This window comes from Collimonas sp. OK607, assembly GCF_900111995.1.
Lineage (GTDB): Bacteria > Pseudomonadota > Gammaproteobacteria > Burkholderiales > Burkholderiaceae_D > Collimonas.
In genome coordinates, this window is sequence record NZ_FOKF01000006.1 from 1 (window position 1) to 57,671 (window position 57,671).

At 56.5% G+C, this 57,671-nt stretch carries 55 protein-coding genes and 1 riboswitch (1 of these 56 running past the window's edge); of the genes, 23 read left to right on the forward strand and 32 right to left on the reverse strand.

Annotation, left to right across the window (positions count from 1 at the left end):
• On the forward strand, positions 1–313 hold a 313-nt coding region (locus BM029_RS26060; RefSeq protein ID WP_211482449.1), incomplete at its 5' end, for a hypothetical protein.
• 46 nt (positions 314–359) lie between these two features.
• On the opposite strand, the gene BM029_RS06030 is transcribed toward BM029_RS26060, so the two are convergent.
• A complete protein-coding gene (locus BM029_RS06030) occupies positions 360–1,304 on the reverse strand; it encodes a methyltransferase domain-containing protein (RefSeq protein WP_092433593.1) in 945 nt (314 codons plus the stop codon).
• A gap of 18 nt (positions 1,305–1,322) precedes the next feature.
• Here BM029_RS06030 and BM029_RS06035 point away from each other — a divergent pair, with 18 nt between their 5' ends.
• The 3 genes from BM029_RS06035 to BM029_RS06045 all read left to right on the forward strand — a co-directional run bounded on the left by BM029_RS06035 (position 1,323) and on the right by BM029_RS06045 (position 3,302).
• Entirely contained in the window at positions 1,323–2,204 is an 882-nt protein-coding gene (locus tag BM029_RS06035; protein ID WP_244544932.1) for a ComF family protein, read from the forward strand.
• A 47-nt stretch (positions 2,205–2,251) separates the two neighbouring features.
• On the forward strand, positions 2,252–2,734 hold the full coding sequence (gene trmL, locus BM029_RS06040; RefSeq protein WP_092433595.1) for a tRNA (uridine(34)/cytosine(34)/5-carboxymethylaminomethyluridine(34)-2'-O)-methyltransferase TrmL: 483 nt from the start codon (positions 2,252–2,254) through the stop codon (positions 2,732–2,734).
• A gap of 115 nt (positions 2,735–2,849) precedes the next feature.
• Positions 2,850–3,302 carry a copper chaperone PCu(A)C gene (locus BM029_RS06045; RefSeq protein ID WP_092433597.1) on the forward strand — a complete coding sequence of 151 codons (453 nt, stop codon included), beginning with the start codon at positions 2,850–2,852 and terminating at the stop codon, positions 3,300–3,302.
• 94 nt (positions 3,303–3,396) lie between these two features.
• Here BM029_RS06045 and rfaE2 read toward each other — a convergent pair whose 3' ends face one another.
• From rfaE2 to BM029_RS06065, 4 genes are all read right to left on the reverse strand, one after another.
• Entirely contained in the window at positions 3,397–3,885 is a 489-nt protein-coding gene (gene rfaE2, locus BM029_RS06050) for a D-glycero-beta-D-manno-heptose 1-phosphate adenylyltransferase (protein WP_092433599.1), read from the reverse strand.
• 113 nt (positions 3,886–3,998) lie between these two features.
• Positions 3,999–4,859 (reverse strand): ferritin family protein, encoded by an 861-nt coding sequence (locus BM029_RS06055; RefSeq protein ID WP_092433601.1) that lies wholly within the window; start codon positions 4,857–4,859, stop codon positions 3,999–4,001.
• Positions 4,860–5,123: 264 nt separating this feature from the next.
• Entirely contained in the window at positions 5,124–5,828 is a 705-nt protein-coding gene (locus BM029_RS06060) for a PhaM family polyhydroxyalkanoate granule multifunctional regulatory protein (RefSeq protein WP_092433603.1), read from the reverse strand.
• A gap of 49 nt (positions 5,829–5,877) precedes the next feature.
• Entirely contained in the window at positions 5,878–7,128 is a 1,251-nt protein-coding gene (locus tag BM029_RS06065) for a branched-chain amino acid ABC transporter substrate-binding protein (protein WP_371329087.1), read from the reverse strand.
• A gap of 157 nt (positions 7,129–7,285) precedes the next feature.
• Between BM029_RS06065 and BM029_RS06070 the strand changes: the two genes are divergently transcribed.
• The 3 genes from BM029_RS06070 to queC all read left to right on the forward strand — a co-directional run bounded on the left by BM029_RS06070 (position 7,286) and on the right by queC (position 10,010).
• A complete protein-coding gene (locus tag BM029_RS06070; RefSeq protein ID WP_092433608.1) occupies positions 7,286–8,428 on the forward strand; it encodes a DUF3108 domain-containing protein in 1,143 nt (380 codons plus the stop codon).
• Between the two features lie 69 nt (positions 8,429–8,497).
• Complete coding sequence (locus tag BM029_RS06075; protein WP_092433612.1) at positions 8,498–9,259, forward strand: DUF3108 domain-containing protein; 762 nt, start codon at positions 8,498–8,500, stop codon at positions 9,257–9,259.
• 40 nt (positions 9,260–9,299) lie between these two features.
• Positions 9,300–10,010, forward strand: a complete 711-nt coding sequence (gene queC, locus BM029_RS06080) for a 7-cyano-7-deazaguanine synthase QueC (RefSeq protein ID WP_092433616.1) — start codon at positions 9,300–9,302, stop codon at positions 10,008–10,010.
• 96 nt (positions 10,011–10,106) lie between these two features.
• On the opposite strand, the gene BM029_RS06085 is transcribed toward queC, so the two are convergent.
• Together BM029_RS06085 and phhA are read right to left on the reverse strand one after the other, a co-directional pair.
• Entirely contained in the window at positions 10,107–13,748 is a 3,642-nt protein-coding gene (locus BM029_RS06085; RefSeq protein WP_092433618.1) for an indolepyruvate ferredoxin oxidoreductase family protein, read from the reverse strand.
• A gap of 385 nt (positions 13,749–14,133) precedes the next feature.
• A complete protein-coding gene (gene phhA, locus BM029_RS06090) occupies positions 14,134–15,027 on the reverse strand; it encodes a phenylalanine 4-monooxygenase (protein WP_244544944.1) in 894 nt (297 codons plus the stop codon).
• 158 nt (positions 15,028–15,185) lie between these two features.
• On the opposite strand from phhA, the gene BM029_RS06095 reads away from it, so the two are divergent.
• The gene (locus BM029_RS06095) at positions 15,186–15,704 is read left to right on the forward strand and encodes an Lrp/AsnC family transcriptional regulator (protein ID WP_092433620.1); all 519 of its coding nucleotides are present in this window, start codon (positions 15,186–15,188) and stop codon (positions 15,702–15,704) included.
• A gap of 25 nt (positions 15,705–15,729) precedes the next feature.
• Here the strand turns inward: BM029_RS06095 and BM029_RS06100 are convergent, their stop codons facing one another.
• The 4 genes from BM029_RS06100 to BM029_RS06115 are packed head-to-tail and all read right to left on the reverse strand — an operon-like array spanning position 15,730 to position 20,471.
• Entirely contained in the window at positions 15,730–16,440 is a 711-nt protein-coding gene (locus BM029_RS06100; protein ID WP_092433622.1) for a GNAT family N-acetyltransferase, read from the reverse strand.
• Positions 16,441–16,476: 36 nt separating this feature from the next.
• Complete coding sequence (locus tag BM029_RS06105; RefSeq protein WP_092433623.1) at positions 16,477–17,703, reverse strand: multifunctional CCA addition/repair protein; 1,227 nt, start codon at positions 17,701–17,703, stop codon at positions 16,477–16,479.
• Positions 17,704–17,746: 43 nt separating this feature from the next.
• Positions 17,747–18,442, reverse strand: coding sequence for a glutathione S-transferase family protein (locus BM029_RS06110; protein WP_092433625.1), 696 nt, complete (start codon positions 18,440–18,442; stop codon positions 17,747–17,749).
• Between the two features lie 43 nt (positions 18,443–18,485).
• Positions 18,486–20,471, reverse strand: coding sequence for a lytic transglycosylase domain-containing protein (locus BM029_RS06115; RefSeq protein ID WP_092433626.1), 1,986 nt, complete (start codon positions 20,469–20,471; stop codon positions 18,486–18,488).
• Positions 20,472–20,502: 31 nt separating this feature from the next.
• Between BM029_RS06115 and BM029_RS06120 the strand changes: the two genes are divergently transcribed.
• Positions 20,503–21,108 (forward strand): 5-formyltetrahydrofolate cyclo-ligase, encoded by a 606-nt coding sequence (locus tag BM029_RS06120; protein ID WP_371329084.1) that lies wholly within the window; start codon positions 20,503–20,505, stop codon positions 21,106–21,108.
• Here BM029_RS06120 and metF read toward each other — a convergent pair.
• From metF to metK, 5 genes are all read right to left on the reverse strand, one after another.
• The gene (gene metF, locus BM029_RS06125; protein ID WP_092433627.1) at positions 21,103–21,945 is read right to left on the reverse strand and encodes a methylenetetrahydrofolate reductase [NAD(P)H]; all 843 of its coding nucleotides are present in this window, start codon (positions 21,943–21,945) and stop codon (positions 21,103–21,105) included. The genes BM029_RS06120 and metF overlap by 6 nt on opposite strands.
• A 28-nt stretch (positions 21,946–21,973) precedes the next feature.
• On the reverse strand, positions 21,974–22,318 hold the full coding sequence (locus BM029_RS06130) for a phage holin family protein (protein ID WP_041742591.1): 345 nt from the start codon (positions 22,316–22,318) through the stop codon (positions 21,974–21,976).
• 69 nt (positions 22,319–22,387) lie between these two features.
• Positions 22,388–23,818, reverse strand: coding sequence for an adenosylhomocysteinase (ahcY, locus tag BM029_RS06135; RefSeq protein WP_092433629.1), 1,431 nt, complete (start codon positions 23,816–23,818; stop codon positions 22,388–22,390).
• Positions 23,819–23,844: 26 nt separating this feature from the next.
• A riboswitch (S-adenosyl-L-homocysteine riboswitch) is annotated at positions 23,845–23,919 on the reverse strand.
• An 88-nt stretch (positions 23,920–24,007) separates the two neighbouring features.
• Positions 24,008–25,099: an AI-2E family transporter gene (locus tag BM029_RS06140; protein WP_244544933.1), complete on the reverse strand. Its 1,092-nt coding sequence runs from the start codon at positions 25,097–25,099 to the stop codon at positions 24,008–24,010.
• A 207-nt stretch (positions 25,100–25,306) separates the two neighbouring features.
• Positions 25,307–26,467: a methionine adenosyltransferase gene (gene metK, locus BM029_RS06145; RefSeq protein WP_092357785.1), complete on the reverse strand. Its 1,161-nt coding sequence runs from the start codon at positions 26,465–26,467 to the stop codon at positions 25,307–25,309.
• Positions 26,468–26,771: 304 nt separating this feature from the next.
• On the opposite strand from metK, the gene BM029_RS06150 reads away from it, so the two are divergent.
• The 3 genes from BM029_RS06150 to dapF are packed head-to-tail and all read left to right on the forward strand — an operon-like array spanning position 26,772 to position 29,425.
• Complete coding sequence (locus BM029_RS06150) at positions 26,772–27,641, forward strand: lysophospholipid acyltransferase family protein (RefSeq protein ID WP_092433631.1); 870 nt, start codon at positions 26,772–26,774, stop codon at positions 27,639–27,641.
• Positions 27,638–28,546 carry an LpxL/LpxP family acyltransferase gene (locus BM029_RS06155; RefSeq protein WP_092433632.1) on the forward strand — a complete coding sequence of 303 codons (909 nt, stop codon included), beginning with the start codon at positions 27,638–27,640 and terminating at the stop codon, positions 28,544–28,546. Before BM029_RS06150 ends, BM029_RS06155 begins: the two co-directional genes overlap by 4 nt.
• A 24-nt stretch (positions 28,547–28,570) precedes the next feature.
• Positions 28,571–29,425, forward strand: a complete 855-nt coding sequence (gene dapF / locus BM029_RS06160; RefSeq protein ID WP_092433634.1) for a diaminopimelate epimerase — start codon at positions 28,571–28,573, stop codon at positions 29,423–29,425.
• A gap of 45 nt (positions 29,426–29,470) precedes the next feature.
• Here the strand turns inward: dapF and BM029_RS06165 are convergent, their stop codons facing one another.
• The gene (locus tag BM029_RS06165; protein ID WP_092433636.1) at positions 29,471–31,075 is read right to left on the reverse strand and encodes a tetratricopeptide repeat protein; all 1,605 of its coding nucleotides are present in this window, start codon (positions 31,073–31,075) and stop codon (positions 29,471–29,473) included.
• A 643-nt stretch (positions 31,076–31,718) separates the two neighbouring features.
• On the opposite strand from BM029_RS06165, the gene BM029_RS06170 reads away from it, so the two are divergent.
• From BM029_RS06170 to BM029_RS06190, 5 genes are all read left to right on the forward strand, one after another.
• Positions 31,719–32,900: a porin gene (locus BM029_RS06170; protein ID WP_092433637.1), complete on the forward strand. Its 1,182-nt coding sequence runs from the start codon at positions 31,719–31,721 to the stop codon at positions 32,898–32,900.
• Positions 32,901–33,084: 184 nt separating this feature from the next.
• Entirely contained in the window at positions 33,085–33,753 is a 669-nt protein-coding gene (locus BM029_RS06175; protein WP_092433639.1) for a DUF484 family protein, read from the forward strand.
• Positions 33,754–33,780: 27 nt separating this feature from the next.
• Positions 33,781–34,782, forward strand: coding sequence for a tyrosine recombinase XerC (gene xerC, locus BM029_RS06180; RefSeq protein WP_092433641.1), 1,002 nt, complete (start codon positions 33,781–33,783; stop codon positions 34,780–34,782).
• 152 nt (positions 34,783–34,934) lie between these two features.
• On the forward strand, positions 34,935–35,531 hold the full coding sequence (locus tag BM029_RS06185) for a Fur family transcriptional regulator (protein WP_092433643.1): 597 nt from the start codon (positions 34,935–34,937) through the stop codon (positions 35,529–35,531).
• Positions 35,532–35,618: 87 nt separating this feature from the next.
• Entirely contained in the window at positions 35,619–36,671 is a 1,053-nt protein-coding gene (locus tag BM029_RS06190; protein WP_092433645.1) for a CobW family GTP-binding protein, read from the forward strand.
• A gap of 25 nt (positions 36,672–36,696) precedes the next feature.
• On the opposite strand, the gene BM029_RS06195 is transcribed toward BM029_RS06190, so the two are convergent.
• Complete coding sequence (locus BM029_RS06195; protein WP_092433647.1) at positions 36,697–37,296, reverse strand: hypothetical protein; 600 nt, start codon at positions 37,294–37,296, stop codon at positions 36,697–36,699.
• A gap of 19 nt (positions 37,297–37,315) precedes the next feature.
• Between BM029_RS06195 and dksA the strand changes: the two genes are divergently transcribed.
• From dksA to hslU, 6 genes are all read left to right on the forward strand, one after another.
• On the forward strand, positions 37,316–37,720 hold the full coding sequence (dksA, locus tag BM029_RS06200) for an RNA polymerase-binding protein DksA (protein ID WP_038497220.1): 405 nt from the start codon (positions 37,316–37,318) through the stop codon (positions 37,718–37,720).
• Between the two features lie 144 nt (positions 37,721–37,864).
• Positions 37,865–38,236 carry a hypothetical protein gene (locus tag BM029_RS06205; protein ID WP_092433649.1) on the forward strand — a complete coding sequence of 124 codons (372 nt, stop codon included), beginning with the start codon at positions 37,865–37,867 and terminating at the stop codon, positions 38,234–38,236.
• Between the two features lie 162 nt (positions 38,237–38,398).
• Positions 38,399–40,447: a TonB-dependent receptor gene (locus tag BM029_RS06210; protein WP_092433651.1), complete on the forward strand. Its 2,049-nt coding sequence runs from the start codon at positions 38,399–38,401 to the stop codon at positions 40,445–40,447.
• A gap of 524 nt (positions 40,448–40,971) precedes the next feature.
• Entirely contained in the window at positions 40,972–42,309 is a 1,338-nt protein-coding gene (locus BM029_RS06215; RefSeq protein WP_139217203.1) for an STAS domain-containing protein, read from the forward strand.
• 239 nt (positions 42,310–42,548) lie between these two features.
• The gene (gene hslV, locus BM029_RS06220; protein ID WP_092433656.1) at positions 42,549–43,085 is read left to right on the forward strand and encodes an ATP-dependent protease subunit HslV; all 537 of its coding nucleotides are present in this window, start codon (positions 42,549–42,551) and stop codon (positions 43,083–43,085) included.
• Positions 43,086–43,194: 109 nt separating this feature from the next.
• Positions 43,195–44,547, forward strand: coding sequence for an ATP-dependent protease ATPase subunit HslU (gene hslU, locus BM029_RS06225; protein ID WP_092433659.1), 1,353 nt, complete (start codon positions 43,195–43,197; stop codon positions 44,545–44,547).
• 46 nt (positions 44,548–44,593) lie between these two features.
• On the opposite strand, the gene BM029_RS06230 is transcribed toward hslU, so the two are convergent.
• From BM029_RS06230 to BM029_RS06295, 14 genes are all read right to left on the reverse strand, one after another.
• Positions 44,594–45,133 carry a type II secretion system protein N gene (locus tag BM029_RS06230; protein ID WP_092433661.1) on the reverse strand — a complete coding sequence of 180 codons (540 nt, stop codon included), beginning with the start codon at positions 45,131–45,133 and terminating at the stop codon, positions 44,594–44,596.
• 19 nt (positions 45,134–45,152) lie between these two features.
• Positions 45,153–46,373: a type II secretion system inner membrane protein GspF gene (gene gspF / locus BM029_RS06235; protein WP_092433663.1), complete on the reverse strand. Its 1,221-nt coding sequence runs from the start codon at positions 46,371–46,373 to the stop codon at positions 45,153–45,155.
• Positions 46,374–46,419: 46 nt separating this feature from the next.
• Positions 46,420–47,871 carry a type II secretion system ATPase GspE gene (gspE, locus tag BM029_RS06240; protein ID WP_170851002.1) on the reverse strand — a complete coding sequence of 484 codons (1,452 nt, stop codon included), beginning with the start codon at positions 47,869–47,871 and terminating at the stop codon, positions 46,420–46,422.
• Positions 47,868–50,180: a type II secretion system secretin GspD gene (gspD, locus tag BM029_RS06245; protein WP_092433669.1), complete on the reverse strand. Its 2,313-nt coding sequence runs from the start codon at positions 50,178–50,180 to the stop codon at positions 47,868–47,870. The genes gspE and gspD overlap by 4 nt, the downstream gene beginning before the upstream one ends.
• Positions 50,177–50,956, reverse strand: a complete 780-nt coding sequence (locus tag BM029_RS06250) for a type II secretion system protein N (RefSeq protein ID WP_371329088.1) — start codon at positions 50,954–50,956, stop codon at positions 50,177–50,179. The genes gspD and BM029_RS06250 overlap by 4 nt, the downstream gene beginning before the upstream one ends.
• 60 nt (positions 50,957–51,016) lie before the next feature.
• Positions 51,017–51,565 carry a type II secretion system protein GspM gene (gene gspM, locus BM029_RS06255; RefSeq protein ID WP_092433675.1) on the reverse strand — a complete coding sequence of 183 codons (549 nt, stop codon included), beginning with the start codon at positions 51,563–51,565 and terminating at the stop codon, positions 51,017–51,019.
• Positions 51,565–52,851: a type II secretion system protein GspL gene (gspL, locus tag BM029_RS06260; RefSeq protein ID WP_244544935.1), complete on the reverse strand. Its 1,287-nt coding sequence runs from the start codon at positions 52,849–52,851 to the stop codon at positions 51,565–51,567. The genes gspM and gspL overlap by 1 nt, the downstream gene beginning before the upstream one ends.
• Before the next feature lie 14 nt (positions 52,852–52,865).
• A complete protein-coding gene (gene gspK / locus BM029_RS06265) occupies positions 52,866–53,843 on the reverse strand; it encodes a type II secretion system minor pseudopilin GspK (protein WP_092433679.1) in 978 nt (325 codons plus the stop codon).
• On the reverse strand, positions 53,840–54,505 hold the full coding sequence (locus BM029_RS06270) for a PulJ/GspJ family protein (protein WP_092433681.1): 666 nt from the start codon (positions 54,503–54,505) through the stop codon (positions 53,840–53,842). Before BM029_RS06270 ends, gspK begins: the two co-directional genes overlap by 4 nt.
• Positions 54,495–54,893 carry a type II secretion system minor pseudopilin GspI gene (gene gspI, locus BM029_RS06275; protein WP_092433683.1) on the reverse strand — a complete coding sequence of 133 codons (399 nt, stop codon included), beginning with the start codon at positions 54,891–54,893 and terminating at the stop codon, positions 54,495–54,497. The genes BM029_RS06270 and gspI overlap by 11 nt, the downstream gene beginning before the upstream one ends.
• Entirely contained in the window at positions 54,894–55,406 is a 513-nt protein-coding gene (locus tag BM029_RS06280) for a GspH/FimT family pseudopilin (protein ID WP_092433856.1), read from the reverse strand. It abuts the gene before it with no gap.
• An 8-nt stretch (positions 55,407–55,414) separates the two neighbouring features.
• A complete protein-coding gene (gspG, locus tag BM029_RS06285) occupies positions 55,415–55,879 on the reverse strand; it encodes a type II secretion system major pseudopilin GspG (RefSeq protein ID WP_170851004.1) in 465 nt (154 codons plus the stop codon).
• Between the two features lie 273 nt (positions 55,880–56,152).
• Entirely contained in the window at positions 56,153–57,169 is a 1,017-nt protein-coding gene (locus BM029_RS06290) for an NAD(P)H-dependent glycerol-3-phosphate dehydrogenase (RefSeq protein WP_092433686.1), read from the reverse strand.
• 107 nt (positions 57,170–57,276) lie between these two features.
• Positions 57,277–57,671 carry the 3' portion of an SH3 domain-containing protein gene (locus tag BM029_RS06295; protein WP_092433687.1) on the reverse strand. The gene runs 64 nt beyond the window's last position, so 395 of the gene's 459 nt are visible here — the last part of the coding sequence; its start codon lies off the right edge, out of view — the gene reads right to left on this strand; its stop codon occupies positions 57,277–57,279.

Genomic DNA, 57,671 nt, shown 5'->3' on the forward strand with positions numbered 1-57,671 from the left:
CAGCGCTGCACTTCCATCAAACGCCCACACTTATCGACTGTTAATTGTTAAAGAACCTTCTACTTCGCGTCACCAGAACCCCGGTTCGCGTCGCTGTCAAATCGTTTTGTTTGTCAGCAGCAGAGAGATGAGATTATGTGGCGTTTCGCGTTTTTCGTCAACTACTTTTTTACTACTCACCGAAAAACTTTTTACCGCCCACACCAACTTCAACCCGCTTTATTTCCCTCAAACTTCGCTCCCCAAAACAGCCTTTTTACCTCTCAGCTGCTTCGTTTATTTCGCGTCGTTCTCAACGGGAGGCGAACTATAGCAACCCTCTCCGCTCCCCGCAAGTACTTTGTTAAAGATATTTCGATTTATCTCTTTTTACCTAAATCCCACTGCACGATAGACTCGCCGCTGCTAGTGGATTTGGGTACCGGCCGGAACGCATGGCCGTAGATAATTTCAAAGGTAAGCGGTAACTTACCGTCGGGACGGCGTGTAGCTTCCAGCGCTGTCTTGATACGAGTCCCGGCGGCGCGCCCTAATAAGCCACGGCCGCGTGTCGCCAACGGGTTACCCCCCCAGGCGCGAACATCGGCCAGCAATTTCTCCACCGTGTCATAAGTCACTGTAATGGTTTCCATATCCATGACCGGTGTCGAGAAGCCGGCATTGACCAGCATGTCGCCAAAATCATGCATATCGACGAACGGCAATACATGCGCGCCATCATCAATGGCACCAAACGCATTGCGCAGTTCTTTAAAGGTGTCCGGGCCGAAGCAAGAGAACATCAGCAAGCCGTCCACTCTTAATATACGGCGCCATTCGGCGAACACGCGATCCGGCTGCGGATGCCAGTGCAGCGCCAGGTTGGACCAGACCAGATCCACCGCGCCTGGCGCAAATGGCAACTGAGCGAAATCGCCGCACACCAGGGCCGATGCCAGTTCGTCGCTTTTGCCGGTGAATGGCAACCACTTCTTCAACAGGCGGTTGACCGATAGCTGTGCGGTATGACGTTGTTCTTTTGCCATCGAAAGCATGGCGGCAGATGCATCCAGGCCAATAATGGCGGCTTCGCTGAAGCGCTGCTGCAATGTATATATGTCCGGGCCGGCACCGCAGCCGGCATCCAGTACCCGTTGCGGCGCTAGTTTCACCAAGGCAAGACGCTCGTGCATGCGGCTTGAAATTTCGCGGCGCATGAACTCGGATTCGCGCACCAGAGCGGGCTGTGCAAACAGTTGGCGTACCAGACGCAAGTCGATCGGCGCACTTTGGCTGCTATCAATAGGAGGGTGTGAGGTAGGCATCAGGATCCGGCAAGTAAGATGAAATGCGATAATCGCCAGCAGTTTACACGCTTGAATGCCTGTAGGCTGGGAGTGCTGCCATCCTTCTCCACTACCTCTGACAATAACGAGACTCACCCTTTGCGATTTCCCCAGCTACGCCATTGGCCGCAACTGCAACTTGCCCGTATCCTGGCGAGCATGCCGTCGTGCTGCGCGTTGTGCAATAAAAGCGGCAAGCATATTATTTGCGGCGGCTGCAAGCAGCATTATTTTTCCGATTGCCCGCCACGCTGCAGGCAATGTGCGAATCCGCTCCCTCGACTCAACGGTCCCGGTAACGGCCCCGGTCCGGCACTCTGCGGCAACTGCCTGAAACAACCCCGTGCCTTCGATACCACCATCGTTGCATGCAATTATGCTGCGCCAACTGACCAGTTGATTCTCGCGCTAAAATTCGGTGGACGGCTGGCGTTGGCGCCGATGTTTGCACAAATGTTATGCGATGTGACGCAGCGCCAGGGAAGCAGCGCTCAGCCGATGCTATCAACAGACTTGCCTGATATCCTGACCGCGGTGCCGCTCAGCGCACAACGGTTGCGACAGCGCGGTTTCAATCAGGCTTTGGAGATAGCCAAACCCCTGGCACGTATGCTTGGGCTTAATTTGCAACACGGACTGCTGCTGCGGCAACGCGACACCCTGCCCCAGTCCCAGGTGCCGGAGCTGGAGCAACGCCGTCGCAACCTGCGCCAGGCGTTTGCCGTGCCGCCGGCAGCCGTGCAGCATATACACGGCCGCCACGTAGGCGTGGTCGACGATGTCATGACTAGCGGCGAGACGTTGCACGCACTGGCAAAGACGCTACGCCGGCATGGCGCACGGCGCATCACCAATTTCGTGTTCGCGAGGACGCCATAGCCGGCCTCGCGATCCGTGATCTATACATATATATAAGGAGAATCAAGTTGTTCCACGTCGTACTGGTTGAACCGGAAATCCCGCCGAATACCGGCAACATCATTCGCCTGTGCGCCAATACCGGCGCGCAATTGCATTTGATCGAACCGCTCGGCTTTCCGCTGGATGACAGCAAAATGCGCAGGGCAGGCCTGGATTACCATGACTACGCCACCATGCTGGTGCATGCCAACTGGGACGCCTTCGTCGCCAGCATGCGCGCTGCCGGCAACTACGACCCCAGCCGCATGTTTGCCATGACCACCCACGGCTCGACGCCGTTTGCCAATCTCCAGTTCCAGGCAGGCGACGTATTTGTGTTTGGCTCGGAAACCCGCGGCCTCGATCCGGCGCTGCGCGAATCATTCACAACTTCGCAACGGATCCGCTTGCCGATGCGGCCGGATAATCGCAGCTTGAATCTATCCAATACGGTGGCAGTCGTGGTGTATGAGGCGTGGCGCCAAAATGGTTATAGCGGCGGAGCCTGATTGCTATAATTCATCGTCTTGCAAATAGGCATGATGTATTTCCTGAGTCGCCTGTAAAAAAACTAGCCCCCACTATCTGTCGTTGGTATTTACCCAATTTAATCGAAGGATCATCATGTCCGTGCGTTCCGTGTCCCTGTTTCTCTGCGCTCTCGCCATCAGCGTTTCTGCTTATGCCCAGGAGTATGACCTTGGCAGCCTGCACATCAGCCGTCCCTATGCGCGCGCCACAGTTCCGGGCCAGCCTGGCGGCGGTGCGTTTCTGAGTATCGAGAACAAGGGCAAGGAAGCCGACAAACTGATCGGCGTCAGTTCATCGGTCGCCAAGAGCTCTGAGATCCACACCATGTCCATGGACGGCAATGTCATGAAAATGCGTGAAGTCGGCGAGATCGATCTGCCGCCGGCGAGCACTGTCGACATGAAGCCGGGCCACGGTTACCACATCATGTTGATGGGCCTGAGCCAGCCATTGAAGGCCGGCGATAAATTCCCGCTGACACTGACTTTCCGGAAAGCTGGCAAGATCGAAGTGTCTGTAGCCGTCACCGATCTGAGCGGCAAATAAGCCGACGCGGCGCATCAACACTAAATACAAACGGTTTCTGCAATAAAAAAGCGCGGAATCCGCGCTTTTTTTATTGCTCAGTTGATCGTGAGGATCAAGAGCCTTCTCGCACATTGCGCACCTTGTTCAACAATTTGCTGGTCGAGCGATCATGGGCAAACGGAATCGCGACCACCTGGCCGCCATACGCCAACACTGCCTGACCTTCCGGAATCGCATCCATCTGGTAATCGCCACCTTTGACGTACACCCCCGGCTGCGCCTCTTGCACCACTTCCAGCGCCGTATCTTCATCAAACTCAACCACCAGGCTGACCGCTTCCAGCGCCGCCAGTACGGCCATGCGGTCGGCACAGATATTGATTGGCCGGTCGTCACCCTTGCCCAGGCGCTTGACCGAGGCGTCGGTATTCACAGCCACCACCAGCGACGCACCTTGTTCACGCGCCTGCGCCAGATAGGTAACGTGGCCGCGATGCAGTATATCGAATACGCCATTGGTCAACACCACCGGCTGCGGCAAAGCAGCAACGCGGGTTTTCAATTCAGCACGGGTACAAAGCTTGGTTTCGAATTTAGGCATGGGGAATATAAAAGGGTCGCAAATAAAAAAGCCGCAATACTTGCGCTTGCGGCTTTGGATTCAATCAATTTGTAGCAGTTACGAGTGACGCTAAAAGCTTAGCGTCGCTCACATCAGACAGCTGGAGCTGGGGTCGATGCCGGCGCCAGGCGCGCGACCACTTCCTTGCGATAGCGGTTCAGTTCTTGCACCGTATCAAAGGTACGCTCAAACAACAGCGACATATTGTGCAGGATACGATCGACCACCTTCTTTTCCCAGACGCCGTCGAATTTGATTTGCTCGTCCAGCCAGCGTTCCAGCCACTCCGGATCCGGCAGGCGGCTCTGCACCGTGTCGTTCGGGAACAACGACTGATTCACGTGCAGATTGGTCGGATGCAACGGCTTCTCGGTACGGCGGGCCGATGCCATCAAAACGCCGATCTTGGCGAATGCGGCAGAAGCGCCATCACCCACTTCATTTAAAGCCTTCTTCATGTAGCGCAGGTAAGCGCCGCCGTGACGTGCTTCATCCTGGCTGATGATCTTGTAGATTTGCTTGATCACAGGCTCAGTATGCCAATCGGAGGCGCAACGGTACCAGTGATTGAGGCGAATCTCGCCGCAGAAATGCATCATCAGGGTTTCCAGCGGCGGGGCCGGGTCGAATTCGAAACGAACGTTGTCCAGCTCGGCTTCGGTAGGGACCAGTTCAGGCCGGAAACGGCGCAGATATTCCATCAATACCAGGGAATGCTTCTGTTCTTCAAAAAACCATACCGACATGAAAGCGCAAAAATCGCTGTCACCGTGGTTATCTCGCAGGAACATCTCGGTTGCAGGCAGCGCCGACCATTCCGTAATCGCATTCATACGAATAGTTTGAGCTTGTTCGTCGGACAGCTGGGTGGCATCAAACTTGTCCCATGGAATATCGGTCTCCATGTTCCAGCGGACTTGTTCAAGCGATTTAAACAGTTCTGGATACAGCATACATACCTTAAGCAAGTGAGTTAACTATTCGATTTTACCAAGAAATTGTTACAAGCCCGTTTTTAAACCGGCAGGCCGTCGAGTTTTCGTTAAAAATAATATTCAAACAACAACAATGTCAAATTATTACTTTGCGTTTTTTGCCCAAACAGCGAGCCTCATCAATCTTCAATCATTGCACTTATCCGGCGCTAGTCAAGTTGACGAGGCAACCAGGGCTTGACTAGTTGACATTTCCGGCTGCGCATCAAGGCAATGCTTTGATTATTTTGAAACAACCCTGGCTTTGCTTGCGCGCGCTGCTGTCTTGCCACCGGCGACAGTGCTCTTCTTCCCGGCAGGCTTTGACGTTGTGCCGCTGATTGCTTTGCTACGCGGCTTGACTGCGCGCTTGACCTGCGCTGCAGCTTTGGTCGGCGTGCCGCTTTTTTCAGCCGCAACCACGCTATTGACTGCTTGCTTGAACTGATTCTGCAGTAAATCCCACCATGCACTGGAATTCCCCAGCGAGGATTCAGCGGCGTCACTTGCGGCCGGCGGAGCTTCAGCTTCAGCTTTAGTTTCTGCGGCGGCCGCCGGCTGCGCAGCTTGAGTTGTGGAGACGGGAGCATCTTGCACCGGGTTCATAAATGAAAACGGGAACCCTGACGGCATCGCCCACGCGCTTGCCGAAGACTCGGTACTGCCGCCTTGATGCTCACTGCTGGTTTGACTGACGGCTCCCATTGCCTGCAATGCAGAAATAGTCGCACTTTGTACTTCCAGCGCCTGTATGGTGGTACGCAACATGCTCAGGTTAAGATTCAGCCAGGATTCAACTGCTTTCAGGTCTGTGATTTTCTTGTTGATTTCTTCCACCGACAGTGTCGGGACAACCATGCCGGGCACACCCAGACCGCCCCACATCTTCTTGATAAATTCGAGACTATCCTGCATTGCATCGGCTCCTGGAATATTTGAACTGCTCATCGCGCATCTCCTTCAAGGTAATCCACATGACAGAATGAAATCGTCAACGTCATGGGCGCTGCATCTTGCACGTACCGGGTAAGGCAGTCGCCGCCGGCGCCAGATAGCGCTCGGTCTTGAAGCCGTAACCGCTGCCTTCATTATCAAATCGGATACCGCCGTCGGCAAGCTTTTGCATCACGGCGACGTACAGGGGTTGTATCAACTGGTGATCGCTGGCACGCATGCTGGCTTCATGAAACTTGCTCCTGTACTGCGCTCCTTCCAGCGCGCGTGCAACGGCTACCGCGTCTGTAGTTTGCGCCTTTTCGATAGCCGTCACCAACATGTCAATCATGACATCCATACGCAGAAACAGATAGTCATCTTTCGGCTGCGGGTAACGTTGACGGAAACTCTTGTAAAACGCATCGCTGGCGGCGTTGCCGTCGATGGCATTCGGATGCCACTCGGCGACGGCGCGTACTGTGCCTACGCCTGCGTCGCCGATGGCCGCCGGCGCGCCCAGGCTATTCGCATAAAAAGTATAAAACTTGAGATGCAAGCCAGCGTCCTTGGCTGCTTTCACCAGCAAGGTCAGATCGTTGCCCCAGTTGCCAGTGATTACCGTATCGGCGCCGCTGGCACGAATTTTAGCGATGTAGGGAGCAAAATCCTTGACCTTCCCGATCGGGTGCAATTCGTCGCCGACAATCCTGATATCCGGCCGTGCCGCCTGCAGCTGCTGGCGCGCGGCCTTGGCAACCTGCTGGCCGAAGCTGTAGTCCTGGCCGATCAGGTAAACGCTTTTCGCCTTGTTGTCATTTTTTATGACATCTACCAGCGCATGCATGCGCATGTCAGCATTGGCGTCAAAACGAAAATGCCAGAAACTGCACTTTTCGTTGGTCAATGCCGGATCGACTGCCGAATAGTTCAGGAACAAGACGCGATTGTCCGGGGTCCTGGCATTGTGCTTGTTGATGGCTTCGACCAGCGCCCCGGCAACTGCGGAGCTATTGCCCTCCAGCACGAACGGGATTTTCTGGTCGGTCAATTGCTTGAGCTGCAATAACGCGTCCTCTACCCCTTGTTTGTTATCGAACACGCTCAGGCTCAGGAGATGCTTGCCGTCCGGTAAACGCACACCGCCGCGCGCATTGACTTGCTCCACCGCAAACCTGATATTTCGTTCCACGGCTTCACCCGCGTTGGCGAAGGGACCCGACATACCCTCGATCATGCCAAGCCGGATCGGCGCCAAATTGGCCGTTGCGGCCACGGCTGGCGCCGCAAATGCGGTCGGCGCCAGGACGCTCATGGCCAGTGTGCATGCCAGCGCGGTGCTGACGACGTGATGGTATCGATGCTGCATCGGCGACTATTCTTGTTTGATGTAAATGCAATATTTTACGTGGTTTATCGCCGCCGCCACTCTTGCCAAGCTTAATCCCGGCAGATACGTTTACACTATACGGATGTTGTCTTCCTCCGTACCGCCTTCAATTTCGCGCTATACCTTCTCCAGCCGCCGTCGGTGGCTGTGGGTGCTGTTGCTTACAGCGTTGCTGCATTTGCTCCTGTTCGTCTGGGGTAACCACCAATTCAAGGTCGCGGCGCCGGTCAACCGGCCGGAACGTCTGGTCATGGCCCAGATCATGCCGCTGCCGCCAGTTGAAAAGCCCGTACTGCTACCGCAAGCCCCCAAACCGAAACCTGATGCTCAGGCACGCCCCAAGGCAACGCAAAAACCGCGAGCGGCGCCGACGCCAGCTGTGGAAGTCCCGGACACGCCGATCAGGGAGACTGTTACACCGCTGGACGACAACGGGCCCGCCGGCCCTGCCGCAACCGGTCCGGCAACCGATACAGCTGAAACCGGCGCTGCCACGACTCCGACAACTACGCCGGCGGCGCAGGCGAACGCAACGCCTCCCGCCGGCAAACACTACCAGACCAATCCGCCGCCGTCTGCGGAGCTGAAGTACGACGTGGAAGCCTTGCAAAAAGGCCAGAATTATCATGGCAGCGGCAAAATCACCTGGCAAACCGATGGCGGCAACTACACCATCAACGGCGAGGCCGGCGCTTTGTTCATTACCGTTCTCGATTTCAAGAGCGAAGGTGAAATCAACGACTTTGGCGTGGCGCCGGTCACTTATACGCAAAAACGTTTCCGCAAACCCGCCACCCAGACCATTTTTCATCGCGAGCGCAATGCCATTGTCTTTTCATCGTCGACGAATAGCTACCCGCGCAGCGGCGGCGAACAAGACCGCGCCAGCGTAGTCTGGCAACTGGCCAGCATCGGCCGCGGCGACAGTACACAATTTTCTCCGGGCGCGGTAATCGACCTGTTTGTGGCAGGCCCGCTGGATGCCGAAACCTGGCGCATGCAAGTAATCGGGCAGGAAAAAATCACTGTTGGCGGTGACGATCTCGATACCTGGCATGTAATTCGCGTGCCGCAGGCAGGTTCTCACGAGCAGCGGCTGGATATCTGGCTGGCGCCGCAGCAGCAATGGTATCCCGTCAAACTACGGTTTACCGAAACCGACGGCGACTATCTGGATATGTCGCTGTCCAAGATGAAACGATTGACTACGGCAGCAGCAAATTGATCTTCCCGCCGGTACTCCTGTATTACTGAATCAAGCTTTTTGAAAACGGCATCATTTATTTGGAAAATCATGAAATCACCTTTACTCCGCCTATCCATGGCCGCGGCACTTTGCTGCAGCATGCTGACAGCCTCTGCAGCCACTACCGACCATCCCGCGACCAAATACAAGATAGATCTGCCGCCATCGGCCGACCTGAGCTATACGATCCAGGCCAAACAAAGCGGCATCACACTCGGTGGTGAAGGCAGCGTCAAATGGCTGGTGGAGGACAAGCACTACAGCGTCAAGTCGGAAACCCGCGCCATGCTGTTTGGAAAAATCCTTGAATCTACGAGCGAAGGCGCCATCGACAGCTTTGGCCTGGCGCCTACCCAATTCATCAACAAGCGCTTCCGCAAGGAAGCCACCACCACCACTTTCCATCGCGATAGCGGCACCATCGGCTTTACCGAATCCAGCAACAGTTATCCCTTGAAGGGCGGCGAGCAGGATCGCACCAGCATCATCTGGCAGCTGATTTCGGTGGCGAGGGCAGCGCCGCAACAGTTCAAGCCGGGCTCGGACTGGACCTTCTTTGTAGCCGGCATGCACGATGCGGAGCCGTGGACGTTCAAAGTCATCAAGAATGAAAAAATCAAGACGCCGATGGGCGATCTGGACGTTATCCATATTTTCAAGGCGCCGCCGCCGGACGCCAAGGATCAGCAGCTCGATATCTGGCTGGCGCCTTCCCTCGAATGGTATCCGGTGCGCTTGCGGTTTACCGATCCGAACAAGGATTTTGTCGAGCAAACCCTGCAGCAGGTAAACAACAAGGCCAGCAACTAAGGCATACAATCTCTTCTTGAATCTTTGAACAGTAAATCATATGACTACACCAAACGGCGCCATCGTCCTGTTTAGCGGCGGCCAGGACTCCACCACCTGCCTGGCATGGGCTCTGTCGCGTTATGAACGGGTTGAGACGATCGGCTTTGATTACGGCCAGCGGCACGCGGTAGAACTGACGGTGCGGCCGGTCTTGCTACAGAAGATCCGTGCCCAGTTTCCGCAATGGGCCGGCAAACTGGGTGAAGACCATATGATCGACCTGTCGCTGATTTCGAAAATATCGTCGACCGCAATGACGGAAGACGTTGAAATCGTGATGCAGGAAAACGGCTTGCCGAACACGTTTGTGCCTGGCCGCAACCTGCTGTTCATGACGGTAGCAGCGACGGTCGCCTATCGACGCGGCTTGAATGTGCTGGTGGGCGGCATGTGCGAAACCGATTTTTCCGGCTATCCCGATTGCCGCGATGACACCATGAAAGCCTTGCAGGTGGCGCTGAACCTGGGGATGGCGACCCAGCTCAAACTTGAAACGCCTTTGATGTGGATAGACAAGTCAGAAACCTGGAAACTGGCGCAGGACCTGGGCGGCGATGCTCTGGTCGACCTGATCCGGGCCGATACCCACACCTGCTACCTGGGTGAGCGCGGCGCGCTGCACGACTGGGGTTACGGCTGCGGCACTTGCCCGGCCTGTGCATTGCGTGCACGGGGATACCAGCAATTCAGGCAAACGGCCGGCGTTTGATCGAGGCTTAATCGACACATAAGCGCCACATAAGCGACGCATAAACAAAAACGGCCGGTAGACATTCATCTACCGGCCGTTTTTTATCGTGATCAATTAAGCTGCGATCGATCCCGGCAACTCCGACTTCCGTTCAGGCGTGGGATGCTTGAACTGATCGAGCAGTTGCGTTTCCTTGACGCGGGCTGCAGCCAGATGCCGTTCCTTGATATGGCCATAGCCGCGAATTTCCTCAGGCAGGCTGGCGATTGCCACTGCAGCGGCCAGATTGTCGGCAGTCAATTGCGATAACAAAGAAGCGATGGTTTCCTTGTAATGCACAATCAGCCCGCGTTCCTCCTTGCGCTCGGCGGTATAACCGAAAATATCCAGGGCGCTACCGCGCAGGAATTTCAGTTTCGCCAGCAGACCAAAAGCACGCATCATCCAAGGACCGAATTCCTGCTTGATCAGATGGCCATGCGCGTCGTGCTTGGCAAGCAGCGGCGGCGCCAGGTGGAATTTGAGCTTGTAGTCACCTTCAAACATACCCGCAATCTTAGCCTTGAAAGCACCGTCGGTATATAAGCGTGCGACTTCGTACTCATCCTTGTAAGCCATCAGTTTGAACAGATAGGTAGCAACCGCCATGCTCAGCCGTTGCGCCGTGCGTCCGCTTTCCGCATGCGGCAATTGCGCTTCGGCTGCCTGTACCTGCTCGACAAAGATGCGATATTGCTCCGCATACGCGGCATCCTGATAAGCAGTCAGGACAGCGACGCGGCGCTTGATCAATGCATCCAGATCAGGTGTCCGTTTGAACTCGATCACCTGTGCCGGCGTATCGCTGAGGTGGGTACGTTTTTCCAGTCCAGCCAAATCGCAGGCAGCAGTACGGCCCCAGACAAAAGCCTGTTTATTGAAGGCGACCTGCAAGGCATTCAATTCGATTGCCCGCATCAGCGATGCTTCTTGCAATGGCACCCAGCCTTTTTGCCAGGCGTAACCGAGCATGAACATATTGGTTGCGATAGCGTCGCCCATCAAAGCAGTGGCGATACGGCCGGCATCAATGAATTCCACGCGATCGCTGCCGCAGGCTGCGCGTATATCCTGCTCAGCCGATGCATCCGGGAACTGCCAATCCGGATTCTTGACGAAAGCGGCAGTTGGCGTGCGGGTTGAATTGATCGCTGCGTAAGTACGCCCTTCACCCATGCGCGACAAGGCGTCGCGGTTGGCGCTCACTATGGAGTCGCAACCGATCACCAGATCCGCATCGCCGGTGCCGACACGGGTCGAATAGATATCGTCGGGATGATCGGCCAGCCGCACATGCGACATCACCGGGCCACCCTTTTGCGCCAGGCCGCTCATGTCCAGCACCGAGCAACCTTTACCTTCGACGTGCGCCGCCATCGCCAGAATCTGGCCGATAGTCACCACGCCGGTGCCGCCGATACCCGTGACCAGGATACCAAACGGTTTGATCGTATTTGGCAAAACAGGCGACGGCAAGCTGGCAACCGGTGCCGCGGCAGTAGCTGGCGTCGCGGCCACTTTCGCCGGCTTCTTCAAACTGCCGCCTTCGACCGTGACGAAACTCGGGCAAAAGCCGGTCACGCAAGAAAAGTCCTTGTTGCATGAAGATTGATTGATCTGCCGTTTGCGGCCGAATTCGGTTTCCAGCGGTTCCACCGACAGGCAATTCGATTGCACGCTGCAATCGCCGCAACCTTCACACACCGCTTCGTTAATCACGGCGCGTTTGGCCGGGTCCGGATATTCATTACGTTTCCGGCGGCGACGTTTTTCCGAGGCGCAGGTCTGGTCGTAAATCATGGCCGATGTGCCTTCGATCTCACGCAGTTCACGCTGCACGGCATCCAGTTCGCTGCGATGGCGGATCGTTACGCCAGGAGCCCAGCTGGTGTCGGCGGCGTATTTGTCGGGTTCGTCAGTCACCACAATAATCGGCGTCACGCCTTCGGCTGCAATCTGGCGTGAAATCATGGCGGGATCGAGCGGGCCGTCGAAGGCCTGGCCGCCAGTCATTGCTACCGCATCGTTAAACAGGATCTTGTAAGTGATGTTCACCTTGGCCGCGACCGAGGCACGAATCGCCAACAGGCCGGAATGGAAATAAGTACCGTCGCCGAGGTTGGCAAACACGTGCTTTTCCGAAGTGAACGGCGCCTGGCCGACCCAGGTCACGCCTTCGCCGCCCATGTGGGTAAACGTCGACGATTCCCGATCCATCCACAACACCATGTAATGGCAGCCGATACCGGCCAGGCCACGGCTTCCGTCCGGCAGCTTGGTCGAGGTATTGTGCGGACAGCCGGAGCAGAAATGCGGAACGCGATCTTTGTTTGGATCGGGCTTGCTGCCGATATTCAGCAGTGCTTCCTTGGCTTCCAGATAGGCCACGCGCTGCTGCACCCGCTGCGCCACCGGATGGCCGGCAAAGTATTTCGAAATGCGGGTCGCAATCGCCCGGGCGATCTGCGCCGGATTCAATTCATAGGTGGCCGGCAGCAGCCAGTCGCCATGGCCTGCGCCACTGCGGTTGCTCCACTCGCCGGTATCGTCGAACTTGCCGACTACGCGTGGGCGCACATCGTCGTGCCAGTTATACAGCTCTTCCTTGACCTGATACTCCAGGATCTGGCGCTTCTCTTCGACCACCAGGATTTCTTCCAGGCCTTTGGCAAACTCACGCACGCCTTCGGCTTCCAGCGGCCAGGTCATGCCGATCTTGTACAGGCGAATGCCGATGTCGCGCGCAACGGTTTCATCGATACCCAGATCGGCCAGGGCCTGACGGGTATCCAGATACGATTTTCCGGCGGTGATAATGCCGATCTTGGCGCGTGGGCTATCCCAGATGATCTGGTTCAGCTTGTTCACGCGCGCATAGGCCAGCGCCGCGTACCATTTGTAATTGTTCATCCGCGCTTCCTGACCCAGCACGGTGTCGGGCAAGCGGATGTTCAGGCCATCCGGCGGCAGTTCAAGATCGGCGGCGGTCGGCAAGACGATCTTGACGCGGTCCGGATCGAGATCGACCGAGGCGCCGGACTCAACCAGGTCGGTGACGCATTTCATCGACACCCACAGGCCGGTATAGCGGCTCATGGCCCAGCCATGCATGCCGTAATCGAGATATTCCTGCACCGAGGATGGATACAGCACCGGGATGCCGCAAGCTTTCAGGATATGTTCGCTTTGATGGGCGGCAGTCGACGATTTAGCCGCGTGATCGTCGCCGGCCAGCACCAGTACGCCGCCATTCTTCGAAGTGCCTGCCATGTTGGCGTGCTTGAAGACATCGCCGCAACGGTCGACGCCGGGGCCTTTGCCGTACCACATGCCGAATACGCCGTCGTATTGGGCGCCCGGGAACAGGTTGACCTGCTGCGTACCCCATACACTGGTAGCGGCCAGGTCTTCGTTCATGCCGGGGTGAAACTTGACGTGATGTGCGTCCAGATATTTTTTTGCCTTGGCGGCAGTCATATCGACGCTACCAAGCGGTGAGCCGCGATAACCGGTAACGAAACCGGCAGTATTCAAACCCGCCAGGACATCACGTTGCCGTTGCAACATCGGCAAACGAATCATGGCCTGTGTGCCCGTCATGAAAGCACGGCCACGCTCCAGTGTAAATTTGTCATCAAGGGAAATGCCATCAGCTTCAGACGCTTGCGCCGTTTCTGTGGGCAGCAAGGCTTGCGCCGATTTGAGTGGTGCGTTCATTCAGTCTCCGTGCCAAAAATTATGTTTTTGCTTGCACTGCGTGGAGGTTATCCGACGCGGTAAAACGTCTTTGCCTTGTGGGCAAATCGTTCTGTGTTTTACTGCCATTTTTACTACTATTCGTCGCAACGATAGCAGCGCCACATTATCACATGCGGGTAGCTGACTCAATGCACGCCGCAGCAATTAGCCGCGGCATTGCGGACGTAACAACTGTAACAACTGGTAACTCGAATAGGAATGGGAATCAACTAGGCGTGTAATGGCACCTTGTCTGATGTGGCTGAATACCTCCCCTGGACCAGCCATGTCGGGCATTCCTCCCTCTAGTGTTCCCATTATCACTAGTTTGCGGATTCTGCTCTCCCCGGCAGAATCCGCTTTTTTATTTCAGCGGCAAGTTTGTTTCGCCTGGCAACAGGGTATTTGCCGCTAACGGTTCAAGCGCCTTCAGTCGTTCATACATCGGCGTGAAATCCGGGGCGGTGTCATTAAACAACTGCTCGAAATCGTTAATCACGAAATAAGTTTCCTGGTAAGAATCGATTTTGTACAAAGTGCGCATCACGCGCTCGACATCGAACGGCAGCCGCAGCGACGCCGGACTGGTCAGGCAATGTTCGATTTCACCACCGGAAGACAAGATCCCGGCGCCATATACACGCAAGCCTTCCGGACTCTGGATCAGGCCGAATTCAACGGTGTACCAATACAAGCGGGCCAGCATGCTCAGGCCGTCCAGTTTCATCGCCTTCAAGGCGCCTTTACCGTAGTCTTGCAAATGGTCGGCAAATATCGGGTTGAACAAGAGCGGAACATGGCCAAAAAAGTCATGGAACACGTCGGGTTCGACGATGTAGTCGAACTCTTCCGGATCGCGCAGCCAGACGGTGACCGGGAAGCGGCGGTTTGCCAGATGTTCAAAGAAAATATGATCCGGCACCAGGCCCGGCACCGCCACCAGCGTCCAGCCGGTCGCCTTGGACAGCAAAGCCGAGCTTTCCTCGAAGCGAGGAATGCCATCACCGATATTCAGCGCTTCCAGGCTTTCAATGAACACGTCGCAAGCGCGCCCCGGGATCAGCTTGGCTTGCCTTTGATACAGGCGCCGCCACAAGGCGTGCTGTTCCGGCGTATAAGCATCCCAGTCTTGCTTGACCACGTATCGGGCGTCAATCTTGCTGTAGTCGCCACGCAATACGGTACCGTCCGACTTCTCGGCGACGGCGGCAAAAAAATCGTCGGTGTTCGAATCGGTTGTGGTCAAGCTTGCTTCCATTACTTTTGCATTCATTTTCTCGGTCCCGGACTAAACGCGTTTGCTTCTCTGATAGCTACAGTATAAGGCTGAGTTAGCGGCAGTAAATTCCAAAATCCGCCCCATAAATAAAAATCTGCGCAATAATATAATAAAAATTATTCTATTTAAGGTGATTTATGCCAACGATTGCAATGGATGCAACAGATCGTAAAATTCTGGCGATCTTGCAGGAGGATGGCCGCCTCAGCAACCAGGAAGTGGCAGAAAGAGTCAACCTGTCGCCGTCGCCCTGCCTGCGCCGTATCAAACACCTGGAACAGGCGGGCGTGATCCGGCAATACGTGGCACTGCTGGAGCCGGACAAAATCGGACTGGGTCTGCTGGCTTACATCAATGTGCGCCTGGAAAAACATAGCGATCCGCAGTACCTGAGCGGCACCAAGGCAGCAGCGCAGCATCAGGCCATGTCGCCGCGCGCTTCATTTTCGGCAGCGGTAGAACAATGGCAAGAGGTCGTTGCCTGTTATGCGATGACGGGGGAGATGGATTTTCTGCTGCGGGTGCATGTGGAAGACATGACGCATTTTTCGCGCTTCATGATGGAGACCCTGCTGCGCCATCCGGCGGTGCTGGACGTTAAGTCAAGTTTTGCCTTGCTACGGGTTAAAGATACGACGGCGCTGCCTTTGCTCTAGGGCCTGCTTGATTGGTCGCGCTTGATTAATCACGCTTGATGCCAGGCAAATTGCCCAGCCATTTCAGCGCAGCCCGCAGATTCGCCTTGATGGTGTAATCAAGCGTAGCCACCTGCTCCTGGACTGCTTCCTGCAGCACGCTGGCCGGATTAGCCGGCGGTAATTTCAGATAAGCATCCGCTTCGCCGTAATCGCGATGGATCGCCATGCCGGCTTTCTTGGCGATGTGCATCATCACCTTGTTTGACGACAGGCAGTGCATGTACAAGGTGTCAATATCGACGTTACGGCAGCGTATCGCGGCGCGTTCAAACAAATGCGTGCCGACTCCCAGGCCACGCGCCGAAGCAGCGACCGAGACGCCGAATTCGGCCACCCGCTCCTTGGTGGTGGAAGCACTCACCGATGGCAACGCCTCACGCGGCGCAAATGCCAGATGACCAACACCGAGCAAGCGCAATTTACGATCGTAGACACCAAACACCGTATCGCGCGTGAAATCGATATTTTCGACATAGCGACTGACCAGATCATCCGACAACACCGAGCCGAAGCGCAGCAGGCGATCGCCGCTGCTTAACGCCAGGAAGTGCCGCAGCAAGCGTTTGCGGGCACGGCGGGACAATTCCTTGACGAAAATCGTGGGTCGCGACGCTTTGGCTTTGTCCACACCGGTACCGCCGACTTTTCCCGGTACATTACTTGCGGAACCAACTTTGGCATCTGTAGCTGTCATCTTGCTAGCTCTCCTGTCGGATAAGCTTACCTCGGATCATGGTCGTTGCGCTTGCATCATCTGCTCAACCATTTCGACCCGCGCCGCATGGATGGCTTCGGGTATCCGTTCCGGCTGCTGCTGGAACATGCCGGCGATCACGCCGGCGTTGACCGATTGCGCCGCCTGTAACGCCGCATGCAGATAAGCAAATTGCGGAAAGGCACGCCCCGCGTATCCGGTCCTGCCACGATAATCACACTCGGTGGCACGCAGCATATCGATAAATCGCTGTGGTTTGCGAAAGGCATCGCAGCGTCCCAGCAAATTCACTATCGTATTCGCGCGCAACTCGAATGCGCGGCCGACATTGCCGTGTTCACGCGCGGTCATGAGCGCCAGGTCGCGCGCCTCACCCGGCACTTTCAGGCGCTGGCAAACCCGCTCCACCAGTTCCACGCCATACCCCTCGTGACCGTGATGGCTAGGCCAGTCGGCGGCCGGCGTCACGCCCTTGCCCAGATCGTGCATCAGTGCCGCGAAACGCACCGGCAACGCATAATTTTCACGTGCCGCGGTATCCACCACCATCATCACGTGCACGCCGGTATCGATTTCCGGATGATATTTTTCCGGTTGCGGTATGCCCCACAAGACATCCAGTTCAGGCAGGATGCGCGCCAGCGCACCGCAGGCGCGCAAGACGTCGAACATGCGCGACGGCTGCGCTTCCATCAGGCCGCGCGCCAATTCCTGCCATACCCGTTCCGGCACCAGCGCATCGACTTCACCGGCGGCGACCATGCGCTGCATCAGGACATTGGTCTGCGGCGCTACCGTAAAATCTGTAAAGCGCGCGGCAAATCGGGCGACGCGCAAGATACGAACCGGGTCTTCGGAGAAAGCGTCGGAGACATGGCGAAATATGCGCTCCTGCAGATCCTGCCTGCCGTTAAACGGATCCGCCACAGTACCGTCGTCAGCACGCGCGATAGCATTGATGGTTAAATCGCGGCGTACCAGATCTTGCTCCAGCGTGACTTCGGGATCTGTATGAAACACAAAGCCCTTGTAGCCCGGCGCGGTTTTGCGTTCAGTGCGTGCCAGCGCATATTCTTCGTGCGTGTCAGGATGCAGGAATACTGGGAAGTCCTTGCCGACCGGCCGGAAACCCTTGGCCACCATGTCTTCCGGCGTAGCGCCGACCACCACGTAATCGCGGTCTTTTACGGGTAGCCCAAGCAACTCGTCGCGTACCGCGCCGCCGACTTCAAAAACTTTCATGGCTTGATTGAACCTGGTTAATCTTGCAACATTAACTGACAATTTAATCTGGCAACACTTCGGTTTCCGCCAACGCCTCGCGTATCCAGCGTGCCACGGCGGGATGCGCCTGGACCCGCTCGGCATAGGCTTGCAAGGCAGGCGCCAGCGATACGCCGTAACTGTGGAAACGCATCACCACAGGCGCAAAATAAGCATCGGCAATCGAAAAGGCGCCAAACAAGAATTGATGATGGCCGAATTCGGATAAGCAGCTTTCCCAGATTTCGATGACCCTGGCAATGTCGGCCTGGGCACCGGCAGTACGGCCGTGCCCCGGCTTGTTTGCGCGGATATCCATCGGCATCGCCGAGCGCAGGGAGGCAAAGCCGGAATGCATTTCAGCGCATATCGAACGGGCAGTGGCGCGCGCCATGGAATCTTGCGGCCACATGCTCAAATCGGGGAACTGCTCTGCCAGATATTCGCAAATGGCCAAGGAATCCGAGATCGGCCGGTCGCCGACCAACAGAATCGGTACCCGGCCGCTGGCGGAATAGCGTCCTATCTGGTTTGCGGTATCCGCTTGCCGCAGCAGGATCTTGTGCTCCTTGAACGGAATCCCGAATGCCGTCATCGCCACCCACGGCCGCATCGACCAGGAAGAATAATTTTTGTTGCCGATCACCAGTACCAAGCCATCTGCCCCGGCTTTTTGCAAAGCGGCGGACAAGCTGGGATCAAGTTCTGTAGTTTGCATGGGTGCGCCTATTCGGTTCCGGATGACGACATTCTATGCAATATCAAGGCAACGCCGATTCGACGAAACCCTTGGGAGCGACTGTGCCCAGCCGTGCTTTCAAGGACTGCGGCTTGCCTTCGAACAGAGCTGCGTAATAAGTCGCGTTGGAGAGTACATTTTTTACATAGCCACGGGTTTCGCTAAACGGAATCGACTCCGCAAAAACCGCTCCTTCAACTGTGCCAGGCAAAGTTGAACGCCAGGCACGCGGCCGGCCAGGTCCGGCATTGTAAGCAGCCGAGGCCAGCGCTTGCGAGCCATCCAGATCCGACAGCACCATGCTCATATAATTGGTGCCCAGCAGGATATTGGTATTCACATCGGATATCTGGTCGTTGGTAAAATCGTTCAAGCCGATTTTCTTTGCGACCCAGCGTGCTGTCGCCGGCATCACCTGCATCAAGCCGCTGGCGCCAACGTGCGAGCGTGCACTTCTGACAAAACGCGACTCTTGCCGGATCACGCCATAGACCCAAGCCATGTCGAGTCCCAGGCTTTGTGTATTGGTGGTCATGACATCGCGGTGGGGCGACGGAAAACGCTGGTTGAAATCGACTTCGACCTTGGTACGGTCCGAAGTATTCACCATGCGGTCGAGGACGTTGTTTTGGCGCGCGAATTCGGCCGCCGTCAGCAATTGGCGATCCGTCATCGTACGCAACTCCCAGTTCCATTCGCGCACGCCTTCAAAACGCAAATTCATATCAAAAAACCGCAACGCACGACGGAAACCCTGGTTATTTGCCATCGGGGCCATTTCGGCCGGACTGAACACCTGCGTGGAAGAAACCGCTATGATTTTCTGTCCTAATTCTTCCAGCGCCAGTTGACCGTAGAAATTGGTCTGGTCGGCGATCGACTGGAATTGCTGCTGCGCCTGCTCGGATTTTCCTTCCAATTGATCGGCCCGGCCCATCCAGTAGACCCAGGTTGGATCGCTACGTAACGCCGCCGGCATTGCCGCGATACCGCTACGGACCAGCTTCCAGTCGCCTGCGCGCAAGGCGGAACGGACTCGCCACTGATAAGCATCCATCGACAATGCAGCATTGCCCTTCACTTGACGCCAATAATCGATGGCCTGCGGCTCCAGCTTTAGCGCCGACTGCAGCGCTACCTGCGCCCATGCCAGGGATCGTTCAGAGGATGTCAATTGATCCGAGGATGCGCTCAACGCTGCCGCCGCCCTGCCGGTATCATTTTTAGCTACCCGCCCCAAGGCAATAATGAATAACTCATGGTTCTCCCGGCTGGTGCCCGGACCGCGCGCAACCATCACGGCGTATTTGTCGATGGCCTGCGACATCTGTGAGTCGTCAGCGTCGATATACGGCGTCATGCGGCGCGCTACGCCGCCAAACCCAGCCTCTACAGCTTGCCGGATCTGGAACCAGACGTCATCTGCAGTGAACTGGCCATTTTGCGCCAGCGTACCAATCAGATCAGTGCAACCCGGGCCGAAATCCTTCGGAGTGGTCAGCAAGGCACGCGCCTCTGCCGCGACATTCACGCCCTTCAACGCAGCCGAGCTCAACGCGTAGCATTTCAATTGCGTATCGTCGTCGAGTACGAATTTCGGATATTGTTCATCGAAAGTGGCCCAATCGCCAGCCTTGCCCAACTCCAGCAGCCAGTCATTGCGCAAGCGGTCCGCAATGGCGCTGCCGTCATAACGCGCCAGATACTCGCGAATTTGAGATTGCGGAGCAACCAGGTCTTTAATCAACGGCTTTAAGCGGTAATAATCGACATACGAAGGAATGTCATAATCACTTAAAGTAGAAGCCAGCAACTCTGCCCTGTCTGCATTGTTCGCGCGTGACGCATCGCGCAAGGCCAGGAAACCATCGTCCGGACTTGCATAACTGGCAGGAGCGGCCCCGGTTGCGGCACTATTGGAGCGTTTTTGCGCATAAGCTGCGCCTGTCATCACAGCGGAAGAAGCCACGGCAACGGCGATCACTGCAAGCCATTTCTTTTTAAACATATAACTGCCAACCTTAATTTTACGAATACGGATGATGATGTCTAGCATAGCATGTGATGCCAGTGATGCAACACCGGGCGCGGACAAAACACTGCTGCGGCGTACCTTGCTGGCGACACGCAAGTCGATCAGCGCGGCCTGTCGCCAGGATTGGGACGCAGAACTTGGACGGCGGGTAATTGCCTGGGCCACACTTTGGGGTGCGGCTCATCCGGATAGCACGCTCGGCGTCTATTGGCCGATCCGCGGCGAATCGGATCTGCGCACGGCCTATGCCGAACTGGCGGCGCGCGGCATGCGGCTGGCATTGCCGGTAGTGGTAGACAACGATAGTCCGTTACGGTTTGTCAGCTGGAATCCGGGTGAAGCCATGGTCAAGGACGGGTTCGGCGTTGCCATACCGGCCAGTGACGTCGCGGCCACTCCGCAAGCCCTGCTGATTCCCTGCGTAGGCTTCAACCAGCATCGGATACGGCTGGGTTACGGCGGTGGATTTTATGACCGGACGCTGGCGCCGTCGGCATTGCTGCGTCCGCAGACAATTGGCATTGCCTATGCCTGCGGACTGGCCGAATTTGACGGCGCGGCGCACGATGTGGCGCTGGACGCAATCATCACTGAAACAGTAACTTTATAACTTGAGGCGCTGCCAGATCGCGATAGTCGCAGCCGATTGATTCAGCGTATAGAAATGCAAGCCGGGCGCACCGCCTGCCAGCAGACGTTCGCAAAGCTGGGTCACCACATCCAGGCCGAAGGCGCGGATTGAATCCGTATCGTCGCCGTAGCTGGCGAGCTTGAGACGAATCCAGCGCGGGATCTCGGTGCCGCACATATCTGAAAAACGCATCAACTGCGAATAATTGGTGATCGGCATGATGCCGGCAATTACCGGTATCGTCGCGCCCAATTTTTGCGCTTCTTCGACAAAACGGAAATAAGCATCCGCATTGTAGAAATATTGCGTGATGGCGCCGTTGGCGCCGGCTTTCACCTTGCTGACATAACGCTGCACGTCGTCTTGCGGCGACTTGGCTTGCGGATGCATTTCAGGATAGGCCGCGACTTCGATATGAAACCAGTCGCCGGTTTCGGCGCGGATGAATTCCACCAGCTCATTGGCATAGCGGAATTCGCCGGAAGAAATATCCATCGCGCCGTAACCGCTTGGCAAGTCGCCACGCAACGCAACCAGGCGCTTGATGCCGTTATCCTTGTATTGCGCCAGAATCGAACGCAGAGATTCGCGCGAACTGCCCAGGCACGACAGATGCGGCGCCGCCTCATGGCCTTCGCTGCGGATGTCGAGCACGGTATCCAGCGTACCCTTCTGCGTCGAACCGCCGGCACCGAAAGTGACCGAAAAATACTTGGGGTGCAACTCAGCCAGTTTGGCACGCGTCACCCGCAATTTCTCTGCGCCTTCAGGGGTCTTGGGCGGGAAAAATTCAATGCTGAAATTCTTTTTTGCCATTTTCCGTATCACTCAATCATTCAATCATTCAATTTTTCTTCAACAGCAAAGTGGAGAGTGCCCACGAAACAATGCTGTACAAGATAGCACCACCAACCGCCGACCAGAAACTGGCCACATAGAACCCGCTCACCAAATGCGACACCAGCCAGAACATCAAGCCGTTGATGATGAAGATGAACAAGCCCAGCGTCAGCAAAGTTGCCGGCAACGTCAGCAGCAACAGGATCGGGCGAATCAGGGTATTGACGAAGCCCAGCACCAGCGCCGCGATCAGCGCCGCACCGAAACTGGCAAACTGCACCGAGTGCATCAGATACGGCACCGCCAGCAAGGCCAGGGTATTGATCAGCCAGGTAATGAGTAAACGCATCGTGTGTTCCTCTTGGTGATGAAAGAACGGCGATCGGCACATATATGTGCACCGACCGCTGCCTCGCGATTAGTAGCGGTAGTGTTCCGGCTTATACGGACCGGTTTGTTTGACGCCGATATAAGCGGCTTGCTCTTCGGTCAACACAGACAATTGCGCATTCAGCTTTTTCAACTGCAGGCGCGCGACTTTTTCGTCCAGGTGTTTTGGCAAGGTGTACACGCCGACCGGATAGGCTTTGGTGTTCACGAACAATTCGATCTGGGCGATGGTCTGGTTGGCGAACGAAGAACTCATCACGTACGATGGATGGCCGGTTCCGCAACCCAGGTTAACCAGGCGGCCTTCTGCCAACAGGATGATACGTTTGCCGTCCGGGAAAATGATGTGGTCGACTTGCGGCTTGATGTTTTCCCAAGTGTATTGCTTCAGCGCGGCGACTTCGATTTCATTGTCGAAGTGACCGATGTTGCAGACGATTGCCTGGTCTTTCATCTTTTGCATGTGAGCGTGGGTGATCACATGGTAGTTGCCGGTGCAGGTGACGAAGATGTCGCCATGTTCGGCGGCGTATTCCATGGTCACGACCCGATAGCCTTCCATCGCTGCCTGCAAGGCGCAGATCGGATCGACTTCAGTTACCCACACTTGCGCCGACAATGCGCGCATGGCTTGCGCCGAACCCTTGCCGACGTCGCCATAACCTGCGATCACGGCAACCTTGCCGGCGATCATGACGTCGGTGGCGCGCTTGATGCCGTCGACCAGCGATTCGCGGCAACCGTACAGATTGTCGAACTTGGATTTGGTGACGGAGTCGTTGACGTTAATTGCAGGGAACGCCAGCTTGCCTTCCTTGTGCATCTGGTACAGGCGGTGCACGCCGGTAGTGGTTTCTTCGGTCACGCCTTTGATCTGGGCCAGGCGGGTCGAATACCAGTTCGGTGCGGTCGCCAGCTTTTTCTTGATTGCGTTGAATAGACAGATCTCTTCTTCGGAGCCTGGATTGTTCAGGACCGAAATGTCTTTTTCTGCACGGGTGCCGAGATGCAGCAACAGTGTTGCGTCGCCGCCGTCGTCCAGGATCATGTTGGCTTGTTGTTCACCTGGCCATTCGAAAATGCGGTGCGTAAAATCCCAGTAGTCGTCCAGCGACTCGCCCTTGAAGGCAAACACAGGTGTGCCGGCAGCGGCGATCGCGGCGGCGGCGTGGTCCTGGGTCGAATAGATATTGCAAGATGCCCAACGTACCTTGGCGCCCAATGCTTCCAGCGTCTGGATCAACACTGCAGTCTGGATCGTCATGTGGATCGAACCAGTAATGCGCGCGCCCTTGAGCGGCTGTGCAGCGGCGAATTCTTCGCGGATCGCCATCAGGCCCGGCATTTCGGTTTCGGCGATCTTGATTTCCTTGTCGCCCCAGCCGGACAAGCTGATATCGGCAACCACGTAATCGTGGGTAGAGGAATTGGTAGTTGTGTTCATAACTGCGGCGTTCATCACGCCCTCCTTTCGTTAGAAAAAAAGTAACGTGAGCGCAGTTGCAAAATGACTGTACCAAGCCTGGCAGACCATGTCTGTCGCAACGCTCCTTGGATACGAGCCGCTATTTTAAAGCAAAACAGCAGATTTTCGGCTAGCTGGAGCACATATTCCGGTTATCGCGATTACTGAATAACCGGTCGGCCCTCAAACCCAGCCCATTTCGTGCAACTCGCTCTTGATATAAGCATAGTAAATCGGCGCGGCCACCAACCCGGGCAAGCCGAATGCCGCCTCGGCCAGGATCATCATCAGCAGCAACTCCCAGCTGCGGGCGTTGATTTGCGAGCCGACAATCCGCGCATTGAGAAAATACTCCAGCTTGTGGATCAACACCAGGAACACCAGCGCCGCCAATGCCACATAGACCGATACCGAAAGGGCCACCATGACGATCAGCGTGTTGGAAATCAAGTTGCCGATCACCGGTAGCAAACCCGCCAGGAAAGTGACGATGATCATGGTCTTGGTCAATGGCAGATGAACGCCGCCGAGCCGCAGCACCACCAACAGGAAAATCGCCGTAAATATCGTGTTTAGCAAGGAAATCTTGATCTGGGCGAACACCACGCGATGAAAAGCATCTGCCAGCAAATGCGCCCGCCCCAGCAATTCGCTGGCCAGCGGTTGCAGCAGCGGCATCGGGTGCGCCGCATTCAGGGCCACCATGGCGCCCAGCACCATGCCTACCAGCACATGCACGAATACCTGCACCGCTTCCTTGCCTGCCAGTTGCACTTCGCCGCTATGCGATTGCAGCCAGTCGCTCATGATTTGCCGGATATCGTCAATGTCATCCGGCAGGTATTGCTGCAGCCAGACCGGCAGTTGAGTGCGCGCCTGGTCCACCACCACCAATAATTGTGTTTGCAACACTTGCAGGCGATCGGGGCCGCCGTGGAAAAATGCAACCAGTCCGAAAATGATGAGGGTCAGCAGTCCGATAATAATCGCCGACAAAAACACCACGGAAATCAAATGGGCCCGTTGGCTGGTGAGACGACGCTGAACGAATGGCGTCAAGGTGCGAACCAGTTCATACACCAGCAAACCGGCCAGCAGCGCCGTCAGCATGTGCAGACTCATCACCAGGAACAGTGCGGCTAACGCCACCAGCCAGGCCGCCAGGCGAAAGCGCGGCAAAGTAGTTTTCACCGGCCGCAACTGACCAGGATCGGATGGCGCTTCGGTAGCGGACTCAACAGCGAATTCAGGAGCAGGTTTGGGGGCGGAGGCCATGTGGGGACTTGGTTGAATCAAGCGCAATACGCGCAATACATCACGTGCTGCTGCCGGATCATTCTTTTAGGGAGTCACTGAAGTGGTCAGTGTAGCAAGTCGTTACCCTCGTGCAAAGCACGATTCTGGCATCGCCGAAAATTTGGCCTGGTTTGGCGTGATTGCGGCTTGGCAGGGAAGCAAATCCCCGCCAGGCCTGTACAGCAATTACAGCGCAGCAGCTTTCAGCGCCGCGGCCTTGTCGGTACGTTCCCACGTGAACTCCGGCTCTTCGCGGCCGAAATGGCCGTAGGCTGCAGTCTTTTGGTAAATCGGACGCAGCAAGTCGAGCATTTGCACAATACCCTTCGGACGCAGGTCGAAATGTTCGAGCACCAGTTGCGCCAGCTTTTCGTCACTGATCTTGCCGGTGCCGAAAGTGGTCACCATCACCGAGGTCGGCTTGGCAATGCCGATTGCGTACGATATCTGGATCTGGCAGCGTGAAGCCAGGCCGGCGGCAACGATGTTCTTTGCCACATAACGACCGGCGTAGGCAGCCGAACGGTCGACCTTGGATGGGTCCTTGCCGGAGAATGCGCCGCCGCCGTGCGGTGCAGCACCGCCGTAGGTATCGACAATGATCTTGCGCCCGGTCAGGCCGCAATCGCCTTGCGGACCGCCAATAACGAAACGGCCGGTCGGATTGACCAGGTAACGGGTATTTTGCAGCCATTCCTTCGGCACTACCGGCTTGATGATTTCTTCGATCGCCGCTTCTTCAATCGCCTTGTGCTGCATTTCCGGCGCATGCTGGGTCGACAACACCACGGTGTCAATCGCCACCGGTACGCCATCGACGTATTTCAGCGTAACTTGCGATTTGGCGTCCGGGCGCAGCCATGGCAGGCGGCCGTCTTTGCGCAATTGCGACTGGCGCTCGACGATTCTGTGGGCGTAATAAATTGCGGCCGGCATCAGTTCCGGCGTTTCGTCGCAGGCGTAACCGAACATCAGTCCCTGGTCACCCGCGCCTTGATCGAGATCGAGGCCCTTGCCTTCATCCACGCCCTGGGCGATATCCGGCGATTGCTTGTCGTAGCCGACCAGCACCGAGCAGCTCTTGTAGTCGATGCCGTAGTCGGCGTTGTCGTAGCCGATACGCTTAATGGTTTCGCGCGCAACGGCGATGTAATCGACATTGGCAAACGTGGTGACTTCACCTGCCAGTACGACCAGACCGGTATTGCACAGGGTTTCGGCAGCGACCCGGGCTTGCGGGTCCTGGGTGAAAATTGCATCGAGAATCGCGTCGGAAATTTGATCCGCGACTTTATCAGGATGACCTTCGGAAACGGATTCAGAGGTGAAGAGGTATTCATGTGCCATTGCAAGCTCCAACAAAAAACAAGTGGTGACCATGTCGCAGTCAAACCTGTTGAGCCTGCGACGCTTTAGCGAAATTTGTATGCCGCCTCGCAAGTTGTCTATTAACTCGGCGGATGATGCTAATTGCTACAATTACTATATATTAAAACGAATTCGATAAATTCAATGATTCCTATCGGCAATCTATCTGCTTTCCAAAGGCGTTTTGCAACACCGTCCGGTTTTCAGACTATTGTGCTATTTTACGCCTCTTGAAAAAAATCGGCAAAACCCAACCACTTTTGGCTCTTTTCGAGCTCCGCTAATGCTTGTAACGCTCTTTCGCCTGCTCTCGACACTACCTTTATTTTTCCTACACGCAATAGGGACGCTGGGCGGCTGGCTGGTGTATCTGGCCTCTGGCTCATATCGCAACAAATTAAAAGACAACCTGTTCCGGGCCGGTTACCAAACGGCTTTGCCGCAAGCCATCAGTGAATCCGGCAAGAGCATGTTCGAGCTGCCGTTTATCTGGTGCGCCGAGCCGCAGCGTGTACTGCGTACCGCCACCATCGAAAACTGGGAACTGGCGCAGGCAGCGCTGGACGCCAAAACCGGCGTGATTTTCCTGACACCGCATCTGGGCTGCTTTGAAATCATCGCCCAGGCTATCGCCACCAAGACCGCTCTTACCGCACTCTATCGGCCGCCCCGTAAAGCCGCTCTCAAACCCTTGATCGAAGGGGCGCGCAGCCGCCATAACCTGTTGCTCGCACCCGCTAACCTGGCGGGTGTCCGCACCCTGTTCAAGGCACTCAAGAAGGGCCAGGCTATCGGCTTGCTGCCGGATCAGGTGCCGCAGAACGGCGAAGGAATATGGGCCGATTTTTTTGGGCGTCCGGCCTACACCATGACTTTGCCGGCCAAGTTGCAGCAAATGAGCGGCGCGCCGATTATCCTGTCGTACGCCGAACGCTTGCCGTTCGGCCGCGGTTATGTGATCCGCTTTGTGCCATTCGATGAAACCCCGGGTCACACCACGGAACAGCGCACGCTGGCCATCAACCTGGCCATGGAGAAGCTGATCGCACGTTGCCCGGCGCAATATATCTGGAGCTACAACCGGTACAAGACACCACCAGGCGTTGCGGCACCGTCGGCACCGGCCGCTACAATTCAGGAGCCGCAGGCATGAGGGCCTTGGTCGGATTGTTGTGGCTGGCGCATTTTTTACCGCTGTGGATCCTGGGCCCGGTGGGCGAAGCCTTGGGTTCATTGCTGTTTATCATCATGAAGCCGAGGCGGCATATCACGCTGACCAATCTGCGGCTTTGCTTTCCTGACATGTCGGAAGCCGAGCGCGTGGTGTTGGCGCGCCGTCACTTCCAGGCTTACTCGCGCAGTGTGCTGGAGCGTAGTGTGTTGTGGTGGGCTGCGGAAAGCCGTTTGCGGCGCCTGATCAAAATTGAATCGGATCTGCCGCTAAGCACCTTGCAGGCCGGCCCGACCATTTTGCTGTGCCCGCATTTCGTTTGCCTGGAAATTCCCGGGATTGCCTTGGTACTGAATTCTTCGACATCGATTTGCACTATCTATACACGCCAGCAAGATGGCGTGATCGATGCTGCGCTGTTGAAGGGGCGTTCGCGTTTTCGCCCGGTCAAACTGTTTACCCGCGAGCAGGGCGTCAAACCCATCATCCGGGCAATGCGCGAAGGGTTTCCTTTTATCATGTTGCCGGACATGGATTTCGGCATGAAGGACGCCGAGTTCGTACCGTTTTTTGGTGTCCAGGCCGCGACTCTCACCGCCACCGCGCGGATTGCCGCTGCTACCAAAGCCAGGGTGGTGCCGATGATCGCGACCTTTTTGCCCGGTTACAAAGGCTGGAAGGTCACCTTTTATCCGGCCTGGGAAAATTATCCGGGCGACGATATCACAGAGGCAACCCGCCGCATGAACGCCTTTATCGAAGAGCGCATCCTGGAAGCGCCGGCCGAATATTTTTGGGCGCACAAGCGTTTCAAGACGCGGCCTCCCGGGCAAGCCGATGTTTATTCGCCACCCGCGCCAGACCATACCGACAGAGCTGCGCATTAGCACCGTTTCCAGCATAATGTTCTTATGAAACTCAAATTCACAAAAATGCACGGCGCCGGCAATGATTTCGTCGTGATTGACGCAATTCACCAGCATGTCGATTTCACTGCGGCACAATGGCAGCAATTGGGCGACCGCCGCTTTGGCGTGGGCGCAGATCAAATGCTGGTGGTTGAAAAATCGCAGGCAGACGGCGTCGATTTTCGCTATCGGATTTACAACGCCGACGGCGGCGAAGTCGAACAATGCGGCAACGGCGCCCGCGCCTTCGTCAAATTCGTGACCGACAAGGGCCTGACCGGCAAGCGCACGATCAGGGTGGAAACCATGTCCGGCATCATTGAGCCGAGGCTGGAAGACGACGGCCGCATTACGGTCGACATGGGCGCACCGGTCCTGACGCCCGCCGCGGTGCCGTTTGATGCCAGTAATCTGAGCAGCCAGGCGATGGGCGATGATGTGCTCTGGCCGCTGGATATCCAGGGTAAACAAGTCTGGATATCAGTGGTTTCGATGGGCAATCCGCACGCGGTGCAGGTGGTTGAAGACAGCGAAGCGGCACCGGTCTTGATCGACGGCCCGTTGATAGAACATCATCCCCGCTTTCCAAGACGGGTGAATGCCGGTTTCATGCAAGTAATTGATCGCCACCATATCAAATTGCGTGTATTCGAGCGCGGCGCGGGCGAAACGCTGGCTTGCGGCACTGGCGCATGCGCTGCGGTAGTGGCTGGTATTCGACGTGGCTTGCTGGACACCCCGGTGAAGGTGCAAACCCACGGCGGTGAGCTGTCGATTGCCTGGGCCGGGAACAACCAGCCGGTATTGATGACTGGTCCGGCAGTGTCGGTATTCGAGGGCGAAATAGAAATCAACTGAGAAATTGGCTGACGCGCTAAAGCAAAGCGGCATAAGTCGATTTGGTCAATCCGCCTCAGTTTCCAGCGCCGCCGCCGGCACCGCGGTTTTGAAGCGGTACAGGCGTTGCCGGTAGTTTCCTTCCGGCCCGTCCGGGCCGCAATCGACATCTTCGAACAAACGTGCGATCCGGCTCAACGCCTGACGCTCGTCGCCAGTCTGGATCTGGATCAGGCGCCGCTTGCTGCGCGCGTACTGGGTGCGGATATCAACTACCAGGCAGTGCCCGCAGTCAGCCAGATTCAAATCCAGCAACAGTGCTTCCGGCCGGCTCAATCCGAATAACGTCGCCAATTCGATCCGTGCCGCCAGAAACGGATGTGCCGTAATTTGTTCGCGCGTCAATTGCTGCCTGGCGACCTCGGCCCATGGCGCCGGCTGCGCGCTATCGGCAATTTTTGCCAACAATCCCGCCGCTTCGCTACTGCCTTGGGCTGCGGCCTTTTGCAGCCAATACACCGCACGCACGTCGTTAGCGAGTTTCTCGCGCCGAGTACGCCATGCACTCAGGCCACATTCCAGTTGCGCCGCGCAATGGCCCATTTCGGCTGCATGCTCCAGATGGCGCTGCATATCCACCAGATTGCGCTGGGAAAACTCTGATTTCAGATAAATCCGCGACAAGGCGTACCAGGCATCTGCCAAGCCGGCCTCGCCTGCCAGCGTCAGCCAGCGAATGGCCTTTTTGTAGTTAGCCGAACCGCTCCCCACCAGCAAGCGCTCACCTTCGCTGTTCATGCGGGCATGCCACAGCCCCAACGCCAGCTGCGCGGCTTTGTCATCGCCATACGCTGCCAGTTCAAGAAACTGCTGCACTTCGACGGCATCGACGGTTTCGCTGGTCTGCAACACTTGGGCACACCGCACCAGCAAAGACAGGTTTTCTTCGCCCAGCTGCCGCTCCAGGGTCTCCGACGGCACATTCAATTGCGCCAGGATATCGACATACTGCTCTGAAAGCGCCCTCGCCAGCGGCAGCGCCCGTTCCAGGAAAACCGGCCAATCGGCATTTTCCCAGGCCAGCTGCGCCAGCGATTGCTGAGCCTGCGTCACGCCGGCATCTGCGGCACGCGCAGTCCATTTTAAGGTCGCGTCTTGTTCAGGCTTGGAAGCTGGCAGGACTCCGGACAATGGCGGGTTTGACACGACCGCACGACCGGAAACCTGGGCCGGTACGCTGTCGGCATGCTGGGCCAATAGCCATTGGGCTTCCGCGATGCCGGCATTGGCAGCGGTCTCCAGCACTTTGATAACTTTGCCGCGCAGTCCGTGCAACACATTCGGATCGCTGCCTTCGCGGTGCAATACCAGTTGCGCCAGCACCAGACCGGCCTGCATCTGGCCCGCGTCAAAAGCACGCTCATACCAAACGCACAATGCCAGCGGGTCGCTGACCGCCTGCGCCACTTCAAGCGGGATATGGCTGCCAATCAGCATCCAGGCTTCAGATTCTTGTTGTTGCGCGGCCCGCTCCAGCCAATGCAGCGCCGTCGACAAACTTTGCGGCAAGCCGTTACCGCCGAATAAATAGCGCTTGCCTAGGGCTAACTGGGCAGCCGCCTGCCCGGCGCGTGCTGCGCGAATAATCGCTAAGTCTTCACGTTTAGCCATAAGTACTCATTACCAAAACGTAAATTATGCTCGATAAATGGATGGAATTTTATTTTTGCTTGATTTTTACGATATGTGGATCTTTTACGCAACATCAACTCCCGGCAGACAAAAATTTTTTTGCGATGACAGCATTGTCCGGCCCCTCTCTGGGGCAGCGCCCAGGAAATCATGCAACGTCGCCCAAACAGCATCAAAATCTCTTAATTTCACAAAAACTACGCCACTCGACCTTTAAAATATGAAGTCTTCGATTCATGTAACAGCTACCCGGCCGGCTGGATCGCCTGTACTGCAACGCATATTTTGTTTTTGCAATAGCTCGGGAGCGGTAAATACAAACCGGAACTCTTCACTAGCCTTCGCAAAAAGCCTAATATTAGTTACGCAACAGGTGCAATTGCCAAATTGCACACGACGCAACACCCATGTTTGCGCAAATCCGGGCCGCTGCAAGCACAGCTAAAGCCCTTCCCTGCTTGTCACAAAAATACAACACAATTAACAATCTTCTTCAATTTCGACCAATTTATAGCGTCACAGGAAACCAAACCGCAGGCATTGCCAGCGAGACCCCTTAATGTTCATCCATCCGGCAAGATGTACGGATCCTTAAGACAGTTTTCTAAATAAAGGACGTCAAATGAAGAAATCACTAATCGCACTGGCCGTACTCGGCGCAATCGCAGGTGCAGCACAAGCTCAAAGCTCCGTAACCATCTACGGTATCGTTGATACTGGCGTCGTTTACACAAGCAAGGCTCTGACATCAACTGGCGGCACTGGCAGCAAATTCAGCGTTAACTCCGGCGTTATCCAAGGTTCGCGTCTGGGTTTCAAAGGCGTTGAAGATCTGGGCGGCGGTCTGAAGGCTCTGTTCCAATTGGAAGCTGGCTTCAACAACGACACTGGCGCATTGAACGGCCAAGACAAGGGCACTACTAACCTGTTCCGTCGTAAATCGGTAGTCGGTCTGGGCGGCAACTTCGGTTCCGTTCTGCTGGGTCGTCAAACTGACATCCTGGACGACGTCAGCCAATGGACTTCGGTTCAAGATTTCGGTGGCGTAACTGGTTCCGTCGGTCACAACTTCAATCGTTTGGAAGGTACACGTACCAACAATTCGATCCGTTACAACACACCAGATCTGTCCGGCTTCACAGCTAGCGCAATCTACGGTTTCGGCGAAGCAGCTGGCCAAACTTCGAACGGTCAAGCGTTCGGTCTGGGCGGTCAGTACGCTAACGGCCCACTGGGTCTGTTCGCTGCTTACTACCAATCGAAACTGGGCACTCCTGGCGGCACTAACGCCAGCGACACTTCGATCCTGGGCAACACATCGTTCGCTGGCCACGGTAACGCTGGCGACACAGCTCTGAAAACATTCAGCCTGGGCGCTAGCTACCAAGCTGGTCCAGCACGTCTGTATGGTAACTGGTCGCGTACTAAGCAACCTCTGGCATACACTTCGACTCTGGGCGCCACTGGTGTTCTGCAAGCAGGCAGCTTCACAGTTGGCAGCTTCAACAACACCAAGGCTGACATCTTCGAACTGGGCGTGAACTACGCTGTTACAGCTCCTCTGCACCTGTTGGCTAGCGTTCAATACAACAAGTTGACATTTGCTGATGCTGGCGCCGACAAGGGCAAGCTGACCCAAATCAACCTGGGTACTGACTACTTCCTGTCGAAGCGTACTGACCTGTACGCATTCGTGTCGAACCTGCGCGCTAAGGATGCTGTCAATCCAGGCGTGTTCGGCGACAGCCTCGGCAACACTGGCAACCAAACAGCAGTTGCTGTTGGTATCCGTCACAAGTTCTAATTTAAGCTGACCGAACCCGCAGCAGCAAGCGGGCAAGGTTGCTTGATTAGAGATGTAAAAGGCCCACATGGCTTGCCATGTGGGCCTTTTTTATTGCCTGACGATTTGCTTAAGACTTCAAAGTTGTCACGCACCGGCATAGCGGTGTACTCTTGATCATTCCTTTTCTTCATCACCGACATACATGACCCTCCAACTTGATCCCGATGCTATCGCCCAATATCTGATCGATTCCCCGCATTTTTTCGAAGAACACGCTGAACTGCTGGCCAAGATTCGCCTCACCAGCCCCCTGTTAGGCCGGGCCGTGTCGCTACAAGAGCGGCAAATGGAAATACTCCGCGAAAAAATCAAACTGCAGGATTTGCGCTTGGCCGACATGGTGCGCAATGCCCAGGAAAATGATGCGAGCGCGCATAAACTGCACAGCTGGACCCGCAGCCTGCTGCTGGCCCGCAACGATGTCGACCTGCCGCACACGCTGGTCGACGGCCTGCGCACCGGATTTGCAGTACCTCAGGCTACCTTGCGGCTGTGGGGCGTCGCCGAGGAATATTCACACACCTGGTTTGCGGCAGCGGCTTCCGAGGATGCCAAGATTTTCGCCAATGGCTTGAGCCTGCCGTTTTGCGGCAGCAACAATGATTTCGAAGCCGCCTCCTGGCTGGAGCAGGATGTCCAGTCCGTCGCCATGCTGCCCTTACGTAGCAGCAGCGCCACCGCCTCGGCAACCTTCGGCCTGCTGGTGCTGGGCTCGCCTGATCCGCAACGCTTTAGCGCCGACATGGCAACCGATTTCCTGGTGCAGATTGGCGAGACCGCAAGTGCCGCGCTGGCCTGTTTGCTCGGTTAACCCGCTTACCCTTTATCACCAGCCATCGTGAACGGCGACGCCAACCAGACCCACCTCAGCGGCTATCTGGATAGTCTGGCGGGACAGCGCCAGCTATCAGCACATACGATTAGCAACTATGCCCGCGACTTGAAGGAACTGGCAAGCTTGACGCAGGCACTCGGCGACAGTTGGGAGTTCGCCGCCGTCACGCACTTTCACATCCGCAAATTTGCCGCGCAATTGCACTCTCGCGGATTGAATCCAAGTTCGATTGCGCGCAAGCTGTCGGCCTGGCGCGGCTTTTTCGAGTGGCTGGCAGAGCAGACCACGCTCGCCACCAATCCGGTCGAAGGCGTGAAAGCGCCAAAGCGCGCCAAACCGCTACCGAAAGCCATGGCCGCCGACGACGCGATTCATCTGGTGGCCAGTGGTAATCCATTGGCCGAGGCCGGATCCAGCATGGCGTTATGCAATCACGCGATGTTTGAACTGCTGTATTCCAGTGGGCTGCGTGTCTCGGAACTGGCAGGGCTGGACCTGCGCTATAGCAAGCAAGCAGGCTATGAATCGGCCGGCTGGATCGACCTTGATGCGGCCGAAGTGACAGTCACCGGTAAAGGCGGCAAGAAACGTAGCGTGCCAGTGGGCAACCCGGCAATACAAGCGATTACGGCCTGGCTGCCGCAACGCCAGACGCTGCTCAAAAATGATCAGGATGACAATGGCGATAAGCGTGACAAGGATGGACATGCCGCAGCCCTGTTCCTGACAGAACGCGGCACCCGCGTATCGCCACGCGTGATTCAGTTGCGTCTGAAGCATCATGCGCTATCGCTCGGCATCGCCAGCAACGTCCATCCCCATGTGTTGCGCCATTCATTCGCCTCGCACATGCTGCAGGGCTCCGGCGATCTGCGCGCAGTACAAGAATTGCTGGGGCATGCATCGATCGCCGCTACCCAGGTCTACACCTCGCTCGACTTCCAGCGCCTGGCGCAGGTTTATGATGCCGCCCACCCGCGCGCAAAAAAAATCTCGGATACGTGAGCCTAGATACCTGATCCCGGGTACATGAGCTCAATGCATGAGCAGCAAGCTGCAACCTCTTGGGCTGGATGCTTCGATCCACATACCACATCAAATATGCAACTGAATTGCATTTCAGGCATAATTGAAATCTCACCTACCCATACTGCATTATGAACCCAGGCCCAAAACTGAAATCTGTCGCTTCCGCCGCAACCGCCAAGGGCAACACCCATCAGCATGCGACGGCGTTGGCCGAAGCGCAGTTGCGCGAAGTTGCACTACGCATCACTCCTGCACGCATCAAGGTCCTGGCGGCCTTGCTGGAGGCGCGTTGCGCTTTTTCGCATCAGGACATGCAGGATCAGTTTACCGAGATGGACCGGGTAACCCTGTATCGCGCCCTCGATTGCCTGACCGACGCCGGCCTGGCGCACAAGATTGCCGGCGACGATCGCGTGTTCCGCTATAGCGCCGGCGCCGAGCACGGCGATTCCGGCCCGCACGGCAGTGCGACGCATCAGGCCCAGCATCAGCACGGGCATTTCAAATGCACCCGCTGCGCCAAGGTATTTTGCCTGGACGGCAGCGGCGACGCCGGTTTCCTGGATAGCATCCTGGCGTTAGGCGACAGCCACGCCGGCACCACTACGCCGGCCAAGCTGCGCAAGCAACTGCAACAAGCTTTACAAGACACGCTGGGCAAGGGCTTTCAAGGTCATGAGATCGAACTGACCATCAAGGGCTGGTGTGCCGATTGCGCGCATTAGTCCGTTGCATTCATAACAGCAGTTTTCTGATCTGAATTTCCACCCGGTTTTCTATTGTTTGTAGTTTTCATTTTTCCGAATCTCACTATGGCACTCATCCCCACCACGATCCTGACCGGCTTCCTCGGCGCCGGCAAAACCACTCTGCTCAACCGTATCCTGCAACAGCAGCACGGCCATAAAATCGCCGTGATTGAAAATGAATTCGGCCAGGAAAATATCGATAATGAAATCCTGGTGCAAGACAGCACCGAGCAAATCGTCGAAATGAACAACGGCTGCATCTGCTGCACCGTTCGCGGCGACCTGATCGTCGCCCTGACCACGCTGGCGCGGCGCCGTGCAGCCGGCGAGCTGAACTTTGACCGGGTGATTATCGAGACCACCGGCATGGCCAATCCGGGGCCGGTAGCGCAAACCTTCTTTGTCGACGATGAAGTCGCAATGCACTTCATGCTGGATGCAATCGTCACCGTGGTCGATGCAAAGCATGCAATGTCGCAACTCGACCAACAGGAAGAAGCGCAACGCCAGGTAGGTTTTGCCGACAAATTGCTGCTTTCCAAAACCGACCTGGTGAGCGCAGAAGAAGTTGCTGCCTTGACCAGCCGCCTGAAACGCATCAATCCGCGCGCACCGATCATCACGCTGGATCCGCAACACACGCCGATCGACGAAATCCTGGATATCCGCGGTTTCAATCTCAACGCCAAGCTGGAAATCGACCCTGACTTTTTGGCAACGGAAGAACATGCGCATGAGCACAGCGGCGACGATTGCGACCATCCCTCCCATGAGCATGAGGGCCACGGCCATCACGACCATCATCATGCACATCACGATGACGAAATAGCCGCTTTTGTGTTCAAAAGTGAAAGGCCCTTCGATACTGCACGCCTGGATGAATTCCTCGGTGGCCTGGTGCAAGTATACGGACCGCGCATGTTGCGCTACAAAGGCGTATTGTTGATGGATGGCGCCGACCGCAAGGTTGTGTTTCAAGGTGTGCATCAAATCATGGGCAGCGATGTCGGCGGCAAATGGGATGCAAATGAGACACGCGGCAGCAAAATGGTCTTCATTGGCAAGAATCTGCCGAAAGACATCTTTATTCGCGGTTTGGAGCAATGTTTGGTATAAACTATGGCAGTTTTGCGCTGGGAAATCACTGGATAGCGGGCCAATCGCATAGTCGCCTGGCTGCTGATTTAAGGGAGAGGACCATGAACCTGACCGTTAAAAAGACCGTTGCCAAGAAGGCAGCGGCCTCGCTAGGCAAATTGACGCCGAAAACCCGGCCAGCCAGTGTTCCCGCCAGTAAAGCGGATAAAAGCGCCGATAAAGGCGCAGTTAAAGTCGCAACAAGCAGTGCAAAAATAGCTGAAAAAGCAGCAAAAATCTCCACCAGGGCGCCACTGAAGTCTGAGTCCCCTGTTGCAACCGCAAGTAAGGCTGCGTCCAAAGTTGCCAAACCTGGCCCCAAACCTGTTGTAAAATCCCTAGCCAAGAAAACGGCGACGGCCAAATCTGTTACCAGCTCCGCTCCGGCGGCAGAGAAGGCAACGCGCAATAAGGTAACGCGTAGTGAAGTAACGCGAAATACAATGGCAAAAGCCAGTAGTTCTGTTACAAAGAAACTGAGTTCCCCAACGGCCAGATCCGGCGCTAGCAGCACCAGCGACAAGCCCGCAAGTGCCGGATTAACGGATAAAATTGATAAAAACGTCGTATCGAAAGCAAGCGAAGTGGCTACTAAAACAACCAAACCAACCTCCGAATCCGTTCTGTTGACCGAAGAGCAAATCCTCAAGATGAGCGAAAAGGACTACATGAATGAGGCGCAACTGGCTTTCTTCAAAGCGCGTTTGCAGCAGTTAGAAATCGACCTGCTCAAGAACGCCGGAGAAACCACCGAGCATTTGCGTGAAACCGTCCTGGTGCCAGATCCGGCAGACCGTGCCACCATCGAAGAAGAACACGCCCTGGAATTGCGTACCCGCGATCGCGAACGCAAATTGCTCAAGAAAGTACAGCAATCGATCGCATCGATTGACGCCGGTGAATACGGCTGGTGCGAAGAAACCGGCGAACCGATCGGCATTCCGCGTTTGCTGGCACGCCCGACTGCAACCTTGTCGCTGGAAGCACAGCAACGTCGCGAACTGAAACAAAAGCTTTACGGCGATTGATCTTCGATAGCGGCCCCGGGGGCTATGCGAAAATTTAAGCCAAGGTAGCATTGCAGCCTTGGTTGGTTTTCCTGTAACTTTTAGCCTGATCCTTGATGGCAGCCCACTTTTGCCGTCGTTGTTTTCAACGCTACCGATTCCTTGATGTCCGCTCCGGTATTTCGCTCAAGACGCCTCCGGCACGCCGCCTTTGCGCCCGTGCTGGTATTGGCGATCCTGTTCGCGCAATGGCTGGGACTGACGCATAGCATCGTCCATGCGGCCTGGGAAAACAAACAATCGACCCAACTGACGCACATGACGTCGGTAATCGAGCGCACCATCGAAGGCGGCGGCAAAGCACGTCACTCTTGCGCCGCATTCGACGACGCCACCCTGGCTGCAACAATCTACTCGGCGCCGCTGACATTACCGCCACTGCCGGGCAAAAATGTGCTGGCGTTGTGGCAGGCATTCGCTTCCTGGCATGCCCCGTTCACCTGCCACTTCTCACCTCGCGCACCACCCCGCTCCTGACAGGACGCAGTTACCGGCTTCGCTTATCGCGAAGCACACCATTCGAAACAAATCATTATTTGTTGCCGTCGCCTTTGATCGTGCGCGATTGATTGTGCTGCTTTGCACATCGCTTTTGCATCGACTCGACCATCGACGGCCATTACCTGTCCAGGAATCATCATGCACGTCCAACGTACGCTGTTATCCAGCGCGGTTCTGTCCGCGCTCACCGTTCTCTCTTCTGCAGCTTCCGCCGTAGATGTTCAACCCGACGCCGCGGAACAGGTTAAGCCCTTGCCACAAATCGTGGTCAGCGCCAGCCCGCTCAATCCCCATGTCGACACGCAGATCCTGAGTCCGACCAAAGTATTGTCCGGAGAAGAATTACGCAACAAGACCGGCACATCGCTGGGAGACACTTTGTCGCAGGAACTTGGTGTATCGGCATCCGGTTTCGGCGCCGGTGCTTCCCGCCCTATCATTCGCGGCATGGAAGGTCCACGCGTCAAGATCCTGCAAAACGGCATGTCGGTGGCAGACGTCTCCAGCCTGTCCAACGATCACGCGGTAGCCACCGAAGCTGCGACGGCCCGTCAAATTGAAATCCTGCGCGGCCCGGCCGCGTTGCTGTATGGCTCCGGCGCCATCGGCGGCCTGGTCAATGTCGTCAATGACCGTATTCCGACACAGTTGCAAAAGGAGCTCAGCGGCGAAGCCGAAGTGCGCTATAGCAGCGGCGACAATGGCAGAAGCGCCTCGTTGATGCTGGACGGCTCGACGGGGCCGATAGGCATGCATCTGGATGGCAGTTGGCGCGACACCGGCAATTACAAAATCCCGGGACATTCCACCCAGAGCGATCCCGCTTCTGCGTCGGGGCGCTTGCCTAACTCTTTCACCCATGAAACCGGAGTCGGCATCGGCGCATCCTATATTGCGTCTTGGGGTCATATAGGAGCATCGGTGGCAACCCTGGCCGACCATTACGGTATCCCCACCGAGGAAAAATCATTCATCGATCTGCACCAAAACCGCTACGACATCGCTGGCCAGATCGATGACCCGTTCGCTGGCTTCGAAACATTCACATTCAAGCTCGGCCATACCGATTACACACACACCGAGAAACATGAAGACGGCACGCCGCACACGATCTTCTCAAATCAATCGACAGAAAGCCGATGGGAACTGGCGCACAAACCTGTGGCCGGATGGCACGGTACTTTCGGCATGCAAACCGAAGACACACGCTTCTCCTCGCTCGGTGCGGCAAGTGGTTTGCCCGACACGGTCCCTAAAACAAAATCCAACTCATTTGCTGCGTTTTTAGTCGAAGAACGTGAATTCGGCCCCCTCCTCGCCAGCGCCGGCTTGCGTTTGGAATCGGTGAAACGTCAACCCGATGAAGCGGCCAGACTACCCGATCGCAAGTTCAATCTCGCGTCTTACTCCGTCGGCGGCCTCTGGCGCTTCGCTTCCGGTTACAGTTTCGGGCCGACTATCTCTATTGCACAACGCGCACCTACCGCAGAAGAGTTGTATTCGCACGGCCCGCATGAGGCCACCGCCACTTTCGACATCGGCGATCCTGCTTTGAAAAAAGAGACCTCACGCAACATTGAACTCACATTGCAAAAAACCACAGGCTTGGTACGCTGGAAAGCCAATTTGTTCGAAAACCACGTAGACAACTTCGTTTATGGCCGCATGGTCGAGCCGGTTGAAGATGATCACGATCATCACAGAGACGGCCACGATCATGACCACGGCGACTTCACCGAGCGGTTCTGGTCACAAGCCGGTGCCATCATCCGTGGCGCCGAAGCGGAAATCAGCTACAACTTGCGCGGCGAGGGATTTTCAATACGCGGCTTTGCCGACACTGCACGCGGCAAACTCAAGCAAATGGGTAACCTGCCATTGCAGCCAGCTAGCCGTTATGGCATCGACCTTGGTTATGTACAGGGGCCATGGCGCAGCGGCGTCACCATCCTGCGCGCGCTGCAACAAGATCGGCTGGCAACCTTTGAAGACAGCGCGACGCCGGCATACACGAAGATTGACGCCAATCTTTCATATACCCGGAAGCTCGGTTCGTACCAGCTCACCTGGTTTGCCTTGGCCAAGAACCTGTTGAATCAGGATATCCGCCTGGCGACTTCGGTATTGAAAGATGTTGCGCCACAACCAGGCCGCAGCGTGATTCTTGGCGTACGCACCAGGTTCTAAATTCCTGAACTGGAAAACCGGAATTGCCAGGCAAGGAAATCACGCAGGCGGCGCAATTCCGGTTTACGTTCATGTGCGTATTCATGGTCAAAATGTCTAATTTTCAGAGCCAACATGCAAATGTCGCAACATATTTATGTCATAACTTAGGGTGTTCCAGACATACTTCCGGTGTTGCTTTGTGTTACCTTTAGAGGTATCGATTGATCGTGCTTTTTTATTCTTCAGAATATGTAAAAGCATGCATAAGCGAGAACAGATTCAAAACAAAAATGTGGCCATCAGCATAGCAAAGCGATAGCAAAGCGATAGCAAAACAATGGCAAAAGCGATGATAAAAGCGCATCTGAAAATTTGCGGAACAGGTAGCGGCAACTAGCCGTAGTTAACCATATTGCGCAACCCTGTTTTCAATAAAAAACATAGCTACTCATAAAGCTTTAACAGCAACTTACTTTCGGGATTGACACGTGGGGATTTTCTCGCTTTTTGGCAAAAATAATCGTCCAAACGGCGCTTCACCGGTGGATGAAAAAGTACCAGCCGCGGCAGACAATCAAGCGCCGGTTCTGTTTGGTGAAAGCCCGGAGCGGCAGACCAACTCCACCACGTTGCGCGATGGTGCGGTGCGTAGCTCGACGACCATGAAAATCGATGCGATCGAGTCAGAGATGTCGTCTGAATTCGTTCATCTGCCGCCCGCTTCCAAAGCGTCTCTCGACGCCAACAGTGCCGCGCCGATCACAACTACCCAGGGCTCGAACACCACCCAGATGACGCTGCCGGTGATGAGCAGGGCCACCGAATACCTGGACGATCAATCGAGAAGCGGCAGCATCGAAGTATCCGTGTCCGATACGCCGGAAGTAATTGAAGAAGCGGCGGTATTGTTCGCCAGCGATCAGTGCGACATCGCCGAAGCACTGCTGTTGAATGCGATTGCCGAAAGCGATCTCGGTTCGTCAACGCATGTGGTCTGGTGGATGCTGCTGGATCTGTACCAGATCACCGGCAAGCAACAGGAATTCGATAATCTGTCGGTCGATTTTGCCAACAAATTTGAAACCTCGCCGCCGACCTGGATCGATATCATGACGCTCGATCCGCAGGCCAAGAACCAGGAAAAGCCTGGTGCGCTGCCGGCGGTAGCTTTCTCCGGCAAGCTCGACGCCAACATCGGCAAGCAACTGGAACGCGCGCAAAAACTGAGCGCCACCCACCCGGCGGTGCGCCTGGAATTCACCCGCGTCAGCTCGGTCGACCCGATCGGTTGCGGCCTGTTGCTGCGCATGTTGAAAAAACTGCAAAAATCCGGGCTCGACCTGATACTGGTCGGCGCCGATGAACTGGCCGACAAGATCCGCGAAATCCTGCTGGTTGGACGGCGCGACGAAACCGCAGCACCATGGTTGTTGCTGCTTGAAATCCTGCATCTGCTCAATCTCGAAGAAGCCTACGAAGACGCCAGCATAGATTACTCGATCACGTTTGAAGTCTCGCCACCGCCGTTTGTCAAACCGCACGCCAAGATCATCACCGCCGCCGAAGACAACACCCTGAATGCAAGCAACACCACCAGCGGCAACAACAGCCTGCTCATGCCTATACTGATTGAAGGCCGAACCGACGAGCTGCTGACCAAAATTCAAACCCACGCCAATGCCTACAGCCCTGCGATCATGGATTGCTCGCGCCTGGTCCGTGTGGATTTCAGCGCAGCCGGCGAACTGCTGAATGGCTTGTCAATGCTGGCCAGCAACGGCAATGCGATTGAGTTCCATAGCGTCAACCACCTCGTGACAGCTTTGTTCAAGGTCGTAGGCATACAGGAAGTCGTGCGTGTGGTGCCGCGCAAGAATTAAACTTAAAGAATTAAGCTTAAAGAATTAAGTTTCAATAAAATCAAATCTCTGCAGTAATAAAAAAACAACGCTAAATCTACGTAATTCAGCGCTTGTAATCACGTCAGCCGTCCCCATTTTTTTGGGACAGTATCGATTTATTATTCGATAGCGAATCACATCATGCAGCACGGGCGCCCAGCGCCCGGCATGAGCGGTCTGATCACCAAATCGGTCCGCATTTTCTGAGGCTAGCAAAAATGGAACAATTTCACGGCACCACCATTCTTTCAGTGCGACGCGGCAACAGTGTCGCCTTGGGTGGCGATGGTCAGGTAACACTCGGCAATGTCGTCATGAAGGGCACCGCCCGCAAAGTCCGCAAGCTGTACCAGGGCAAAGTACTGGTCGGTTTCGCCGGCGGCACGGCCGACGCGTTCACCTTGCTCGATCTGTTTGAGTCGAAACTGGAAAAACACCAGGGTAACCTGATGCGCGCCTCGGTCGACCTGGCCAAGGAATGGCGCACCGACCGCATGTTGCGGCGGCTGGAAGCCATGCTGTTGACGGCCGACCGCGAAACCACGCTGGTCATCACCGGTAATGGCGACGTACTGGAGCCTACCAATGGCATCGGTGCGATCGGTTCGGGCGGTACTTTCGCCCAGTCGGCAGCCACGGCGCTGCAAGAGAACACCGAGTTGTCGCCGGCGGATATCGTCAAGAAATCGCTGGTGATTGCCGGTGACCTCTGTATCTATACCAACCAGTCGCACATTATCGAAACCCTCGACTAAGATTTCATTGCAGACCTGCCCGGCAAGCCTGGGCAGGCATTTGCCTGATTCTAAAGAAGATCCGGCCCTGCATGGCTTGCGAGCTCACCTATCAAACGCGGAAAAAAACATGAACATGACTCCCCAAGAAATTGTTTCAGAACTGGATAAACATGTAGTCGGCCAGGATCGCGCCAAGCGCGCGGTGGCAATTGCGTTGCGTAACCGCTGGCGCCGGCAGCAGGTAGCCGAACCGCTGCGCCACGAAATCACGCCCAAGAATATCCTGATGATCGGACCTACCGGTGTCGGTAAGACCGAAATCGCACGACGCCTGGCCAAGCTGGCCGACGCGCCGTTCATCAAGATCGAGGCCACAAAATTCACCGAGGTCGGTTATGTCGGCCGCGACGTCGACACCATCATCCGCGACCTGATCGACATCGGCATCAAACAAACCCGCGAAGCCGAAATGCGCAAAGTCCGCACCCGTGCGGAAGATGCTGCTGAAGACCGGATTATTGACATCCTGGTGCCGCCGGCGCGCGATTTCGGCTTCCATCCTGAGCAGAGTTCCGGAGACGGTGACAGCGCTTCGGATAAAGGCAGCAATACCCGCCAGACTTTCCGCAAGCGGCTGCGCGAAGGCGTGCTCGACGATAAGGAAATCGAGATCGAGTTGTCGGAAGCGACATCGCAAATGGAAATCATGGCGCCGCCCGGCATGGAAGAAATGACCGAGCAGATCAAATCCATGTTTTCCGGCATCGGCAGCAATCGCAAGAAAAATCGCAAGATCAAGATCAAGGATGCAATGAAAGTCTTGATCGAAGAGGAAGCCGCCAAACTGGTCAACGAAGATGAGCTGAAGCAGAAAGCGATCACCAACGTCGAGCAAAACGGCATTGTGTTTCTTGATGAGATCGACAAGATCGCCACCCGTTCGCAGAACGGCGGCGCTGACGTTTCACGCGCCGGTGTGCAGCGCGACTTGCTGCCGCTGGTCGAGGGCACCACGGTCAACACCAAGTACGGCATGATCAAGACCGATCACATCCTGTTCATCGCGTCCGGCGCCTTCCATCTGGCGAAACCGTCGGATCTGATTCCGGAACTGCAAGGCCGGTTCCCGATCCGGGTCGAGCTCGATTCATTGTCGATCAGCGATTTCGAAAGAATCATGACTGGCACCGACGCCTGCCTGACCAAGCAATATGAAGCGCTGCTGGCAACCGAAGGCATCACGCTGGAATTTGCCAAAGAAGGCGTACAGCGACTCGCAGAAATCGCGTTCTCGGTCAATGAAAAAACTGAGAACATCGGCGCCCGCCGGCTGTACACGGTGATGGAAAAGCTGCTGGAAGAAATCTCGTTTTCGGCGACTAACGCCACCGATAAAACCATGGTGATCGATGCTGCTTATGTCGATGAACGCCTGGGAGCACTGGTGGTCAACGAGGATTTATCGCGTTACGTACTGTAAGGTTCGCAAGTGGGTTAGCAAGTGAGGTGCGCAAGTTTGTGCCACCTTACTTGTCCTGCACCGGCACCGCCGGTTGCTCCGGTGGTAAATCTTGATTAGGGGCGGCGGCCGGTGCCAGTATCGGCGCAGGACTGGCCATGCCCGACTTGGAGCGCACATCTTCCGGCAGCATCACACGCTTCAAGACCCCACCCTCAGACAGCAAGACATAAGTGGCATGCACTTCCTTGATGCTGGTTCCCGGCAATAACTCCTTGCCTTGTCGTACCGCCTGCGCCGGCTTGCCGTCGGCGCTCAGAATCGCCACGCTGTCCTCATCCTTTTTAGCAGCCACCACGCCCAACAGCTGGTAATTGCTGGCAACGGTAACCGTACCGCGGCCACCGAACAAACCCGCCGCCAGCGAGACATCTACCTGCGCCTGCTCCGCTTGCGGCGGCGCGGTCACCGCGCGCAGTGGTGGTTTGATCAGCTGCATCACCCAGTACGCCGTGCAGGCACACAGCAGCATGAACAGCAGCAGGCTGAGAAATTCCGGCAGGCGCTTGCTTTGCCGCTCCAGTTTTTTTGTTAATGGTAGATTCACGTTTTTCCCTGACTTTGTCCTAGCGCACCAACTGGTTGATTTCAATAATCGGCATCAGTACTGCCAGCACAATCAACAACACCACCACCCCCATCGCCAGAATCAAGGCCGGTTCCAGCAAGCCCGCAATGGTCATCGCACGCCGTTCCAGATCCTGCTCCTGGGCACTGGCGGCGCGCTCCAGCATAGCGGGCAATTCACCGGTCACTTCACCGGCCCGTATCATGTGAATCAACATCGGCGGAAAATGTTTGTTGGCCGCCAGTGCGCGCGCCAGGCCGACACCCTCACGCACGCTGGTGGCGGCAGTATCGACCTGTTGCCGCATGGCGACGTTGGACAAGGTATCGCGGCTGGTTTGCAACGCTTTCAAAATCGGCACGCCGGAGCCGGTGGTAATCGCCAGCGTGCTGGCGAAGCGCGCGGTATTCAAGCTGCGTTCGAATTTGCCATACAGCGGCGCACTCAGCAGCCAGGTATGCCAGCGCATCTTGGTGGCGGGATTTTTGAGCGCCGTGCGCCATGCGTAGAACAGCGCGATCACCGCGATCAGGACTATCCAGCCATAGTTGCGGACAAAATCGGAAGTGGCCAACATCATTACCGTCAGCATCGGCAATTTCTGCTTGGTGTTAGCGAACACGGAAACGATCTGCGGCACCACGTAGGTCAGCAGGAAGATGACGATCACAAACGCCACCACAGTCACGATCGCAGGATAAGTGAATGCCAGTTTTACCTTCTGCACCAGCGAGTTGCGCCGTTCGATGTAGTCGGCCAGTCGGGACAACACGCGCGACAACTGGCCGATCTGCTCGCCCGACGCAACCAGCGCCCGATAAATTTCGGCGAAATCGCGCGGATGCCCGGCCAGCGCGCTGGATAGCGAGGCGCCGCCCATCACATCGGATCGGATCGATGCGATCAGGTCGCGCTGGTAACTACGCTCGGATTGTTCCAGCAGCGCCGTCAACGCTTGTTCCAGCGGCAGGCTGGCTTCCAGCAAGCTGGCTAGCTGGCGCGTAAACAAGGCGATTTCTACCGTCGACAGATGTTCGCCAAAGCCGCGCCGTTTCAAGTTGCCGGCAGCATCCACCTGCTGCGCAATCGCTTCTACCGTCAGCGGCAGCAAACCTTGGGCGCGCAGGTCGGCACGCGCCATCTTGGCGCTGTCCGCATTCACCACACCCTTGGTGGTGATGCCGGCGGTATCTACCGCTTCGTAACGAAATGCTGGCACGCTGCTCCTCTACTCTTCGCTTATTCTTCAGTTACTCTTCATTCAGTTACTCTTTGGTGACGCGTAACAACTCGGCCTGGGTGGTAATGCCCTCGGCCAGCCAGCGCTCGCCATCCTGGCGCATGGTCTGCATGCCATTGCGCTGCGCCACTTGCTGTATCTCGGCTTCCGATGCCCGGTTGTGGATCTGCGCAGTAATTTCATCGGTCGTCAGCAACAACTCATAGACGCCAACCCGGCCGTGATAACCGGTATGGCCGCATTGCTCGCAACCGACCGCATGCCAGAGCTGGCCGTCGTGGCGGCGGCAATGGGTGCACAGTTTCCGGACCAGGCGCTGCGCCACCACACCCAGCAGGGACGACGACAACAGGAATGGCTCGATGCCCATGTCCAGCAAACGGGTCACCGCAGCGGCAGAATCATTGGTATGCAAAGTCGCCAGCACCAGATGGCCGGTGAGCGACGCCTGCACTGCAATCTGGGCAGTTTCGAGATCGCGGATTTCACCGATCATGATGACATCCGGATCCTGCCGCAAGATCGCCCGCAAGGCTTTGGCAAATGTCATGTCGATACGCGCATTGACCTGGGTCTGGCCGACCCCGGCCAGTTCGTACTCGATAGGATCTTCCACCGTCAGGATATTGGTGCTGCTGGTATTCAAGCGCGACAGCGCGGCGTACAGCGTGGTGGTCTTGCCGGACCCGGTCGGCCCGGTGACCAGCACGATGCCATGCGGCTGTGCGATCAGGCGATCGAACTGCGGCAACACTGTCGGACTCATGCCTAGATGCTGCAAATCGAGCCGGCCGGCTTCCTTGTCCAGCAGGCGCAGCACCGCGCGTTCGCCATGGCCGGTTGGCAATGTCGAGACCCGCACATCCACCGGCTTGCCGCCGACGCGCAAAGTGATGCGGCCATCTTGCGGCAAACGCTTTTCGGCGATATCCAGTTGCGCCATGATCTTGATACGGGAAATCAGCGAGGCATGGACGGCTTTCTTGGGCCGCACGACATCGCGCAAACTGCCGTCGATGCGGAAGCGCACCACTGAAATCTGCTCGAACGGTTCGATATGGATGTCTGAGGCGCCCTCGCGCAAAGCCTGGGTCAGCAATACATTGATCATGCGGATCACCGGCGCATCGTCGGACGACTCCAGCAAATCCTCGATCGCCGGCATGTCTTGCATCAGCTTGGCGAGGTCGAGATCGGATTCAAATTCGTCCACCACTTGCGCGGCGTCGCCGCCGGCGCCGGCGTAGGCTTTGGCAATCGCATCTTCCAGTTCGTCGCGCGACAGTTTGCGGAATTTGACGCGGCCAAAGCGGCGGCTGACTTCGGCAATGGCGCTAGGCTGGGTAGCGTCGGAGATCCACAACTCCACCGCATTGTCAGCGCCGTTGGCATCCTCGGTACGCTGTGCCAGCAACGAAAAATTGCGGGCAAAGGCGTATGGCAGCAGACGCGTGTCGGTCATTCTGGGGTCGTTCATGGCGCTCTGTCATTCACAAAGCCTGGCGCCGGTGCTGTCACCGGTTTCGGCATTGGCAACTGGGATTGCTCAGACGCTGGCTGATGCTGTGTGCCTGTGCTGTCTGACCCGTCCTGCTGCTTGCGCAGATCGATGAACGGGCCGCCATCTTCAAGCCTGGATGTGACCGATGAACCGAAATTGGTCAGAACGCTGCTGCCAGGCTGCACTTTAATCTGTTGCTTGCGCATGTAGTCATAGCGATCTACGGCTAGCAGATTGCTGGTCTCTTTGTCGCGCACAATAACCGGGCGCAAAAATATCATCAAATTGGTTTTCTCGCGGGAGCCAGACTGATATTTAAAGAAGTTACCGATAAATGGCAAATCGCCCAGCAGCGGTACTTTTTGCACGCCGTTCTGGTTGTTATCGCCAATCAAGCCACCCAAGGCGATGATCTCGCCATCGTCAATCACAACATTGGTATCCAGGGAACGTTTGGTGGTGGTCGGTCCGTTGGCAGCATTGGCCGTGTTGGCAATCACCGCTGACACCTCTTGCGAAATTTCAAGACGCACCGTGCCGCCTTCAGAAATATGCGGCTTTATCTTCAATGCGGTACCAACGTCCTTGCGATCGATGGTAGTGAACGGGCTGCTCGTACCGGCGCCGGTGGTCAGGGTCGAACCCGTGACAAATGGCACGTTTTGACCAACGATGATCTTGGCCTCTTCATTATCCAGTGTCAGCAGATTCGGCATCGACAATACATTGCTGCCGGTAGTGGAATTCAAGGCGCTGGCTAAAGCACCCAAACCGATTTTGCCGGCAATCTGGCGGAATATGCCGAGCTGCAAACCACTACCGACCGTCGGTACTGTAGCGCTGGTACCGGTATTGACAGCCTGGCCGATTGCCGTGTTGAACAGATTGTTGCCAACGATCCCGGTATTGGTGCCCGTAAATCCGGTACCGCCACCGACCCGGTAATTGCTGTTTTTATCTCCGCTCAACGCCAGCCACTGCACCCCGATCTCACTGGCTGCACTATCCGTGACTTCGACGATCAAGGCCTCCACATACACCTGGGCGCGACGGGTATCGAGCTGGTCGATGACACCGCGGATGTTGCGATAAACCGGTTCGCTGGCGGTAATGATCAGGGTATTGGTGGAGTCGTCGGCCTGGATAAAGCCGGCGGCGCCGCCGCTGCCGGACGATTGCGACGATGCATCGGAGGGCGACGACGATGGCGATGGCGACGACGGCGACGTCGAATTGCTCGAACTCAGTACCCCGCCAGTGGCTGAACCTTGCAGCATGCTGCCGGAAACGCTACTGGAACTCTTGCTGGATTGGCTGCTGGTTGAGGCCGAAGCATCCTGCGAAACAATCGCGCGCAGGGTTTTAGCCAGCTTGCCGGCATCGGCATTTTTCAGATAGACCACGTGTACATTACCGGCGTTGGCAGTCGGCTGGTCGAGCTTGGCGATCAGCGATTTGGCCAGGTTTGCACGTCCTACGGATGGCGCCCGGACCACCACCGAATTGGTTCTGGAGTCAGCCATGATCATCGTGCGCGCGCTGTCGCCGGCGCCGGGTGCGGCAGAGCCGGAGTCCAGCAATTTGCTGGCCATCACGGCGATATCGCTGGCCACCGCGTAACGCACCGGAATCACATCCAGATCGTTGACCGCCGGTACATCGAGGGCGGCTATCATTTTCCCCAGGCGCTGCAGGTTTTCGGCGTAATCGGTTACCACCAGTGTGTTATTGCCCGGGTTGGCATTGATGGTGTTGTTCGGCGAAATCAGCGGTCGCAGCACCGGCAGTATATTGGTCGCCGATTCATAGTTCAGCGAAAAGATCTGGGTTGCAATCTGATCTCCCCTGACACTGGCAGGCCGGGTCGGCGCCACTTGCAATTTGGCGTCCGCTTCCGGCACTACTTTGACAAAACCGTCGCCGCGCACCACTGCGTAACCTTGCAGCCGCAACGTCGAAGCCAGCAAATCGAAAGCCTGGGATTTAGTCAACGGCTTTTCCGATACCAGGTTGATGCTACCCTTGACGCGCGGATCGACGATGAAAGTGGTATTGGTGTACTGGCCAACGGCCTTGATCACGGATTCGATATCGGCGCCGACGAAATTCATCACGGCCTGGCCGTTCACGCCGCCAGCGGCATTGTTGCCGCTTCCGGGTGTCGGTTGCACCGGCGGCACCGGCTGCGCGGCGACCGCGGTAGCGCAGGTCAGCAGGGCGATGGCCGCAGCGCTGCGCCAGTTGCTTGTGCTTGAAAGTAGTGTGAAATACATTTTATCTTTCATGATTTGAACTCTAGTCCGATAACGTTTCTGCCATTCACCTGACGCCGTTGTCCGAGTAAACTCAGTAAAGTCGCCAACTTTTCCTCTTGTCCTGCCGCCGCTTCCGCGGTACCCGAAAACTGCAAGTGACCGTCTTGCAATTTGCCGCTACCGTTCAGCAGCATCGCCCCGTCCAGCGTCGCCAGCGTCAGGTTTGCCTGGCGGCCCTGCCAGTCAAACCGCATGCGATAACTGCCGAGCGGCTTGACCGGCGACAAGCGCGATGCCATCGCCAGCATGTCGAGCGTCATGACACCGTTTAAATCGACGCCGCCGCTGCTGGCGCGCGCCAGCGTCAATTGCTGCCAGCCCAGCTTCATCCGTCCCGCCGGCTGCAAGGTATTCAAAGGCGCGCCCAGTGCCGCCAAACGCTCAGCCGGCAAAGCCAGGCTGGACGGACTGATGACCCAGGTGCTCCAGCTGCCGCGAATGTTTACTGCGCTCGACAGTACTTCTGCATTCTCCAAGGTCGCCTCGACCCGCCCTAGTAAAACCAATGGCGACAAGCGCCAGGCAAACCGCCCCGGCAATAAAGCCGTCACCGCATCTTTGCCGCTTGGCGCGGCCCCGACAAAGGCCGAACCTCGCCACAACGAGCCTTGCGCCTCGCCCAGCGTGAGCCTGCCGCCGGTGCGACTTTCCACCAACGGCGCCAGCCACGCAGCCGGCAAAAAAGCCGCTGTCGTGATCAGCACACTCAAAAGTGCAGCCGCCGTCCACATCAATACTCTGCTCAAACCGCGCATCAACTTTCCCGCTGCTGAGCGAAGCCATTGGCGTGGCCATTGGCGAAGCCATTACTCATGCTTTTGCTGCCACAAGGTGACCGTGGCATTGACAATACCCGGTTGCGCATTGGTTCCGCCCGGTGCAGTGACATTGGCGTCGACTACTTGCCAATGTGCGGTTTTTTGCGCTTCGTCGAGCCAGTCCAGCAAGCCGGCAAACGCTACCGCCGATAACTGGACTTTCACCATGTCGCCATTGAGCACCACACTTTGCGGATTCAGCCCCTTGCTTTTCAATGCCGTCTCAACCGCCTCTTTGGTGAGTGGCGACGCTGGCCGCTCTGCCTGTTGGCCGGACAAGGAGATTGCCTTGGCGGTCAGGGCTTGCAATTCGGCGGCTTGCTGGCGTAGCGCCGGCAAGTCTTTTTGCAAGCGGGCGCGCCCGCTCAGCGCCGGATCCAGCAAGAGCAGATAAATCACGGCGATCAGGATCAATGCTCCAGCGGTAGCCAGCAAGCGTTGTTCGCGCTGATTCCTCTGCGCCCAATAGAGGCTGAGCGGCGTACTGATTTTTTGCCAGGTTTGCCGTATCGGATTACTTGTCGACGTTGCTTGCATTACTTGCGACCTCCGATTTGCCACACGCCGGTAGCCGGCTTGCTCAGCGTTAATTGGCTACTCTCCAGTGCGCTCTTGACTTGCGCTTCCGCCGCGTCGGCATCAGCGGCATTTTTCAAACGTACCAGCAAATGGTGGTCGCGATATTCGAGGCTGCTGATCGCCGTGCTGTCCGCACTCTGCGGCGATCCGGCCCAGGCGGCGCCGACGACCGCCGACAGTGCCAGGAAATCATCCGCCGCGAGCTGGCCGCCATCACGTTGTGCGGCAGCGATCTTTTGTTTGGCCTGCGCGATCGGATCGACGATCACGGTTTCTTTCGGGAAGGCCGCACGATAACTCTGCATCATGCCGGCACGCAGGCTGGCGGCTTCGTGCCGCATGCGCAACCAGTCGTAATTCAGGCTAACAATATTTACCAACAACAAAGCTGCCGCCAACCTCAGCGGCCAGCGCCAGCGGCGCCAGCTGAACTCGGTCCCGGCCGCGCTTGCCGTCAGGCCGTTCATCAAATCCATGCCACTACGGGGCAGTTCCTCTGCGCCCGTAATCCAGTGCGACCAGTCGTCGGCCAGCACCGTTGTTTTTCCTTGCCCTTGTTCGAGGTCCTGATATAGCGCCAGGCTGGATTGCGGCACATACAAGATGATTGACTGCTGCGGCAAGATGGCCGCGACGCCGTCCAGTACCTCCTGCGCCACCGACTGTCCCGAAGCAGGCGATAAAGACCAGCCTATGCCCTGCTCTGCGGAGATACGCACTGCGACATCGATATCACCGCCGTGATCGGTAATGGCGGCGACTGCCGTTTCCGGTTCGCGCAAGGGCAGGCACAGCTGGGCCGGCCACGCCTGCAGATTGCGGGCGCCCAGCGCCAGCAGGGTTTTGACCAACAACTCCAGCCAGTCTCTTTGCACCACGGCGATCAGGCGCAGCTTATTTGCAGTCTCTGCAGCACCATTGCGCTTGCGGCCGACGACGATCACGCAGTCGAAGGGATCGACCAGCAGTTGTTCTTCCACCAGATTCGGCAACGCCATTTTCAGCTTGGCGTCGGATAGCGGCGGGACCTGTAATTGCAACAGGTTGACGTCGGCAGCGGCCAGTATCAACACCACGCGAGCGGCGGCGGCGATGGTTTCGGCCAAACCGGATAGCTGCTCAACTCCCTGGCGTTCAATGCGGCCGCTATCGGCTACCAGCGCGAAGCGGCAATCGGGCATGGCGACCGTTGCCGCGCTGTCGAGCGTGGCCCGGGCGGGTAAGCGAATAAATAAGGTACTCAAAACGTGTCTTCCATTTATTGTTCTCTAATCCACACGATTTCGCTGCTGGCGCGGTTGTTGGCGGTGCGCTGTATCAAGGATACGGTATTAAGTGCAGCGCGACCCATGCGAATTTTGCCGTACACCAAAAAAAAATTGCTGGAGGGTCCTATTTTTGCCGTTGGCGAAAATGTCTTCCCCAGCCGGTTTCCCATTACGGCCTGTACAGGGGTCGTATCGCGAAATGGCGCAGTACGCCGCATCTCTACCACCGTATTGGCCTCGGGCAACGACAAGTTGTCGAAATAGGCGGCCAGTACTTCTGCTGATGCTGTATTCGCATTGATCGGGGTAGCAGCACCGGCCAAAGGCAGGATCACCACATAATCTTGTAATTTACGTACGATATCCGGCGTGAAGCCAGGTACCGACAGCAGATCGTTTACCTGCAGCATGGGCAACGTACCGCTGCCCGATTTTGCGGCAGTCTGCTGTCCGGCGGGCGCCGTGACGGGTTGACTGTCGGCGATGGCTTTTGCGGCAGCTGTAGCCAGGCCGATTGGCAGCTGTAAATAACCTAGCAGACGCTTGAAGTTTGCCACCTCATCCGGAACGGGGATGCCATTGAGACTCAGGTTATTCAGGTTATAGCGCGACTGGGCATCGATAATGCTGCCGGAAAGAATGGCGTCACCGGCGGCGTCGGCAGATTGGCCATCTTCGGCATATTGATCCAGGCGCGTGTCGGCCAAGGGAGTGGCCCACGGTTGGCCCAGGTGGTCATAGTTGAACTGCCTGGCGTTGGCGCGCAAAATCATGCTGGCCCAATCCAGCGCGCCGCGCATGATCCAGTCTCTCTGCAAATGCAGGCGCTGATTCTCAATCGAGCGCACCTGCACTTGCTGTTGCCAAAACAAACTGGCGACGATGGTTATCGCCAATGTCGTCAGCAACAAGGCCGTCACCACCGCGACTCCGCGTTGCGCGCATCGCCTCTGCAACGGTTTGCTCATGACGCCCCCAGCAGGAAAGTCTTGACCATGGTGTTATCGTGGCCGCGCAGTTGCAAAGCGACTTGCAAACCGGTCCAATGGTTGGCGTTGGTGTTGACACTGCTGGTGTCCTGGTTGCCGGTATTGGCAGCGGCTGCAGGCCGCCAGCCCTGGCCATCGCTGCCCCACAACTGCATCTGCATGCTGGCGATATCAGATTGCAACAGCACCGACTGGCTATTCGCGTTGTCATCAGCGGCATCGTCGAGGGCGCTCTGCCACATGGTATCGAGCACATTCAAGTCGCGCGTCGGCGCCGATTCCTGCCGCCTTAGCTGGCCGTTGCGCAAACGGTAATCGACTATCTGGACACGCGTCGGCTGCTGCTCGGCAAACACCAGCCGCACCATCAGCAAACGCCCCGGTGTAGCCAGCAGGGTGGGACGCGCCGACATCAGGCTGACGGGCGCGATGTGCGCACAATCGCTTTGCAGTTGCGCAAACGTCAATTGCATGCCACGCGTTTGTTCCATTTCATTAGTCAACGCGATGCGCGACCGTACAATGCCGTCAAGCCCGCGCCAGCCAAGTATCGCCACCATCGCCAGTATGGTGATGGCAATAATCATTTCGACCAGGGTAAAACCGGACGCGCCTTTTTTCAACATGCTGTTAACGCGCATTCGGCACCACCTGCGACAGGTTGACTATGCGTCGCTCCGAATTGGCGTTGTCAAATACCGATATCTCAACCCGCCGAAAGTAGGGGTTAGGCGTACCGGATACATGCTCTTCGCAATGCAATGGCAAGTCGCCTTGCGGGCAATCGAAGGAACGATTGCCGATCCCGGGCCATTCATGCCCGAGACGGATTTGCGTCAACCTGTTTTCCGCCGACCAGGTCGCCATCATGGCGGCGCGCAAGCCGCTGCTGTTTTGCGTCAGGCTGCCGACCGCCCGCAAGCTGGCGCCCAGCGCAGTGCCGACAATGACCAGCGCCACCAGCACTTCCAGCAAGGTGAAACCTGCACTTGTACTATGGCGACGAGGAAGCACACGCAGGATAGGCATTTATTCGACCGAGAAATGACCGATGCCGTCGGCGCGAATGACGACGCTGTTGTCGCCGTTGGCCAAGGTAAGCGCAAATGGTTTGTCGACCGGCTCGCGGCCAAATGTAATGCGCAGCGTATTCGGTGCTGCAGTCTCGGTCGGTGCCGGATTCATGGAAAGCTGCATTGGCGACCGGTTGAAATCACGTTGCCGCAGCATGGCGTCCTGCGCCAAAGGCTGCCAGCCGTTTTCTTCACGCACCAGGAAACGGTAGCTATTGGCGTCGGCCTCGAAAGCAGTGGGACGATTGCGCAAGATGGCTTCCTCACGCGTCAATTGCAGCAGCAACGCAATCCGTTGTGCATCGTTCTGTATTACCTGGCGATCACTATGAAAAGCGTTGAGCGAGACGGCACCCAAGGTGATGCCGGCAATGACGATCACTACCAGCAACTCCAGCAAGGTAAAACCATTGCGCGTAACGGTACCAACGGTAGCGCCTTTGAATCGGCGCAAATTGCGATGCGCCATTACAAACATTACAGATCCCACGAGCCGATGTCGGCGTCGTTGCCCTCACCACCCGGCTGACCATCGGCGCCATACGAGAATACGTCCACTTCGCCCTTGATGCCAGGCGACAGGAATTGATAAGGATTGCCCCAAGGATCTTTAGGCAGTTTGTCGATATAACCGCCGCTTTTCCAGCCATTGGCGGCCGGACCGCTGGTTGGTTTAGTGACCAGCGCCTGCAAACCTTGTTCGGTGGTCGGGTAACGCTGGTTGTCCAGCTTGTAGAGCTTGAGCGATTGCATCAAGGTGCCGATGTCCTGGCGCGCGGCTTGAATCCGCGCATCGTCGGTACGCCCCATCAGCTTGGGTACTACCAAAGCAGCCAGAATCCCCATGATCACCACCACCACCATGATTTCAATCAGTGTGAATCCGCGTTGCACCGCAAGCGTAGAGCGGCGTCGAACGGTAGGGAACATTGTGCTATGCATTTCTTTCCTTATCAAAAAAACCATGAGCATGTTTGGAAAGGGCGATTATATGCCGCATTCCTTGCTTACAAGCATGAGAAATACACAAAGTCACACTTAATTTTGTTTGACGCATCTATCCAGGTTTTGTCACTGGTTTGACACAAAGAAATGATACTACTTCAAACACGCGACGGCATTGCATCGTCGTGCTTAATTCGTAAAATAACTAGTCGTACAGCTAGTAATACAGCAAGTAAACACCAGATAAACAGCAGTGGCTTGTCTGACGATTCAGGCCGCTTCTTCACGCGGATTGCGCGATAACAGCAGTTCCATCACCGTCCGCAACGAATCGCCATCGAACAAGACCCCGGCCACCGCGTTAGTGATCGGCATCTCGACCCCGCACTCCTGCGCCAAGGCACGCACAGCAGCGGCACAACGCACACCTTCGGCGACATGCCCAAGTTCGGTCACGATGGATGCCAGCGGTTTGCCTTGCGCCAGGCCTAGCCCTACCCTGCGATTGCGCGACAGATCACCGGTACAGGTCAGAATCAAATCGCCAACGCCGGACAAACCCATGAAGGTTTCAGTGCGGCCGCCGAGAGCGACGCCAAGCCGTGTAATTTCTGCCAGGCCGCGGGTAATCAAGGCAGCCCGCGCATTCAAGCCAAGGCCAAGGCCGTCGGCGACGCCGGTGGCAATCGCCAGGATATTCTTGACCGCACCGCCGACTTCGACGCCGACCAGGTCGTCAGTGGAATAAACTCTGATATTGCCGCCGTGAACCGCCGCCACCACCTGCTCGCACAATCCCGCATGGACACTCGCCACCGACAAGGCGCAAGGCAAGCCGCGCGCGACTTCCTGCGCAAAAGACGGACCGGACAGCGCCGCTGCCGGAATCGCATCGCCCAGCACCTGACGCACAATTTGATGCGGCAGCAAACGGGTGCTTTCTTCAAAGCCCTTGCACAGCCAAACGATATTCGGGATAGGAAAAGCCTGCAACTGTTGTGCCAGTTCGCGCAAACCCGCAACTGACGAAGCGACGATCAGCAATGCTTCGCTCTGGCTCGCCTTGGCATCGGTAGTCACATGCGCGATTGCCTGCGCAAAATCGGCGCTGACAGTCAACGTGTCCGGCAAGGTAAAACCGGGGAGATACGCGGCATTTTCGCGCTGTGCGGCTGCCGCAGCCATGGTGTCCGGGTTACGTCCCCATAGCAGCACATTGTGGCGCTGGGCCAATGCAATCGCCAGCGCGGTACCCCAGGCGCCGGCTCCGAGTACGGTAATGCTCATGGGTGAATGCATGGATGGGATGGTGGATTCAGGAGGCACGGGCGGCTACCAAACGTGTGGAAAACGAGTAAAAAAAAATCGGCGAGACACAAAACCTGGTCACCCCCTTAGTCGCCCCATACTTCAGTCGCCTTCACATAGCCGGTCTGGCCATCGCGATGACGTACCTTGGCCCAGCCGGACGCCACCGGATCAACCAATTCCAGCAACACACCCTTGTCGGCAGTAAATGCGACGGCTGCTGCATCGTCCGGATTAGCCCGGATCTTGGCGTTGGCGACGCTGACTTGCAGATTACGCTTGGCGACCAGCCCTTTGGACTGCAGCCACGACAAATCACCGCTGGCGTCACGCACCTTGGTCCATTCGCCGTAAGTCAACACTACTTCGACCGGCATGCCACGCGGGGCAACTGCTACCCGCCGGCCTTTTTCAGATGGCGCATCGTATAGCACCACCGGCGCCGCACCGACCGACTTGAAGTCAAGTGCATGGGCAGAAC

What these genes read in the sequence shown, in the direction of transcription:
- BM029_RS06030 (WP_092433593.1), bottom strand. Translation starts at nt 1,304, where the DNA reads ATGCCTACCTCACACCCTCCTATTGATAGCAGCCAAAGTGCGCCGATC.
- BM029_RS06035 (WP_244544932.1), top strand. Translation starts at nt 1,323, where the DNA reads ATGAAATGCGATAATCGCCAGCAGTTTACACGCTTGAATGCCTGTAGG.
- BM029_RS06045 (WP_092433597.1), top strand. Translation starts at nt 2,850, where the DNA reads ATGTCCGTGCGTTCCGTGTCCCTGTTTCTCTGCGCTCTCGCCATCAGC.
- rfaE2 (WP_092433599.1), bottom strand. Translation starts at nt 3,885, where the DNA reads ATGCCTAAATTCGAAACCAAGCTTTGTACCCGTGCTGAATTGAAAACC.
- BM029_RS06055 (WP_092433601.1), bottom strand. Translation starts at nt 4,859, where the DNA reads ATGCTGTATCCAGAACTGTTTAAATCGCTTGAACAAGTCCGCTGGAAC.
- BM029_RS06060 (WP_092433603.1), bottom strand. Translation starts at nt 5,828, where the DNA reads ATGAGCAGTTCAAATATTCCAGGAGCCGATGCAATGCAGGATAGTCTC.
- BM029_RS06065 (WP_371329087.1), bottom strand. Translation starts at nt 7,128, where the DNA reads ATGAGCGTCCTGGCGCCGACCGCATTTGCGGCGCCAGCCGTGGCCGCA.
- BM029_RS06070 (WP_092433608.1), top strand. Translation starts at nt 7,286, where the DNA reads ATGTTGTCTTCCTCCGTACCGCCTTCAATTTCGCGCTATACCTTCTCC.
- BM029_RS06075 (WP_092433612.1), top strand. Translation starts at nt 8,498, where the DNA reads ATGAAATCACCTTTACTCCGCCTATCCATGGCCGCGGCACTTTGCTGC.
- queC (WP_092433616.1), top strand. Translation starts at nt 9,300, where the DNA reads ATGACTACACCAAACGGCGCCATCGTCCTGTTTAGCGGCGGCCAGGAC.
- BM029_RS06085 (WP_092433618.1), bottom strand. Translation starts at nt 13,748, where the DNA reads ATGAACGCACCACTCAAATCGGCGCAAGCCTTGCTGCCCACAGAAACG.
- phhA (WP_244544944.1), bottom strand. Translation starts at nt 15,027, where the DNA reads ATGGAAGCAAGCTTGACCACAACCGATTCGAACACCGACGATTTTTTT.
- BM029_RS06095 (WP_092433620.1), top strand. Translation starts at nt 15,186, where the DNA reads ATGCCAACGATTGCAATGGATGCAACAGATCGTAAAATTCTGGCGATC.
- BM029_RS06100 (WP_092433622.1), bottom strand. Translation starts at nt 16,440, where the DNA reads ATGACAGCTACAGATGCCAAAGTTGGTTCCGCAAGTAATGTACCGGGA.
- BM029_RS06105 (WP_092433623.1), bottom strand. Translation starts at nt 17,703, where the DNA reads ATGAAAGTTTTTGAAGTCGGCGGCGCGGTACGCGACGAGTTGCTTGGG.
- BM029_RS06110 (WP_092433625.1), bottom strand. Translation starts at nt 18,442, where the DNA reads ATGCAAACTACAGAACTTGATCCCAGCTTGTCCGCCGCTTTGCAAAAA.
- BM029_RS06115 (WP_092433626.1), bottom strand. Translation starts at nt 20,471, where the DNA reads ATGTTTAAAAAGAAATGGCTTGCAGTGATCGCCGTTGCCGTGGCTTCT.
- BM029_RS06120 (WP_371329084.1), top strand. Translation starts at nt 20,503, where the DNA reads ATGATGATGTCTAGCATAGCATGTGATGCCAGTGATGCAACACCGGGC.
- metF (WP_092433627.1), bottom strand. Translation starts at nt 21,945, where the DNA reads ATGGCAAAAAAGAATTTCAGCATTGAATTTTTCCCGCCCAAGACCCCT.
- BM029_RS06130 (WP_041742591.1), bottom strand. Translation starts at nt 22,318, where the DNA reads ATGCGTTTACTCATTACCTGGCTGATCAATACCCTGGCCTTGCTGGCG.
- ahcY (WP_092433629.1), bottom strand. Translation starts at nt 23,818, where the DNA reads ATGAACGCCGCAGTTATGAACACAACTACCAATTCCTCTACCCACGAT.
- BM029_RS06140 (WP_244544933.1), bottom strand. Translation starts at nt 25,099, where the DNA reads ATGGCCTCCGCCCCCAAACCTGCTCCTGAATTCGCTGTTGAGTCCGCT.
- metK (WP_092357785.1), bottom strand. Translation starts at nt 26,467, where the DNA reads ATGGCACATGAATACCTCTTCACCTCTGAATCCGTTTCCGAAGGTCAT.
- BM029_RS06150 (WP_092433631.1), top strand. Translation starts at nt 26,772, where the DNA reads ATGCTTGTAACGCTCTTTCGCCTGCTCTCGACACTACCTTTATTTTTC.
- BM029_RS06155 (WP_092433632.1), top strand. Translation starts at nt 27,638, where the DNA reads ATGAGGGCCTTGGTCGGATTGTTGTGGCTGGCGCATTTTTTACCGCTG.
- dapF (WP_092433634.1), top strand. Translation starts at nt 28,571, where the DNA reads ATGAAACTCAAATTCACAAAAATGCACGGCGCCGGCAATGATTTCGTC.
- BM029_RS06165 (WP_092433636.1), bottom strand. Translation starts at nt 31,075, where the DNA reads ATGGCTAAACGTGAAGACTTAGCGATTATTCGCGCAGCACGCGCCGGG.
- BM029_RS06170 (WP_092433637.1), top strand. Translation starts at nt 31,719, where the DNA reads ATGAAGAAATCACTAATCGCACTGGCCGTACTCGGCGCAATCGCAGGT.
- BM029_RS06175 (WP_092433639.1), top strand. Translation starts at nt 33,085, where the DNA reads ATGACCCTCCAACTTGATCCCGATGCTATCGCCCAATATCTGATCGAT.
- BM029_RS06185 (WP_092433643.1), top strand. Translation starts at nt 34,935, where the DNA reads ATGAACCCAGGCCCAAAACTGAAATCTGTCGCTTCCGCCGCAACCGCC.
- BM029_RS06190 (WP_092433645.1), top strand. Translation starts at nt 35,619, where the DNA reads ATGGCACTCATCCCCACCACGATCCTGACCGGCTTCCTCGGCGCCGGC.
- BM029_RS06205 (WP_092433649.1), top strand. Translation starts at nt 37,865, where the DNA reads ATGTCCGCTCCGGTATTTCGCTCAAGACGCCTCCGGCACGCCGCCTTT.
- BM029_RS06210 (WP_092433651.1), top strand. Translation starts at nt 38,399, where the DNA reads ATGCACGTCCAACGTACGCTGTTATCCAGCGCGGTTCTGTCCGCGCTC.
- hslV (WP_092433656.1), top strand. Translation starts at nt 42,549, where the DNA reads ATGGAACAATTTCACGGCACCACCATTCTTTCAGTGCGACGCGGCAAC.
- hslU (WP_092433659.1), top strand. Translation starts at nt 43,195, where the DNA reads ATGAACATGACTCCCCAAGAAATTGTTTCAGAACTGGATAAACATGTA.
- gspE (WP_170851002.1), bottom strand. Translation starts at nt 47,871, where the DNA reads ATGAACGACCCCAGAATGACCGACACGCGTCTGCTGCCATACGCCTTT.
- gspD (WP_092433669.1), bottom strand. Translation starts at nt 50,180, where the DNA reads ATGAAAGATAAAATGTATTTCACACTACTTTCAAGCACAAGCAACTGG.
- gspM (WP_092433675.1), bottom strand. Translation starts at nt 51,565, where the DNA reads ATGCAAGCAACGTCGACAAGTAATCCGATACGGCAAACCTGGCAAAAA.
- gspK (WP_092433679.1), bottom strand. Translation starts at nt 53,843, where the DNA reads ATGAGCAAACCGTTGCAGAGGCGATGCGCGCAACGCGGAGTCGCGGTG.
- BM029_RS06270 (WP_092433681.1), bottom strand. Translation starts at nt 54,505, where the DNA reads ATGCGCGTTAACAGCATGTTGAAAAAAGGCGCGTCCGGTTTTACCCTG.
- gspI (WP_092433683.1), bottom strand. Translation starts at nt 54,893, where the DNA reads ATGCCTATCCTGCGTGTGCTTCCTCGTCGCCATAGTACAAGTGCAGGT.
- BM029_RS06280 (WP_092433856.1), bottom strand. Translation starts at nt 55,406, where the DNA reads ATGGCGCATCGCAATTTGCGCCGATTCAAAGGCGCTACCGTTGGTACC.
- gspG (WP_170851004.1), bottom strand. Translation starts at nt 55,879, where the DNA reads ATGCATAGCACAATGTTCCCTACCGTTCGACGCCGCTCTACGCTTGCG.
- BM029_RS06290 (WP_092433686.1), bottom strand. Translation starts at nt 57,169, where the DNA reads ATGAGCATTACCGTACTCGGAGCCGGCGCCTGGGGTACCGCGCTGGCG.